Source organism: Marinomonas sp. UCMA 3892, assembly GCF_012726345.1.
Taxonomy (GTDB): Bacteria; Pseudomonadota; Gammaproteobacteria; order Pseudomonadales; family Marinomonadaceae; genus Marinomonas.
Genome location: NZ_PTXN01000001.1, coordinates 170120 through 226302 on the forward strand (window position 1 = coordinate 170120; position 56183 = coordinate 226302).

Genomic DNA, 56183 nt, shown 5'->3' on the forward strand with positions numbered 1-56183 from the left:
ATTCCTGGGGATGCTTCTGCCGCAGTGTTAATGGGCGGACTTCTTATACATGGATTACAGCCTGGGCCATTATTGTTTCAGGATCATGCTGATATCGCTTATGGAATTATTATTGCGTTTCTAATTGCAAATATTTTTATGTTTTGCTTTCAAGCAGTTGGAATAAAACTGTTTGTGAAAGTTCTACAAATTCCTCGATCTTTCCTTATGCCGTTTATATTGGTTATGTGTATCGTAGGAGCTTATGGAATCAGTGGTTCTCTAACATCTGCTTGGATTTTATTGTTCTTTGGGATATTTGGTTACTTTTTGAATCGTTATGGGTTTAGTTCTGCACCTGTTGTCTTAGGTATGATATTGGGCTATATGGTTGAATCTAATTTTAGACGAAGCATGGCAATGTACGATAGTGATTGGACTATATTTTTTAGTCATCCTATTAGTCTTGGTTTTATTCTTCTATCTGTAGTTTCTATACTGCTTCCTTTTTATTACAGATATAAAAGTGCTAAAAAATAAACTATGTCTTTCATATAAAGATCATTAATTTTATCCCTGATGTCTAAAAAAAGAGAAGGAGTTAACTTAGGTTAATTCCTTCTCTTTTTTTTTGCAGTAGTCTTGGTCGTATTCCATGTATGTTGATTATTAAGGAAGTGAAATATGCCGTTATCATCCAGTCTACAAAATTATCTATCTGACCTAGGTTTGGTTGTACCAGAGCAGCCAAATATTAAGTTTGTTCAAGCCCTGCAGGCTGAGCATGTGGCTCGTTATAGTTTCAATAGCTTGGCAGTGGTGTTGGGTGAAGATATTTCTTTGGATCTTGATGCGATCAGCCAGAAAATAGTGACTCGTAGTTTGGGCGGTTATTGCTTTGAACATAACAAGCTAACGTTTGAGCTATTAAAAGCCTTGGGTTATGACGTGCAGCTTAAGTTGGCAAGAGTACTGAATAACAATTTTGAGCGCGAAGCGGGCAGAACGCATCGTGTGACCTTGTTAACGCTAGAAGGAGTGAGCTATTTAGTTGACACCGGTTTTGGTGGTAACGGGCCGATTGCACCATTGCGGTTAGATATAAACACACAGCAAGTAGCTGGTTTAGACCGTTATCGAATGCTCGCTAAAGGTAAGGGTGAATATGATTTACAGGTAGTGAAGGGCGATGACTATTTTACCCTTTATCGTTTTGATAATGCGACTTACAGCGATGCAGATTGTGCGCTGGGGCATTTTTATTCTCATAAAAACTCCAATGCGGTGTTTCTTAAGAACCTAATGGTGACCTTGAAGAAGCAAGACCAGACGATCGCTTTGGTGAATGCAGAGCTGACTATTAGAGACAGCCAAGGTGAGCAGAAGCTGTTGATTGAAAGCCCTGAGTCCCTTGGGAATATTTTGAGCTCTGAGTTTGATATCAATCTTGAACCTTCGGTAGTTGAACATCTTTTTATCCGCTTTGTAGCGCCTGTTTTGGCCGAAAATAAAGTTGGGATAACGTCATGAGTTCATTTTTTACATTGTTACTTTGGGCTTGGTTGATGGCGTCTTCTTTTATCGTATCGGGTCATATGGTGGAATACGCCAGTCCGGTTGCGACGTCGGCGTTTCGTTTTTTATTGGCGATGTTAATTATGTTGCCAGCGCTATTGTTTAATTGGCAGCGGGCTAGGTTGAATAAAACCGAGCAGTTTAAGGCTTTGTTCGCTTCTCGTCAGCGGCTTTTTCATTATGTGGTGATAAGCGGCGCATTAGTGGGATTTTTTATTGGTTTGTTTGTGGCGTTGCAGTCGACAACGCCGTTGAATACCTCTGTTTTGTATACGCTTGTTCCCTTAATTGGTGTGATGATAGCGAGAGTTTGGCTCAAGGAAGTCGCGCCTTTATGGCGAGTCATTGGGTTTGTTCTTGGCTCAATTGGCGCGATGACTGTGTTGTTTTCTACACAAGGTTTTTCTGTACAAGACAACGACGGATTTCAGTGGCATTCCGGCGATTATATTTTTGTTGGGGCATGTTTCTTATTGGCTTTGCATGTAGTGTCGGTACAAAAATGGGGGCGTTCGTTAGGGGCATTATCCGGTGCTTTCATGATTATGTTGTTTGGAACGCTTTGGCTACTGCCTATCGCGTTGATTTGGGGAGAGCTTGATCAGGTGCAATGGTTGTCGCAAGGTTTCTGGATAAATGTGTTGTATCTGACGGTGTTTACTACCTTATTTACCTTTGTGTTACAGCAGCGTTTGGTCATGACGGTTGGGGCAAGTCGCTTGCTTGCGATATCTTATACAATACCAGTTTGGGTTGCGTTATTTACCGCGTTGACTCAATCACGTTTATTAAGCTTGGTCGATTGGCCTTTTGCTTCTGGCATTGTATTTTTAGGCGTCGCACTGTTTCTTATTGATGGCAATTTAAGCAAGGTAAAGCTCGCTCATGGATCGAACTCAACTTCAAAATAGCTTCGAAGCGTATTTTAACGAATTAGGCTACGATATTGATTGGCAAAGATTGACGGTACCAATGGATGTCCATGTGATTTGCAAAGGCGATTACCTGTTTCAGCAAGGTGATTTTGCGAATCGTTTGTATTTTTTACATTCTGGATTGGTGCGCTATGTGAGTGTTTCCGATGAGGGGAAAGAGTTCACACAAACTTTTGCGAAGAGCCCGAGAATCATTGGTTCAACCAAGGCAATGGTAACCGAGACTCGAGTTTTGTTCGGTATCCAAGCCTTGGAAGACAGTATGGTGTCTTCTTATACTTGGCAAGCTTTTTACGCCCAAATGCGCCACGATATAGGCTTTTTAGAGTGTTACGCTAAATTCCTTGAGCGTATCTTTATCGTCAAAGAGGAGCGTGAAAATGCCTTTGTAAAACATTCCGCTGAACGACGCTATTTGGATTTTTGTGCTGCTTATCCTGAGTTAAAAGATTCTATTCCACAGCAGCAAATTGCGTCTTATATCGGTATCACGCCAGTCGCTTTGAGTCGTATTCGGCAGAAGCTAAAACTGAGTCGTGGGTGATTGTCTCGCTTTTAGTCATTGTTTAAATCATCAATCGTTTTATTTCTCTACTTTCATAATTTAATCATTTGATTAACTGAGTGCATTATTATGCACTGGGCTTATTTATTTATGTTCTGATTAACTCTTGATAAAAACGTCAATATATCAATGCCTTGACGTTTTCATAAAATAAAATTGTGGCTTTTTTTCGATTTGGGCACACTCCATGCAATTCTCCTTGTAGCTGACTGGCAAAGTGGTGTCTCTCTACTTTGCCTTACGTTTCATAAAAAAAATAAGGGGAAACAAGATGACATTAGTGAATAAAACCATTGTGGTTACCGGTGTGTCTTCAGGTATCGGTGCTGATGTTGCTCGATTAGCTCGCTTTCATGGTGCGCGTGTTATCGGAGTAGATCGCAATGAACCAAGTATGACGCTGGATGGCTTTGTACAAATAGATTTAGGTAATCCTACGGCGATTGATGCGGCGCTCGCTGCTTTGCCTGAAAAAATTGATGCCTTGTGTAATATCGCTGGTGTGCCAGGCACTGCAGATGCCGAGTTGGTTGGTCGCGTGAATTATTTGGGGTTGCGCCATTTAAGTGAAGCTTTGATTCCTAGATTCAATCAAGGGGCCAGTATTGTCAATGTGGCTTCTGTGTTAGGTATCGAGTGGCCAGAGCGTCTTGAACAGCATAAAGCATTGGCTGGTACCTCTTATTTTGAAGAAGGTGCTGCTTGGCTGAAAAAGAACCCAGTTCCACAAGAAACCTGTTATCAGTATTTCAAAGAAGCTCTTATTGTTTGGTCAACGCAGCAAGCTTTTACTTGGTTCCGTGATCATGGCGTACGTATGAATTGCGTGGCTCCAGGTCCTGTTTTTACGCCAATTTTAGGCGATTTTGTATCTATGCTTGGTGAAGAGCGAGTTCAAAAAGACGCCGAGCGTATGTTACGTCCTGCTTATTCGGATGAAGTGGCAGAAGTGATCGCTTTTCTTTGCTCCGATGCTTCCCGTTGGGTATGTGGCGTGAATATACCTGTTGATGGTGGATTGGCTTCGACTTATCTTTAAATATTCAGAATATGGTAGATCGACGGAAGCTGATAAGCCTGTGATTGTGCTGTATCACAGGCTTATCTGATTTTTAAATGACCACTTTTTTGTTTTACTTATTCTTCTTTAGACGATAAGCCAATTGTGGTCTGCTTAGACCAACTCGTCTTGCCGCTTCAGATAAATTGCCTTGGGCGTTTTCTACGGCTTCTCGTAATAAGCTTTGCTCAAGCTCTTCAATATCAAGATGATCTTTTCCACCGACAAATTGAGTGATGTGTTCCAAGAGCGATTCTGTCGCTTCTTTTTTGCTATCGGCATGGCTTAAGGTGCCTTGGTGATTCACTGAGTAGATAATTTCTTCTGGAATAAACTCGTTTCTAAACAAATGTGGAAGATCAATCGGTTCACCTTCTTCTGATGCAATCACGCCGCGCTCCATTAGATTTTGTAACTCGCGAATATTCCCCGGAAAACCATAATTTAATAACGCTCGTCGCGCTGTTTGCGTCATGCCAGATGGCGCTTTTTGATGCAGTTGGCAAAAGTGATGGTAGAAGTGATTAATGAGCAATGGGATGTCAGCTTTTCGCTCCCTTAGCGGAGGTAGATGTATTGGGAAGACGTTTAAACGAAAGAACAAATCTTCCCGGAATTCGCCTTTTTCAATGGCTTTACGTAGGTCTACATTGGTTGCAGCGACGACTCTTACATTGATTTTAATAGCTGAAATACCGCCGACTCGTTCTACTTCTTTTTCTTGTAAAACACGTAATAATTTACTCTGTCCTGCTAGGCTTAGTGTGCCAATTTCATCTAAGAATAGTGTACCGCCATTGGCTCTTTCAAAGCGACCGGGACGGCTACTCGTTGCTCCTGTATAGGCGCCTTTTTCGACGCCAAACAGTTCAGTTTCTATGAGATTTTCAGGAATCGCAGCACAGTTAAATGCGACAAAAGGACCAGTTTGGCGACTGAATTTATGCAGCATACTGGCAAAAAGCTCCTTGCCTACTCCAGATTCGCCAGTGAATAGCACTGTAGCATTGGTTGGTGCGACCTTTTGTAATGAATGATTAGCAGCGGTAAAAGCGGCGGAAACTCCAATCATTTTTGGCTGATCGTCTAACAGTTCTGGTTCCATTAGGTCGAGTTTAGGGGAAGGTTTAGTAACCAGTTCAGCATTTTGAGAAGTGACGTTAAGGAAGCGAATATCGTCTTCGATATTATCCCAAAGTTCGGCAGATTTACCGATGACCCGACAGACCGAATGCCCCATAGATTGACATTCTATTTCCCTGAAAATGACCAGAGATCCTACTAAGCCAGAGACATAACCGATGGCGTAACCTAATTCCATCCAGCATGCGGGTGAGCTACCAATGCCGTAAGCGGTAATGTGTTCTTCATCTTCACTGCTGTGATGCCAAAGAAATTCACCATCATATGCACCTTTTTCGGTGTCAAATTCAAAGTGAATAGTTTCCACTTTGACGACACCTTCTAGCCCATGAAGATGAGTGCCAGCAGTGAAAATGGAGGCTGGATCTGAGTCTGGCCAGCGCTTTTGAATGAGCTCTGCGTCTCTTAGGCCAGATAAATAACCTGTTCGAGTAAGAATGTCGCGCGATTTTTCGAGACCAAGGGAATCAATCATCTCGCGACGCAATAGACCAAACGACGAGCTGTGGATTAGTAACATGCGTTGATCGTCTAACCAAATGCGACCATCACCGGGCGAAAAAAACAGACATTCTGTCAGCTCCTCTACGGTGGGTGCATGTTGGCCATCTAGTTCACGGGAGCTGCCTTTGAGTAGGATTTTTTGATTGCTTTTAGCTAAGTCTGCTAAAGAAATGCGATGAGAGTTCGTCATTATTATTTTTCCTCTTTCATCTAGTTGATGAAATGGTTAACTGCTTTTTCCTAGTTTTGATTGTATTTAACGATATCGTCAAGTTGTTGTTGGATATTTATACAATGCAATATCGGATTATCGATATTGATAAAATTACAAACCTTTATTTATCAATATGTTGCGTTTTATATTTTGATGGAATTTGCTGAAGTATTATTTCGGCATAGCTATTGCTGTAGTGTACGAATGGTATGAATAACCAAAATACTGAACTTCCACTTGGCTTGATTTGTCTTAGTAGAAATTCAGTGGCTAATAAAAATAAATAGGAGAATGCATATGACGGTATCTGTACTTGAATCTAAAAAATGGTCTGGTAAGTTTTTTACGGGTGACTGGGTTGCTGCTTCAAACAAGCAAGACGTTATGGAGCCAGCGACAGGTAAGGTTTTGAGTGACGTTGGTATTGCTACAGCAGATGAAGTTTATTTGGCTTGTCAGCGAGCCAATGAAGCGCAAAAAGAATGGTTAAAAGTCCCACCAAGAGACAAGGCTACATTGTTTCATAAAGCCGCCGCTTTCATGCAAGAAAACTTTGACGAACTGGCTTTGTATATTGCCCGTGAAACCGGCGGTATTATTCCTAAAGGCCAGCACGAAGTAAAAGAAGCCATTCTAATTCTGCAATTAGCTGCCAATATGACGTTGGAGCCAAATGGTCTAACCTTGCCTTCTGTCCCCGAAAAAATGTCTTACGCGACACGTAAGGCTATTGGTGTTGTGGGTGTTATTTCTCCCTTTAACTTTCCGATGATTCTCTCTATTCGGTCTATTGCTCCAGCCTTGGCGACAGGTAATGCGGTAGTCACCAAACCAGATCCACAAACGCCTGTCACTGGCGGTTTTATTCTTGCTCTTGCCTTGGAAGCTGCAGGTTTGCCAAAAGGCGTATTTCAAGTCTTACCGGGTGCTGTTGAAGCTGGTGAAGCGCTTTGTGCTGCGCCAGAGATCGGTATGGTAGCGTTCACTGGATCTACTGCTGCAGGCCGAAAAGTGGGTGAAGCCTGTGGTCGTAATTTGAAAAAAGTGTCTCTTGAGTTAGGTGGCAAAAGCTCCTTGATCATTTTGGAAGATGCCGATTTAGATGTGGCTGCCAGTAATATTGCTTGGGGTGCGTATTTCCACCAAGGACAAATTTGCATGGCGTCTGGTCGTATCTTGGTTCAAGAAAGCATCGCAGATGTGCTAACGGCTAAAATCGTCGAAAAAGCCAAGCATTTACCCGTTGGTGATCCAGCTTCAGGAAAAGTCGCTTTAGGGCCGCTGATTAATCAGCGGCAGTTAGAGAAAGTGCATGCTATTGTTCAGGACACCATCGCGGCGGGCGCTAAGCTAGAAGCGGGCGGAACGCACGAAGGGCCTTTTTATGCGCCAACCGTATTGAGCAATGTGAAGCCGGGAATGCGCTCTTTTGATGAAGAAATCTTTGGTCCAGTGGTTAATATTGTGACCTTTAAACACGATGACGAAGCTGTGGCTATGGCCAATAATACGCAATATGGTTTAGCTGGAGCGGTGATTTCGAACGACCTTTCTCGTGCACAAAATATCGGCGCTCAGTTGCATGTGGGCTTGCTGCATATCAATGATCAAACTGTGAATGATGAATGTATTAACCCATTTGGTGGTTGCGGCGCATCAGGCAATGGCAGCGCGGTGTGTGGCCCTGCAGATTGGGATCTTTATACTCATTGGCAATGGGTGACCGTTAAGCAAGCGGCAACGCCTTATCCTTTTTAAGGTGTTTTTTTAGCTAGATAAATCTTAGAAATGAAAAAGCTCCATGCTGATGGTATAGAGCTTTTTGTTATTCGCGGTCTCATGGTTATCGGTTATTGTGTTTTTAGCTTGTCTATAACCGTTAACTTTAACTCTTCAATGAATGTCTGAATAATGGTGGATTGTCGTTCGCGATGCAGTGTTATCCCTATGGTGCATTCTGGATTGGGGAGTGGAATAGAAATTTGTTTTAGGCGAGGGTTGAGTTTGTTTATATTCCAGTCGTCATAGAACAACAGCGCGATGGCGTCACTGTGGATAACCAGCTCTTCTGAAGAGGCAAAGGTCAACATTTCCAGTGCTTGGATGGGCGGTTTGTTGTCTATGCTATGGAACAGACTTTCGAAATAATCCCTAATAGGCGTGCCGTGACGCGCTACAATCCAGCGTTCATTAACCAGATCATTGAGTGTCTTTGCTTCGTTGTGAATCGGATGATCAGCACGAGCAATCAAAGCGTATTGGGCTTTTAATAAGGGCAGTTCAATTAACTCTGGATGAAGCGGACCTTTTCTCATTAGGCCTAAAAAGCAATCGATCTCACCTTGTCGTAGGGCGTTGGCTAACATGTGGTAGGGACCTTGCATGGCTTGTAGACGAATCCCTGAGTGTTGTTTAAATATAGAAGCAAACGCAATGGGAACAATATCTTGGCAGGAAAACGACAGCATACCTACGGACAGTCTACCGGTTAGCTCGTTTGGCAGTGATTGAAGACTGTGATGTAGCGATTGAGCCACAGGTGAAATTCTTAGGAATAACGAAGCCAGTTGCTTAGCTGCAGTTTGTGGAATCAAACCACGGCGCGCTCTTAAGAAGAGTGGCTGCTGCACCATATTTTCGATTTCTTTTAATGTTTTACTGACTGCTGGTTGTGTCATGCCAAGTGTTTGCGCGGCAACAGAGGCACTGCCAACTTTTACGACAGCTTCAATGATCAATAGATGTCGCCATTCTACGTAGGTTTTTAATTTTAGTAAGGTAGTAACGTTACTTTGCAATTGGCGCTCTGTATCGGAAATCGCTTGTAAAATGCTATTACAAGATGAGATCACCACTTCTCCTGCTGACGTTGGTTCTGCTCCACTCCAGCCACGGGTAAAAATATCCACCTGCAATGCTTGTTCGGCTTGTGACAGTGCACGCGAGACACTGGATTGACTTAGGTTTAACGACGAGCTTGCTTCTTTTTCGGTACCTTTCTTCATTATTTCCCTGATAACACGGCATTGTTTGAGTGTCAGTGGAAAATTTGAATTAGGGTTGCTCATCCTTGGTTTCCTTTTAAAAAGTCATTTCGTGAAGTCGTGGTGAGTAAAAGTTCGTTATTTATAATTTATGATATAACCAAAATTTAAGCCATGTTTTTGATTGTGCATATGTAAGGTTGGTTTTTTCTGTGTACCTTTAATTGAATAAGTTCTACTTAGTTAATTCCTCTTTAGTGAGGATAAGAAGCGAGCAAAGGTAAGACGCGAATGAATAATAACAATAAGCCTTACAGTGATATTCCTGGCACGACCGTATTTGACGGCGATATGGCCAGAATAGGCTTTCACCTCAATCAATTTTGTATGTCCTTAATGCAAGAGTCTAATCGAACGGCGTTTAAGCAAAATGAACGTGCTTATCTAGATAAGTGGCCTATGACGGAAGCGCAAAAAAAAGCCGTGATTGCTCGCGATTTTAGTCAACTCATTGCCCTTGGTGGCAACATTTATTACCTAGTCAAAATCAGTTCGAGCGATGGACTAAGCGTGGCTGCGGCCGTTTCCACTATGACCAATTTATCCGTTGATGAATACATCGATATGATGCGCCGTGGTGGCCGTTCGCCAGAAGGGAATCGTTATGTTGTAAGTAACACATCTGAGGAGAAGCAATAATGGCCAAAATCACCTGTGGATTAGGTACCTCTCATATTCCGTTGCTGGGACATATTATTGATAAGGGCGATAGTGGCGATGAGAAGTGGGCGCCAATATTTGATGGTTATCAGTTCACTAAAAAGTGGATTCGCGAGCAAAAACCAGATGTGGTCGTCTTGGTCTACAACGATCACGCGACAGCGTTTGATATGAAGGTAATCCCAACTTTTGCGATTGGCTGTGGGGAAGAATATCACCCAGCAGACGAAGGTTATGGTGCACGTCCTGTTCCAACGGTAAAAGGCGCGCCGAAACTAGCGTGGCATATTACCGAATCCTTGATAAAGCAAGGCTTTGACATGACGATTGTCAATGAAATGGACGTGGATCATGGTCTTACCGTGCCTTTGTCTATGGTGTTTGGAGAAGTGGAAGAATGGCCTTGCCAAGTTATTCCCTTGGCCGTCAATACCGTGGTTTATCCTGCGCCAACGGGTGATCGTTGCCTAGCTTTGGGCAAAGCGATTCGAGCTGCAGTAGAGCAATTTCCAGAAGACCTAAATGTTCAGGTTTGGGGAACAGGTGGCATGAGTCATCAATTGCTGGGTGAGCGTGCTGGCTTGATTAACCAAGAGTGGGACCTCGCTTTTCTGGATGATTTAAAGAGTGACTATGAGAAGCTAGGGGCGATTTCTCAAGTTGAATATATTCGAGAATCCGGAACAGAAGGGAGTGAAATGGTGATGTGGTTAATCATGCGTGGTGCGCTGAATCATGAGGTTAACGAAATTCATCGTCATTACCATGTGCCTGTTTCTAATACGGCGCTGGGTCATCTGATATACGAAAATGTTGATAAAAAGGGAGAATAAATCACAATGAATGTGCGTATAACTAGACCCAAATTAGTTTGTTTAGCTGGTTTGCTATGTGATCAACGAATGTGGCAGAAGGTCGCAGCTCAATTAGAGAATGATGCCGACATTGAAATTATTAGCTTTGCAGGGTTTGATGATCTGACCGACATGGCTCGGTCTGTGTTATCCAGTATTGAAGGTGACTTTGCCTTGGCGGGTCACTCTATGGGAGGACGAGTAGCACTGGAAATATATCGTCTTGCACCGCAGCGGGTAACGCGTCTAGCGCTTTTAAATACAGGTGTTCATCCCAAGTCGGACAAAGAAATTCCGGGGCGTATGCGCTTGATTGAAGCCGCGAAAACGAGTGGCACTTCAATTTTAGTAACGCAATGGCTAATCCCCATGATGTCCCCTAAAGGATTAAACAACGCAAATTTGATGGCCGATTTGACAAAAATGGTCGAGTCTTACTCGGTTGAAGATTTTGAAAAGCAGATTCATGCATTGATAAATCGCCCTGATGCCGAAGTGCTTCTTTCACAGATATCGGTGCCAACTTTACTACTTTCCGGCTCGCAAGATACTTGGAGTCCAGTAGCTCAGCATCAGGCTATTCAACAACATATTATTGGCAGTGAGCTTGTTGTGATCGACGACGCTGGGCACATGGCTCCGGCGGAAGATCCAGAAAATGTCGCAGCGGCACTGCACTCATGGTTAAAGAAAAAGTAGGGGATTATGAGCAATCAAACGATCGAAAATATGCTGATTGAGTGGCAGTGCCAAAAGCTGGTAACTCGTTCCATTAATTTGCTAGATCAAGGGCGCTGGCAAGAATTGGCAAATTGCTATACCGAAGATGGCGAACTGTACCGCCCAAGTGCACCTACCGTAAAAATTGAAGGTCGCGACTCGATTCTTGAGTCTTTTACCTCGCGTCCAGCGAAGGAAACCTGCCATGCACTAACGAACATAGATGCCAATATTATTAATGAAGGTCTTGTCGTCGTAACATCGAGAGTGGTGCTTTTTGCTGCGAATAAAAAAGCCGAAGGTATTGAAAGCATGGTGCAAGCGAATGCAGATATTTTTATTGGTCGTTTCATAGATGAAATTAAAAGTGTCAATGGTGAGTGGTTAATAGCCAAAAGACAGGGTTCGATTGAACTGCACTACAAAGGAACTTCAGACAAAACAGGGTAGCTGTTAAAGAGTAACTGTCAAATAGCAAAAGGAGTCGCGAGGGAAAGAGTTGTCTCAAGGCTTGGTAAATGATTAAGAGTAGAGTTTCTATTTAAAAAGGACGGTCCGTTGATTCGGTCAGTCTCATAACAAAAATAACAAAGCCTTCAAGTAAGGCATTAAAGCAACATTGGGAGAACAGAGATGAAATTAAATAAATTCATTATTGCTACTTCAGCGGCCATTGCATTATCCACTCAAGTTTTTGCCGAGGAATTGAAGTTCGCCAGCTTCACTCCGCCGTTTCACACTATTAATGCATCGGTGATTGAAAAGTTAAATGCTGATCTGTCGGCGGCCACAAATGGTTCTCTTACTGTTCGCGGATATCATGGCGGCGAGCTGGGCGCTGGGCCTGCCGAGCAATATGTGCGTGTTTTGCAAGGTGCAGCGGATATGTCTTGGGGCTTACCAGGTTACACCTCGTCACAGTTTGGTAAAACAATGATAGCTGAATTACCTGGTGCGATTCCTGAAGATATGCCAGGTTACGAAGCACTATGGCGTGCGTATGATAAGCATTTGAGTAGTGAGTTTCCGGGGACTAAACCATTAGCATTGTGGACCTCTGAGCCTAATATTTTCATCATGCGTAATAAAGTGATTCGCACACCAGCAGATTTGGCGGGGCTTAAAATTCGTGTTGCTGGTGCAACTGCCGCAAAAGTCGCAAGCGCCTTAGGTGCAACCCCTGTGCAAATGCCAGCTAGTCAGATCTATAATGCCATGCAAACCGGCCTTATTGATGGTGTTATTACCGGAGCATCAACACTAAAAGACTTCAAACTTGACGAAGTGGCTGATTCTCTCACTCTGGGCGCGCCATTAGGTCGTCTTGTCTTTTATACGGTACTTAACCGCAGAGTTTATGATGGATTAAGTGCGAGTGAAAAGGCTGCCGTTGACGCAGCAAGTGGTGCTGGGCTGTCTAAAAGTGCGGAAGATGCTTGGCTAAAAACGGCTACTGAAGCGCTTGAAGTGGCTCGGGCCGATAGTGCAAATACCATAACTAACCTAACCGATGATGAAAGAGCGGCGTTTACCAAAGCTGTTTCTGGTGTGGTTCAGTCTTATGTAAAAAGCGTAAATGGCGCAGCGACACTTGCGGCAATGGAAGGCAAGTAATCCATGCTTGCTATCATTCGTAAACTGGCGGATGGGATTATTTCCCTATCCGCCGCCTTGGGCGCCTTAGGTTTAATCTTTGAGGTGATCATTATTCTCGCGGATGTCATTGGTCGTGCGATGGGATCACCACTTTATGGATCGCAGGACATAGTTACTATGACCATGGTTATTCTACTCTTTGGCGCAATGGCACTGTGTGACCGTCAGGGTGGCCATATCGCGGTTGATCTTTTCGAACGCAGCTATCCGGCGGTGCTTAATCGATTAATCGATATATTTTCCGCATTACTGGGCACTGTCATCTTTGTGGGCATAGCTTATGCGGTAAATGAAAGCGCTAAGATTTCAACTATGTTGAACCTTTCGACCAATCTTTTACTTATACCCAAGGCGTGGTTCCAAAATGGGCTTTCTGTCTTTGCTCTGATCACAGCGGCTGGAATGGCATTACGTGCTGTTGAATTAACCTTGTCAGGTCGTGACATTCGTAAAGTAGACACGGACAAAGGAGACGCTGCATGAGCGCATCAATGATTGGTTTTGTTGGCATCTTGATCATGTTCGGTCTGTTGGTGCTGCGTATTCCTGTGGCTTTTGCCATGTTTTCCGTGGGATTTGTGGGTATTACAATACTTGATAGCAGCCGATCCGCATTAAGTTTACTGGCATCAGAAACCTTCACTTTAGCCTCATCGCCGGAATTGGTTGTTATCCCACTGTTCATTCTGATGGGGAATGTCGCCTCCATAACCGGAATGAGTCAGAAACTCTACGATGCCGCTTATGCCATCATAGGCCAGTTACGTGGCGGATTGGCTTCGGCTACGGTGATTGGTTGTGGCGGCTTTGCGGCGCTGTCTGGTTCGTCAGTTGCATCTGCATTGACCATGGGGAAGGTTGCGTTAGGACAGATGGATCGTTTCAAATATAACAAAAGACTATCTACCGGCGTGGTTGCCGCTGGTGGCACACTGGGGATACTCATTCCACCGTCGACTGGATTCGTTATTTACGCGATTCTCACCGAGCAAAGTATCGGGCGATTGTTTTTAGCCGGTGTTCTGCCTGGCATTATGTTGCTGCTATTGTTCATTTTAGTGATTACAGTTATTTGTTGGTTTCGTCCAGAATTCGGGCCTGCTGGGCCTGCGACAAGCTGGAGTCATAAAGGCAAAGCCTTGTTAGGTGCTGGGCCGATTGTAGCTGTGATACTTCTGACGATTGGTGGCATTTATGGTGGATTATTTTCACCTGTTGAGGCCGCTGCCGTTGGCGCAGGAGTTGTGATCTTAGTCGGATTTGTAACGCGGTCCTTATCATTAAAAGCCCTTTGGCATGCGTCTAGGGACGCGGTTGTTACCACGGCGACAGTGATGTTAATTTTGATTGCAGCTCACCTGATCAACCCATTTATGGCGCTTAGTCATATTCCTTCGGCGGTAGGGGAATTGTTATCTGGATTGGGATTGGGAGTAACGGGAACGCTTATTCTTATCCTTGCAATCTATCTTGTGCTGGGCTGCTTTCTGGAAGGCTTCGCCATGCTGGTTCTGACCTTGCCGATTTTCTTTCCTATCATTATGTCACTTGGGATAGATCCGATTTGGTTTGGTGTGCTGACGGTTCTGACTCTTGAAATGGGCTTAATTTCTCCTCCTGTTGGCATTAATGTTTTCATCGTAAAATCAGTTGCGCCAAACGTGGAGTTAGGTGACATCTTTCGAGGAGTTCTGCCTTTCTGGTTGATGATGATCTTGGCGGTGGCTTTGTTGATTATCTTCCCGCAGATTGTACTGTTACTTCCTAATACCATGTTTGGTTGATTTAAGTGCTTTGTAGTCGAAAGGGTAATTAGTCTAGATGATAAAAGCCCCATGTTGATTTCCAATAGCTGGAAAAACAACATGGGGCTTTTCGGTTTTTATAATCCGTTAAATGTTTGCGTGAATAGTTGGAGTGAAGTGACAGTGAATTAAACTAGTTGTTCCGCTTTTTGTTTTTCTGCTTTTTGTTTCTCTAGTACCTCTTCAATCGCGCTTTTGAATACTTCTGCTGGCTGTCCGCCTGAGATAGCGTAGGCGTTGTTGATGATGATAGTAGGAACAGAAGTGATGCCATTTTGTTGCCAAATTTGTTCTTGCTGGCGGACTTCATCGGCAAAGTGGTTATTTTCCAAAATGCCTTTAGCTGCGGCTGGGTCAAGATTAACGCTGGCAGCAAGATTGGCGAGCGTTTGGTAATCGCTTATATCTTGATTATGCGTGAAGTGAGCTTTAAATAGTGCCATTTTTAGCTCAGCTTGTTTGCCTTCTAACTGCGCCCAATGCAACAAACGATGGGCATCGAACGAATTTCGCATACGGCTTTCTGGTGTGAAGTTGAAATCGAAATCGACTTCTTTGCCGCGAGCTTGAATCATGACTCTGTTTTGGTCTGATTGCTCTTTGTTGATGCCGTACTTTTCTGTGATGTGCTCGTTTAGGTTTTGGCCTTCCGCTGGCATTTTCGGATTAAGCTCGAAAGGCTGAAATGATAATTGCGTATCAACTTTGTCGCTCAGTTGTTCTAGGGCTTTGTTGAGGTTACTTAAACCGACCACGCACCAAGGGCACATAACATCGGAAATGAATTGAATGTCTAAAGAGTCTTTCATGATGTTTTCCATCTTTCATGTTAAAAATTATATTAGAAAAGTAGATTGGGGCGTGGCAAAGGATTAAAAGAGCATTTCTTGAGCAGTGAATATGGTTGCTCATAATTTACATAATACTGAAAGATTTTCGCATAGTAACAAATAGCGTTGTGCCTTTTGCCAAAATAAAAACCCCTTGAATATTCCTTAATTAGTGAATGGAAAGTTGGTATAAAATGGGCTTTTATTTTATTGATTGAGCGCTCTATTAATTAAGGTGGTTCTTAGAGTGTTTTTTGAGGGAGTCTATGCTGTTAGAAACGCAAAGCGTGATTTTTCAAGTGGCTGCGCCTGTGCTGTTGATGATTGCGATGGGCGCACTTTTGCGTCGTATTCAGCTAATAAACGATGATTTCATTCTGGTTAGTTCGCGATTTGTTTTTAAAGTTTCTATGCCTGCTATGTTCTTCTTTGGCATGTTGGGAAATAGTTTAAATGGACTTATTAGTGTCAATTTAGCGGCCTATTTTATTACCTCCATTGTTCTAACTTTTCTGCTGTCGTGGTTATTAGCTGTGAAGCTCGATGTTCCTGAACGGCAGCGTGGCGTTTTTGTTCAAATTGCTTTTCGTGGTAATTGTGGGATTTTTAGTGTCGCGTTAGTGGTTAATATGTTCGGCCAGGATGGGGTTGCGCTGGGTGGCGTGATGTCAGGCTTGAGTGTTTTATTGTTTAATATTCTTGCGGAAGTCATTTTAACCCGTTACAGCCACGGTAAATTGCATTTGGTTCCCGTTTGCTAAAGAACCCGCTAATACTGGGTATTGTACTTGGTGTGGTCGCGAATTTTATTGGTTTAAAACTCCCAGCTTTTGTTGTGAAAACCGGTTCTTTAATTGGCGGATTGTCTTTGCCGTTGGCATTGATTTGTATTGGTGGCTCGCTAGTTACCAGCGGTTTCACCTTGCCTAAACACTTTCCTATGGCGATTTTAAGTAAAGTCGCATTAAGCCCTATTTTATTTACATCGTTGGGTTATGTGCTTGGTTTTAGCCAAAAAGAATTGTTGTTTTTGTTTATCTTTCTAGCTGCTCCGACGGCGGCATCAGCTTATGTTACTGCAGTGGCAAAAGGTGATGATGGGAAATCAACGGCAAATGCCATTGCCGCAACGACGTTGGTTTCTTCTGTCGTGATTGTGGTGTGTATTCCAGTGATTATTTGGGTGACAGGCAGTTAAACGTTACATGAAAGCAAAAAGCCACTGCCCATATCGATATGAGTAGCGGCTTTTTTGATTGTTAAAATGAAAAGTTTGAAGGTTAAATAACGCCCAATTCAACTAATCGTTCGTGTAAATAGGTTTTGGCCGTATGGCGTTCCGACAAGACCACTTCAGGTTTTGGATGAAGGAACAAAGGCAAAGAAATACGTGATTTGGTTTTGTCTGCGCCTTCTGGGTTAATTACGCGATGAGAAGTCGACGGAAAATAGCCGCCAGATGCTTCCTGTAGCATGTCGCCAATGTTTACTATCAAAGTACCGAAATCACAAGGCACGTCCATCCAAGAGCCATCTTTCGCTTTAACCTGTAAACCAGGCTCATTAGCGGAAGGTAGTATCGTCAATAGATTAATGTCTTCGTGTGCGCCAGCACGAATCGCTCCCAACTCTTCGTCACCTTTAAGTGGCGGGTAGTGTAAGACGCGCAGCAATGTCTGATCGCTGTCTTCTACCATGCTGGAAAGGGATTGTGAATAATGCAGAGCTACTTCAGCTGGCGAGTGCTTTTCAACCCATGCTAGTAGTTCGGATGCAAGTGTGTTTGCTTCTGTATAATATTGTTCTAAAAGCGCTTTTTTATCTTCTGGGCATTGCCCCCATGGATAATAGTGAAAGTACTCTTTAATGTCTTTTTTAGTGTGCCCTTTGGCGGTTTCTGAAACATCAGGTGGGAAAAAACCGTCTTGTGTGCCGACATTGTAGCGATAGTCGTATTTAGACTCGCTATCAAAGAAGGTTTGCCATTCTTTATAAATAGCAGACACTAAATCTTTTTGAATAGGGTGGTTTTTAAGAACGCCAAATCCTGTCTCGCGAAGGGATTTTACAAAGTCTTCGGCAGCGGTTGGGCTGGTGTAATCGATCGCTTGTAGTTGCATGATAGTTTCCTGTATTACCAATTATTTTATTGAAACACGGCTTTCGTTGAGTCGAAAAGCAGTTGGTTTGTTTGGGCAATATGGAAAGTCTAAGAAGACCAGCCGCTATGGAAAAAGTAGCGTAAATCGACGGTTTCTGCTTGGTAGTGCTGAATCCATGCAGCCAAACTCATCGCATGTAGACGATCAAACATCTCAGCATAAGCTAATTGTATTTGGACGTTTTGTGATGATAGTAAGGACATAACATGCCTCCAAAGCACGAAAAGGTGTTCTTAATCCTATATTAAGGATTAAGAGTGCTAGTTTACTGCTTGAAATGTGAGTTTTGAAGGGATTCGGTAATAATTTGTAGTTTGGGGGTAGGCAAACGCTCTGTTTGTCCTATACTGCAGGAGTCGGCTGTTTTTATTTGCCGTCTTCTTTTGATCTTCTCTACGTATATATCACGTCTTAATTGGCGAGTTTTGTCTTAAGTTCAGGTACTTCTTAGGTTTTAGTAACTAGCGCTATCCTTGCGCTGTCATCAATTAAAGAGGGCTCATGACTATGAATGCATTTTTCGATTCGTTTAAAAATCACTTTTTAATTTCTATGCCACACCTAGACGACCCACATTTTGAACATACCGTTATTTATCTTTGTGAACACACCAAAGCGGGCGCCATGGGGATTATTATCAATCGCCCCTCAAATGTTGATTTTACAGAATTGGCGGATCACCTTGGAATTCAAATTCACAGCCCACGTTTAAGCTCTGAGCCAATTTATACTGGCGGGCCTGTGGAAGCAGAGCGAGGCTTTATTTTGCACACAACGGATAAAGTCTGGAGCAATACTTTACGTGTGACTGATGAGGTCTCATTGTCGGCTTCGTTGGAGGCGTTGGAAGATATTGCTCAAGGTAATGGGCCTGATGCCTTTCGTATAACATTGGGTTGTGCTGGCTGGGATGCTGGACAGCTTGAAGCTGAAATCGCAAATAATGATTGGCTGGTATGTGAGGCGGATTTAGACGTATTATTCCATACACCAAGTGATATGCAATTTACCGCCGCGACGCGTGTATTGGGAATTGATATGACAAGACTTTCACCGGATATAGGACATGGTTAATGACAGGGTCAATCTCTACAGGAACATCGTTAGATGATAACCAGAAGCCCAATACTGTTCGCTCAGTATTGGGCTTTGACTTTGGTACCACACGTATTGGCGTTGCTATTGGTCAGAGCATTACTGGCACCGCTCAGCCGCTTGACCCATTAAAAGCCAAAGAAGGCATTCCTAATTGGGATGAAATCACGCGTATCGTTGAAGAATGGAAGCCAGATGCCTTTGTAGTTGGCTTGCCACTTGATATGGATGGTTCAGAAAATGAGATGTGTCAACGTGCACGTAAATTTGCCAAACGATTGCATGGACGTTTTAACCTTCCTTACCATATGATGGACGAACGATTGTCTTCTTATGAAGCCAAGGGGCAGGTTATTGCTCGTGGAGGCAATCGTAACTTTAAAGAAAATTCGGTAGATGGGCTGGCCGCTCAAATGATTTTAGAGACTTGGTTTGCAGAGTCTTACTAAGGAACTGCTTGTTGAACGGTGTTTTATTATGAATTTAAGAGCAAGGTTTGAAAGACAATGAAGTTAGATTTAGAGCATTCTCTGGCGTCGATGAAAACGCAATTGGCAGCGTATTGTGAAAAGAACAACATCGAGGATGCCATTGTCGTGGGGATTCATACGGGTGGTGTTTGGGTTGCTGAGCGCTTGATGGAAGCTGTGCCAACGATAGAACCTTTGGCGACGCTAGACATCACTTTTTATCGTGATGATTTTACTAAAGCTGGCTTGAACCCCAAGGTAAATCAAACTTTATTACCAGCGATTGAAGATCGCCATGTGATTTTAGTGGATGATGTATTGATGTCTGGCCGTACGATTCGAGCGGCAATGAATGAAATATTTGATTTCGGTCGACCTGCCAGTATTACCTTGGCAATCCTTTATGATTTAGGTCAGCACGAGCTACCGATAGCAGCAGATATTGTCGGTGAGCACTTAACGCTTAATCCTGATCAAAGAGTTAAGTTGGTTGGGCCGAATCCGCTAAGTGTTTCTGTTATTGATACCTATTAATATGCATAACAAAGCTTTATTTTTTGTCGAACACGTACGACAATTAACGTATGGATAAGATTGACGATACCGCGGTTAGAAGAATGAAATCTCACCAAAATAATATGGTGGGACAACCGTTTAGTGTCATTAATGCCCGGCTGCAGTTTTTCTGTACCGGGCATTTTCCTATCTGAATATCCTATTTTAAATAGAGAAAGACGATACCATCGTCTTTGCAGTTTGAGGAAAGCAAACCATGATGCGATCCGAGCCTCGGGCATTACAGTTAAATGAACACGGGCAGCTTAAGCACTTTTTAACGCTGGATGGATTGGACAAAACTATTTTGACGGAGATTCTTGATCGAGCGGATTCTTTCCTATCAATGGGGGAACAGTCGGTTAAGAAGGTACCTCTGTTACGCGGTAAAACCGTGGTGAATTTGTTTTTTGAAAATTCAACTCGAACTCGTACGACGTTCGAATTGGCCGCAAAGCGTTTGTCGGCAGATGTCATTAACCTCAACATTGAAACATCAGCGACCTCGAAAGGGGAATCCTTACTGGATACCTTAAAAAACTTGGAAGCGATGCAAAGCGATATGTTTATCGTCCGTCATTCTGACAGTGGCGCCGCTCACTTTATTGCCGAACACTGTACGCCTAACGTCGCTATTATCAATGCTGGTGATGGACGTCACGCTCACCCAACTCAAGCTATGTTAGACATGCTGACGATTCGTCGTCACAAAGGCAGCTTCGATGGCCTTAAAATCGCTATTGTTGGCGATATTCTTCATTCTCGTGTGGCACGCTCACAGCTTCAAGCACTGACAACATTAGGCGTTAGTGATGTTCGCTTAGTTGGCCCGAAAACTTTAGTGCCGAGCTTCTTTGAGGAAATGGGCGCGACCATTTGCCACGATTTAGAGGCTGGTTTGAAAGATGTTGATGTCGTTGTCATGTTGCGTTTGCAAAAAGAACGCATGAAAGGCGCTTTGCTGCCGAGTGAAAGTGAATTCTACCGCTTGTATGGTTTGACGGAAGAAACCCTTGCTTGGGCGAAGCCTGATGCCATAGTGATGCACCCTGGCCCAATTAACCGTGGTGTGGAAATATCCTCAGAAGTTGCAGATGGCAAGCATTCCGTTATTTTGAACCAAGTGACAAATGGTATCGCAGTACGAATGGCTGTCATGTCTATGGCAATGAGCGGTCAGTTGCAAAGTGATGAAACGCCAGCTGCGAAGGATGAAAAATAACATGAAATTACGTATTCAAAATGGTCGTTTAATCGACCCGAGTCAAGACATTGATGCTGTAACGGATCTGTTTGTTGATAATCAAAAAATCGTTGCGATTGGTGAAGCACCAGAAGGCTTTGAAGACGCTGAAGTGGTAGATGCATCTGGTCAATGGATATTGCCAGGCTTGGTGGATCTTGCGGTTTCTCTTCGTGAGCCAGGTCTGACGCAGAAAGGTAACATTGCCACCGAAGGTCGTGCTGCGGTGTCTGGTGGTGTAACCACTTTGGTTTGTCCTCCTGATACACGCCCGATTGTTGATACGGCTGCCGTAGCTGCGCTTATTCAAGATAAAGCCGACGATGCAGGTATGGCTAATGTATTTCCTCTAGGCGCATTGACGCAAGGCTTAGAAGGCGCTCAGCTTAGTAACATGGTTGCCTTAACCGATGCTGGCTGCATCGCCTTATCGAATCACCGTCACCCAATGGCGAGCACCAAGGTGCTGTCTCGCGCGCTTGAATATGCTGCGACACATGATTTGTTGGTGGTCTTTCATCCAGATGAGTCTAGTCTTTCCGAAGGTGGTTGTGCCCACGAAGGTTTGATGTCGACCATGCATGGTTTGGCAGGTATTCCTGAAGAAGCAGAAACCATTGCTCTGATGCGTGATTTGTTGCTGGTTGAAAAAACAGGTGTACGCGCGCATTTTGCTCGTTTGTCTTGTGCTAAGTCGGTAGAAATGATCGCCGACGCAAAAGCATCAGGGTTAGACGTTACGGCAGATGTAGCGGTTCATAACTTATTGTTGAATGATCAGGTTCTAAGTCGTTTCAATGGGCATTTTCATGTGTTGCCACCATTGCGCAGTGATGAAGATCGTTTGACCTTAATCGAAGGTATTAAAGCAGGGGTTATTTCTGCTATTTGCTCAGATCATCAGCCTCACGAAAAAATGGCGAAAATTGCGCCATTTGCGGCAACAGAGCCGGGTATGGCGAACGTCGAGATATTATTACCTTTGGCTATGCAGCTGATGGATGAAGGCGATTTAGATTTTTCGACCGTGTTGACGTGTCTAACTTCTGGCCCAGCTGCTTGCTTTGGTTTAGAAGCAGGCTCTTTGTCAGTGGGGAGTTTTGCTGACTTTATTTTGTTCGATAGTACCGCGCGTTGGACTTGGTCATATGAAGGCCGCAAGACAAAAGGGCATAATTCACCTTACTTCGGTGGTGAATTTGTCGGGCGTGTGATGTCGACTTATATTTCTGGACAACGTGTCTATCAGGCTGTTTAAGCCAATTAGTAAGGCTGATTGAGAGTTTTTCTTTCACTTGGCCTTACTATTCCTTTACTTTTTATATCAGCCAGTTAATCTAGTTTGAATTAGATATTATTATGGTTTTAGTATTTTATGCCGATCGACTCTTCAAACTCATTGCTCAAGGAACAGCAGGTCTTGCGGTCTCGTGTTGCATATCTTGAAAAAGAGCGAGATTTTGTAAAGAACTTGTACTGTGATATGCCGCAGATGCTTCAGGTAATTTCCAAGGGATCCTTGTTAAGTACCTCGCTCAATCGTTTTAAAAATAAAATGCAAAGCCAACTACCCAATGCATATTGCCTTTTTATTGTTTGTGATAAAGAGTGTTTGCAGTGGCGCTTGCAATATACAGATTCTATAAATGATCGTTTACTGAATTCCAATGGGCAATTGAGCATTGTACCTCAAGCTTTAATTACCTTTGCTGCAAGCCCGTCTTGTCCTAAACGTCACGATATTGATATTCAAAGCGCATCAGGTTGGCAGCATTGGTTGCCATTTTTAAAGGATCATGCCTTTTCTGATGTCTCTATGGTCAGCGTGTCTGATTGCCAAGGTTCGATTTATCTTATGTTGGTATTTCAGCGTGAAGAAGTTCGGCTTGAAGGTGAGCTGATGGCGCTTGCGCTAGACAGTTATGCTGCTTGGTTAAGTGCTGTATTTGAACGAGAGCAAGCGGATTATTTACTGTTAGAAGATAGCCATCGAGATCCTACGACGGGCTTACTAAGGCGCTACAGTTTTGAAAATAGTTTTGGCATTGTTTTAAAGGATTCTCGTCGCCATTTTCAACGCGCTGCATTGTTTTCTCTTCGCTTGCTGTCTTCCTCAAAAGTGAATGATGCTGATTTGAAACTACTTGCTGAGGTAATGAGCGATACAGTGCGAGATAATGACCTTATCGCGCATTATGATGAACGTGAGTTAGTTATGGGGATTCGCATTCAGCATTTGGAAGACGCTGAAATAGTTGCCGCAAAATTATTAAAATCTCTTAATTCTCCCAAGTTTTCAGACAACCGTTTAATACGTGAAGGATTATCTATTGGTATTGCTTTTTATCCTGAGCATTCATCGTTGGAATCACTTCATCAAGCGGCTTTATTCGCTGCCGACTCTCTGAAAAACATATCTGGATATCGCCTTGAATTTCATGGTGAATGTTATGGTTCTAGCGCGGACTTTTATTCTTTGTAATAACTCCTTATAAACATTCTTCTTTTTAAGTCTTCCTAGTAAGCTTTTTTCTGCCTTTTAAAAAGATGCTATGATGCGTTCCCTATGCTTTCCTGAGGTGCTATTCAGGTATTTACTATGGGGAATGCAATCACAGATTAACTCGTTACATCTTGATAATAGCGGAGCGTGGCGCGCAATGGCGATTAAAGTCGAAAGCAACGAAGCACTAGAAATTAAAACAAATTTAACGCGAGTTACTCAGCAAGTAGATCAGCTTGTGCAGCAGTATCAGCGAGAGACTGGTAGTGTGCGTTTGTTAGCAGTCAGTAAGACGAAGCCGTTATCTGCGCTTGAAGCTGCTTATGCGGCAGGTCAGAGAGCCTTTGGTGAGAACTATGTGCAAGAAGCGGTGGATAAATTTCATGCTTTAGCACACTTGGTTGATATTGAATGGCACTTTATTGGACCAATTCAGTCGAACAAATCTCGTCTTATCGCAGAAACCATGCATTGGGTGCACTCTATTGACCGTGAGAAAATTGCTCGTCGTCTTAGTGAGCAGCGCCCTAAAGATTTACCGCCGCTCAATGTTTGCATTCAAGTGAATATTAGCGGTGAAGAAAGTAAGGCTGGAGTGGCTTTGTCTGATTTAAATGACATGGTTGCTTTAATTACAGAGCTGCCTAATTTACGTCTTCGAGGTTTGATGGCGATTCCTGCTCCTCAAAAAAGTCATGAGGCACAATGTTTGGTTTATGAACCTTTGAGGCAAGCTTTTGTTGAATTATCCAAATCCGATAGCATGATAGATACCTTATCTATTGGCATGTCTGGAGATTTGCCCGCGGCGATTCAATCTGGCAGCACCATGGTTCGTGTTGGAACGGCGATTTTTGGTGAACGAGACTATTCCGCTAAAGCGTAATTCAGTTAAAGTATGAGCGATTTTGCATACCAGAGCATTTTTTGAATAAGTAGATGGATTATTGTCTGCTTAAATAACGAAAGAGTAGGATATAAAATGACACCAAGTATTGCCTTTATCGGCGTGGGAAATATGGCAAAATCGATTTTTAGTGGCATGCTGGCAAATGGCTATCCTGCTGAGAAAATTATCGGTACGTCTAGAACACCAGAAAAACGTGAGTACTATCGCGAGCAATATGGTATCTCCATGTTAGCGGATAATGATTCGGCTGTAAGTCAGGCTGATGTCGTGGTGTTGTGTGTTAAACCAGCACAAATGCAAGCCGTGGTGGAAGGTTTTTCATCTCATGTACGTGCAGGCCAATTATTTATTTCAGTGGCTGCGGGAATTGAGTTAGATTCGTTAGCTCATTGGTTAGGTAAACCAGTTGCTGTGGTTCGTAGTATGCCAAATACACCGTCACAACTTGGTGCTGGCATGACAGGATTAATTGCCAATGAGCACACAAATAGCGAGCAAAAGAACTGGGTAAGTGAACTATTTTCTAGCATTGGTAACTCTGTTTGGGTTGAAAATGAAGTTCACATGCACACGGTAACTAGTTTGTCGGGCAGTGCGCCTGCGTATTTCTTTCGTTTTATTGAAGCCATGGTTAAAAATGCTAAAGAACAAGGCTTAGACGAGGCAACAAGTCGTGAACTAGCCAGCAATGCTATGTTTGGCGCAGCACGAATGGTAATGGAACTAGACGAGCCTATTGCTCAATTGCGTAAGAATATTACTTCGCCAAAGGGAACAACAGAGCAAGCTTTGTTGTCTTTTGAGGCTGCTGATATTGATAAAATAGTCGCAGATGCAATGATGGCCTGCGTTAACCGATCAAAAGAAATGGCGGCAGACTTCGCTGCTAAGAAAGACTAATTAAGGACTATACACGATGTATTCAGATCCATTTGTTATGCTCGTAAAGGTTATCTGTAATCTTTACTTATTTATTGTATTACTACGTTTAGTGCTTCAATTGACCCGCGCGGATTTTTATAATCCAATTAGCCAAGGCATTGTGAAGGCGACAAGCCCTATCGTTTTACCTTTGCGAAAAGTCATTCCAGCCATTGGTCGGTTGGATACTGCATCTCTTGTGTTGGCGCTTGCAGTTCAGTTATTGACAGTATTCTTTATTGTGATGATTAAAGGTGTGGCGATATCACCTATCAGCTATGCTATTTATACGTTTGCTGGCACCTTGTATCATTTGTTAGATTTGTATTTTTGGGCGATGCTTATTTCGGTTATTTTAAGTTGGGTAGCGCCAGGTGCAAATCACCCGGGAGCTATGTTAGTAGGGCAAATTACTGCTCCTTTATATCGTGCTTGCCAGCGAGTTATTCCAACTTTAGGTGGGCTAGATTTATCACCAATTTTTATATTCCTTGCGATTTCTTTTTTGAAACAAGTACTAGCACCTTATAGTATTTAATATAATAAACACACTTAACCTTCGGCGAGAGTATTCTCGTCGTGACTCGGTGAATTGAGAACAGAGGCGTATTCCTATATGATGCGACCCCTAAACGGGAACCAGAGCGGACCAAAAGTCGTCGCTGCCCGACTCCTTCTCCCTTATTAATTTGTTGGATGAAAGCTATGAGTACGATTGCGGTTTATCCGGGGACATTTGACCCTATTACTAACGGCCATACGGATTTGGTTGAACGCGCATCAAAGCTATTTGAAAAAGTTATCGTAGCTGTCGCTGCGAGCCCTAAAAAGCGCCCAGCACTGTCCCATGAGTTGCGTATATCATTGGCAAAAGAAGTATTGGGTCATTTGACGAATGTTGAAGTGGTCGGCTTTGATAACTTGCTAACCGAATTTACTCGCTCCGTCAGTGGCAAAGTGGTAATTCGTGGCTTGCGTGCTGTTTCTGATTTTGAGTACGAGTTCCAATTAGCCAATATGAACCGTGCGATTGCGCCAGATGTAGAAAGTATCTTTTTGACACCTTCTGAGAAGCATTCTTATATTTCATCAACATTAGTACGTGAGATTGCGTCTTTAAATGGTGATTTTGGACAGTTTGTTAACCCTGAAGTGAAGCGTGTTCTGCAAGAACATTATCAAACGCTTTAGTTTCTGTTTTTTTACGTCCTGCTACATGATGGCGTTATAGATTATGTAGCGGTTTTAGGAGAGAAGAATGTCTCTTATTATTACCGATGAATGCATCAATTGTGATGTGTGTGAACCTGAGTGCCCGAACGAGGCTATTTCTCAGGGTGATGAGATTTATATTATTGATCCATCAAAATGTACTGAATGTGTAGGGCATTTTGACGAACCTCAATGTCAGCAAGTGTGCCCTGTAGATTGTATTCCTTTGGATCCCAATCGTAAGGAAACAGAAGAGCAGTTAATGGAAAAGTACTTAACGCTTACAGGTCAATTATAACGAATAGGTTGTTATCGCTATCGACACAAATAGTTTTATATTTTTAGCTGGAATACTGCTACTAGTCAGTATTCTAGCAAGTTCTTTTACCGTTCGTGTCGGCTTACCTTTATTGCTGGTTTTTCTCGGGATGGGAATGCTTGCTGGTGAAGAGGGATTAGGCCGTCTGGATTTCGACAATCCAAGTCTTGCCTTTTTTGTTGGTAATCTGGCTTTAGCCGTCATTCTTTTGGATGGTGGTATGCAGACTAAAACCAGCACTTTCCGAGTGGCTCTCTGGCCGTCTTTATCACTTGCTACTTTAGGTGTTGTGATTACAACTGCATCTGTTGGTGCTTTTGCAGCTTGGTTGTTAGACGTTAAGCTTATTTACGGTCTGTTGCTTGGTGCTATTGTTGGTTCGACGGATGCCGCCGCGGTCTTTAGCTTATTGCGTAATAGTGGCGTTAAGTTGAATGAGCGAGTTGGTGGTACATTGGAAATAGAGTCTGGTGCCAACGACCCAATGGCTATTTTATTAGTCGTCATGCTTACTGGGCTATTGCAAAGTACTGATCAGTTAAGTGTTTTGGCTTTCTTAGGGCAAATGATTCAACAGTTTGCCATAGGTGGCGTGTTAGGTTTACTCGGCGGCAAGCTATTGTTAATGATTTTGCGTCGTGTTCCTTTGATCGAAGGCTTGTATGCACTTCTTATTATCTCATTTGGTTTAGCTGTATTCTCTGGCGTCAATATGATTGGCGGCAGTGGTTTTCTTGCTGTTTATTTGGTTGGTTTGAGCGTTGGTAACGGACGAATTAAACAACAAGAAGCTATTTCTCAAGTAATGGATGGCTTGGCTTGGTTAGCTCAAGCTGGCATGTTCTTGTTATTGGGATTGTTGGTTACACCGTCTAGCCTTTTGACTCATGGTTGGCAAGCTGTTGCAATTGCTTCATTTCTAATTTTCGTCGCTCGACCTGTGGCAGTGATGATCTGTTTATTGCCATTTGATTTCCGTTGGCCCGAGCGTCTTTATATTAGTTGGGTTGGTTTGCGCGGTGCCGTGCCGATTGTATTGGCACTTTATCCTGTCATCGCTGGTCTTTCCAATTCGGAGTTGTTGTTCGAAATCACCTTTACTGTAGTACTGATTTCCTTGTTGCTACAGGGGTCGACCGTTCCACAAGTGGCGCGATGGTTAAAGATTGTTGTTCCTCCAGCACCTGCGCCAACGACGAGTTTCTCTTTGATCAACGATGCAGATTCGAATCATTCCCTAGAGTTATATGAGTTTTTGGTTCAGGCGGAAGGTGTTCGAATTCCAGCTTCTATCGTGCAAAATGTGCCGAGTGCGACTGTGTCTACGCCTCAGCTGGTATCGCTTGTTCGCGATCAAAAGCCAATAGTGGTAAATGCAGATACTGAACTTAAATCAGGCGATAGAATTTGGATGTTATTGCATCCTGGCGACGTGAATGATGTTGCACAGATCTTTTCTCATAAAGCATCTGCGTCATTTTTATTGCAGAACTTCTTTGGTGAGTTTGCTATTCGTGGTGATGCCTCTTTGATTGATCTAGCGAAAGTGTACGGTGTGCCTGTTGATGGTATTGATGAAGCCGACACTGCCGCTGAATTGTTGCAGCGTCAGCTTGGTAAACATCTAGTTGTCGGTGACCGAGTACGTTTTGGTAATATTCGCCTTACCATTAGGCAGATGGATGGCAACCAGGTAGAAATTATTGGGCTTAAATTGCAAGATAAGCAAGTCTGAGACCTTTGCACGACTACTGTGCTTGTTACATCGTGAAAAGGTCTCTTGAACACCCATTTCTAAGTTTTCTATTCGTTAAAAAACAGACCAATTTCAGCTAATGACGGAATCTCTTGGTCGTCGTTGATGAGGACAATCAGTCCTTGTGCATCGATGAGTGAATAGGTTTGCGGATGGGTGATAATATCCCCGTCTTTATTGACATACCCGAGTGCCGTGCCAACATCCTTTTGGATTAAGGTCGTGACGATTTTTGCCCACGTCACGCCGGTTATCTCCACATCAAGACGAATCGTATGATCTCCTTGGTGACGGAACAAATCTTCCAGCACTTGCTCTGTTCCCGGAGCAATCAATGACCGCACTAGCATTTCAGGATAGGCTCTCACAGGGCGTATGACCGCGTTTGCGCCAGCGGCCTTGAATCGTGGTCGATTAGAGTCATTAATCGCCTCAGCCATCACGAAGGCCGATGTATTTAACGCTTGAACGCGATGCAAGGCATCAAAGGTTAAACTGTCTGAGTGGCTGTCCTGAGCATCCTGGCAAAGTACAATAATGTATTTCGCCTTGTGAGTCCCTGCTGACTCCAACATACCATCTGCTAGAGCATCGCCAGTATGATGAACCACGCCTTGTGATCTTAGATCAAGTGGTAGTCCTTCAGGAAATGCTTTCGTTAGAATTTGGATTGGAACGTCGATTAGTTCTGGTGTCTGGCTGATTTGACTAATCAGCAAGCCTAAATAACGCTCTGCATCGTACTTTGGTGTATTGATGATAAGTATATGGTTTTGCATGTCGTCCCATCTCATACGGCCTTTGATACGCATTTCTTTGCGCGTTAGCCTGATTTCAACATAGTCACTGGCGATTTGTGCGAGTAAGGTGATTCCCATGCCATAAATTAAGACAATGGTCGAAAACTGCCCCCAAAAAGTCGCCGCAGAAATATCACCGTAACCTGTGGTGCTGGCTGATGTCATAGTCAGCCAGAAGGCTTGCCACCAATTTAAGTCTTCAAAAAACACCATCGCCAAACTGTGCAGCGCGATCACACCGGCTAACAATATAAGGCGTTTTTTCAAATCCCCCGATTCATGCAGATGCACTTTTTTTCGAAATTGACGACGGCTATTTTTTTTCTTCAAGAGCAGTGAAAGAGAATTCATCGTACCTCGGTTGGTTATTTGCTATCAGCAGGCATGGCATAACCCAGCTGACGCCAAGATTCGTATACCATCACAGCAACGGTATTGGATAGGTTCAAGCTGCGAGAATTCGCTTGCATCGGCAAACGTAAGCGCTGAGCGGGTGGCAAGGCCTCGATAAACTCTGCAGGCAATCCGCGAGTCTCAGGCCCAAACACCAACACATCATTTTCAGCAAAGCTTGCTTCACTGTGCGTATGGCTGCCCTTTGTTGTCAACGCGTAGATAGTGCCAATCTCGTTTTGATCAACAAATGCCTGAAAGTCTGGATAGCGTTTTAGCCGCGTGAACTCATGATAATCTAACCCGGCTCGACGCAATTTCTTATCTTCAAGCTCAAAGCCAAGCGGCTCGATAAGGTGAAGATGATAGCCAGTGTTAGCGCATAATCGAATAACATTGCCTGTATTAGGCGGAATCTCTGGTTGGTAAAGTACGATGTGAAGCATTGGTTTATCTCCTTGATATAGGAAGATAATACCAGACGAGCAGAAGAAACTAAGTTTTTAATTTTTTTTCAAAAAAACTATTGACCAAAAAAAAGGTTTCTCTATAATACGCCCCACTTGCCCAGATAGCTCAGTCGGTAGAGCAGAGGATTGAAAATCCTCGTGTCGGCGGTTCGATTCCGTCTCTGGGCACCATATGCTCATCATTTGCTTCTCTTCTCTCGCGTATATTCAGTTAATGATTTATTACATAACGTAACCAATATTAAATCTTAAAAACTCGTTGTTTTAGCTATGCTTAGACCATCTTTGATGGAGCAAGTGGATATGATGAGAGTGATGACGGTAGTCGCTTTAACTGCGTTGGGGTATTTTATCCTTGGCGTTGTGGGGTTGGCTGTTGCTATTTCACCGGGGTACTCAACGATTATTTGGCCAGCTTCTGGTTTTGCGGTTGTGGCTTCTATCTTTTTTCCTAAGCAAGCGCCGTTCGGTATTTTCCTAGGTTCTTTGTTACTAAACATTGGTGCGACTTGGGTTAATCATCATGTTTTTGCTTGGTCTCTTCCTGCTCTTATTGCTTTTGGCTCGACGTTGCAGTCTTTTGTTGGTGGCTATTTAGTCCGCCGTTTTATAGGTGTGCCTTTCCAATTTCATCGTACTGGCTTAGTGGTTAGGTTTATCTTTTTAGCCGGTGTCTTGTCCACCTTGATTAGTGCTAGTGTCGGCTCGGCTTCGTTGTTTTCTTTTGGCATCATTGGTAAGGCGGAATTTCTAACCAATTGGCTGGTTTGGTGGGGTGGTGACATGATCGGCGTTCTTGTCATGGTGCCTTGGTTAGCCGTGTGTTTCCCCCAATATTTTGGTAATAAATTTGATCATCCGCTGCGATTAATCGGCGGTTTTTTAACTGTGTTGGTAATTACGATTGTTCTGTCTTGGGGAAGCAGTTATTCGGAATGGAACAAGCAATCGAGAGAGTTTCGTTCTAATGCTGAATTGTTAGAAGTGCTGCTTAATAATCGAATTAAAAACAGTGTGGATATGCTGCATAGCTTTGTTGGTTTGATAAACGGTAGTGAGCAGATTGAGGCGAATGAGTTTGAGCTTTTTGCTGACAGTGTAATGCGACGAGATGATTCCATTTTGGGGGTGTCATTAAACTTTGCCGTGGCTGGAAAGGATATTGCTAGCTTTGAGCAAGTGATTCAAAAAAATTATCCAGATGATATTTTTCTTGTGAAGGAAAGGGACAGCGAAGGCAAGCTTAGGGCCGTTACGCCTAGAGCCCGGCACATTGTGGTGACCTTTATTAGTCCCCTACAGAGCAATAAAGCGGCATTAGGTTATGACGTTTATTCGCAAGCCGATCGACGTTTTGCCTTAGATAATGCGATTTCTCTTCGTGAAGCTTATCCAACAGCGCCACTTAAGTTGGTTCAAAACTCAAATGGAATATTGCTCTTTTTGCCTTTTTTTGATCGAAAAACAGATGCCTTTTTAGGCGTTGCTACAGCGGTTATTGAATTGGATGTGTTAACCGAAACGATTGTTAAGCAAGGGCTTCTCCCCAATACTGAGCTCTACTTGGTCGATACTGACAATGGAACATCCAAGCCTATTATCGTGACAAAAAATACGGCAGCTCATTTGTCTGCAGAAGAATTGGTTGCTCGTTACTACGCCGGTGAATTTCATCATGCGGTTAATTTCGTTATTAATGTCGGTGGCAAAAACTGGCAGTTGTATCAAGTTAGTGACAATTATTTTTTCAAACAGCCTTGGATCGTAAAATTCGTTTTAGCTTGTGGTTTTTTATTCACGGGTTTATTTGGTTGGTTTTTATTGATTGTGAGTAGCCATACAGCGGAAGTTGAAAATCGAGTGAGATTAAGGACGCGAGATTTGCAGTTGGCAAACGAGCATTTAAAAGCGTCTGAACTAGAGCAGAGTAAAGCCAAAGAAGAAGCGCAAGAAGCCAACCGCGCTAAGAGTGAGTTTTTGGCAAATATGAGCCATGAAATTCGTACGCCATTAAATGGCGTTATTGGTTGTTTGTCTTTGTTGATGAATACGAAACTGCAGCCTGACCAGTCGAATTTAGCAAAAATATCTCAGCAGAGTGCGGAATCCTTGCTGGATATTATTAATGATATTTTAGATTTGTCTAAGATTGAAATGGGAACCTTAGTGTTAGACAAGCAAGAGTTTGAGTTACGTGCGTTAATTGAAGAAGTGACCAATATTTTTGTTTTAAAAGCCGAAGAAAAGGGCATTGTATTAAATTCGCCAACGACACCTATTCCTAATGTTACGTTGTTTGGAGATAGATTACGCATCAAGCAAGTATTGGTTAATTTGATGGGTAATGCGGTTAAATTTACTCAAGAAGGTGAAGTGGCGTTGCGATTTGCGATTGAGCCGCTAGCAGATGATAGTGTTATTCTGCGTATTGTTATTGAAGACTCTGGGATTGGCATTTCTAAAGAGAATCAAAGCCATTTATTCCAGCGTTTTAAGCAGGCTGATGGTTCTACTACTCGCAAGTTTGGTGGCTCTGGATTAGGTTTAGCGATCAGTAAAGAGATTATCCAAGCCATGGATGGTGAAATAGGTTTAAACTCAGTAGAAGGTCAAGGTTCATCATTTTGGTTTCGTATACCACTCTCTGTGGTTTCGACTGCAGAGCAGGCTCCCATTGTGACTGATGGCACAGAACAAGCTGTTAGAGTGACGTTAATTTATGCGAATAAAACGGGTCGTGAATATGTTGCTGCATTGCTTGATTCATTTGGTGTCATTTACAATACTTATGACAGTGTTACTGGTGCGCTTGCTGATAGTGAATGGATAGGAAATTGTATATTACTGGACTCAGATGTCGTATCGGCTGTTTCTGAATTAGAAGTGTTCTGTAAGAAGAATGCGATTAAGCAAGTATTACTACAAGGACGTTCAAGTATGGATTTTGATAAAGAGAAGTACGATGCTTCTTTAACGAAACCCGTATTTCAGCAGCCGTTATTGGACGTTCTTGAAAATCTAAAACAGTTAGTTGAAGGAGAATCCGTGATGGCGGCGAAAGACGTAGAAAAAACACCAGATGGTCGGCCAATATTTACAGCCAAAGTTCTATTGGCGGAAGACAATTTAACTAACCAGATTGTTGCTCGTGGTTTATTAAATTTATATGGCGTAGAAGTTGTGGTGGCGGAAAACGGTCAGAAAGCTGTTGAGCAAGCCCAATCAACTCAATTTGATATGATCTTCATGGATTGCCAGATGCCGGTAATGGATGGTTATGAAGCGACTCGAACTATTCGCCAGTTTACCGATGCTCAAACGCCTTCCGATGTAGCAATTGTTGCTCTTAGTGCTAATGCCATGAAAGGCGATGAAGACGAATGTTTTGCAGCTGGCATGAATGATCATATTGCTAAACCGATTTCACAAGATAAATTGATCGCAATACTCACAAAATGGCTTCCTTAGGGAGTAGTATTGAGATGGAGATTCTTTGTCATGTTTGAGCCTAAGGTATTTGATAATACAGATTACGAGAGTCGTTTGGCCTACAACCACGAATTAATGACATTGGTTGCTGTGGAGTTTGTTAAAGAAGCAACGACTTTGTTAGGAGTGCTGCAGGCTCATATGGCTGATGAGGATTGGGATAATTTTGCTCTTGTGGCGCATCGTTTAAAAGGTGCTGCGTTGGAAGTGTCTGGTTATCGTTTTTGTCGATTAATTGCGGAGATGGAAAAACTTTCAATAAAGCGTGAAAGTGGTCTGCTTCCGACGCGCTGTCTGGCTTTGAATAAAGAGTTTGAGGCCTTAGTGCTTGCCCTTAATCAAGAAGTTTTGCGTTAAATTTTATCTAATAGATCTTTTAATAACCTTTCATAGTGCTTTCGTTTTCACTTATTTTTCTTTCATTTCTGCTGTTTTTGCCTATCTTTCTTCTGTTTATTCGTTAAAAAAGTTTCATTTGAATTGCAATTGTATTTCAAATGAAACCTAACTATCATCAAAGTGAAACATTTTCTTTCTATAGTCGTTCTTTCTTTTCGAATAAAAACTCATTGTGAGGAACACGGAAATGCATAATTTGAAGTTAGCGTCAGTTGTTGTTGGTTTATCTATTGCGAGTTCAGGCTTTGCCGCCACTGAAATCGAATGGTGGCATGCAATGGGTGGTGCAAATGGCGAAAAAGTAAATGAAATCGCTAAAGCGTTTAATGATTCGCAAGACGCTTATGAAGTGAAACCGGTTTATAAAGGCAATTACACCGAGACAATGACGTCAGCTATTGCCGCGTTTCGTGCGAAACAGCAACCCGCTATCGTTCAAGTATTTGAAGTCGGTACCGCCAGTATGATGGCGGCAAAAGGCGCTATCTATCCAGTATATAAACTGATGAAAGATTCAGGTCAGGCGTTTGATGAAAGTGCCTATTTAAGTGCCGTTACGGGTTATTACTCGAACAGCGATGGTCAAATGCTTTCTATGCCTTTCAACAGTTCAACTCCTGTACTTTATTACAACAAAGATTTGTTCAAAAAAGCGGGTATTAGCCAAGCGCCAAAAACATGGCAAGATGTAGAAAGTGTTTCTAATAAATTATTGGCGTCTGGCGTGTCTTGCGGTTTCACCACGGCTTGGCAGTCTTGGATTCAATTGGAAAACCTAAGTGCTCGTCATAATGTGCCATTTGCGTCTTTGGAAAACGGCTTTGGTGGTTTGAAAACAGAGTTGAAATTTAATGGGCCATTACAAGTTGCTCACGTACAGAAAATGGGCGAGTGGCAAAAGAACGGTATTTTTAGCTATTCTGGCCGTACCAATGATGGCGCGGCTAAATTTTATAGCCAAGAATGTGCCATGTTTACCGAGTCTTCTGCAGGTTACGCAGGCATAAAACGTAATGCTAAATTCGATTTTGGTGTGGCTGAGCTTCCTTATTGGGAAGGTAAGGTAAAACAGCCTTCTAACACTATTATCGGTGGTGCCTCTTTATGGGTGTTGCAAGGTCATTCTAAAGAAGAGTACAAAGGCGTAGCTTCCTTCCTAAGTTACTTGTCGAAAGCTTCTGTACAAGCGGACTGGCACCAATTTTCTGGTTACTTGCCAATTACTAAAGCGGCATACGATTTGACAAAAGAGCAAGGTTTCTACAAGGCAAATCCTGGTACAGAAACGGGTGTTATACAAATGACAACGGGAACACCAACGGCAAACACCAAAGGTTTGCGCTTGGGTAACTTTGTGCAGATTCGTGGTGTTATCGACGAAGCACTAGAGTCTGTGTGGAGCGGTGATGTAGACGCCCAAACTGCACTGAATACAGCGGTTGAACGTGGTAACGCGCAGCTTCGTAAATTCGAAAAAGCGAACGATTAAATAAAATCTACGCCCTTATGTTTTAACGCATAAGGGCGTTTTTTTACTTACATAAATTGTTTTTCTTTTTTATTTGTCGTTCTCTTTTGTTTGGATTGTCCGATGACGGTTACCTTCCCCCAAAAAGGCCTGCCTTGGCTGTTGTTATTACCGCAGTTGTTGGTGACGGCGATTTTCTTCCTTTGGCCTGCTGAGCAAGCTTTAGAACAAGCGTTTTACCAAGAAGACGCATTCGGTTTGAGTCGAGAATTTATTGGCTTAGAAAACTTTGCCGCCTTATTTACTGATCCTTTGTATTACCAGTCAATGTTGACTACTTTGGTATTCAGTTTTTCTGTTGCCATTGTGGGTATGTCTTTGGCGCTGTTGTTGGCTGTGATGGCGGATCGAGTGATCCGCGGCAAACTGGCGTATCAGACATTATTAATTTGGCCGTATGCCGTTGCGCCTGCTTTAGCTGGTGTATTGTGGTGGATTTTATTTGATCCGAGCATGGGGCCGATTGCCCTATGGTTGAAGTCCGCTGGTGTGGACTGGAACCATTATTTGAATGGCAACCAAGCCATGATATTGGTGGTGATTGCTTCTACTTGGAAGCAAATTAGCTACAACTTTTTATTCTTTCTCGCGGGTTTACAAGCCGTGCCACGTTCGCTTATTGAAGCGGCGGCGATTGATGGTGCAAGTCCCTTCAAGCGCTTTTGGACCATTGTCTTTCCGCTTTTGTCGCCAACAACGTTTTTCTTGTTAGTGGTGAATCTTGTGTATGCCTTCTTCGAAACCTTCGGTGTGATCGATGCGACCACCAAAGGCGGTCCTGGTCAAAGTACGACTACCTTGGTTTATAAAGTGTTCAATGACGGTTTTGTCGGCTTAGATCTTGGTGGATCGGCGGCGCAATCTGTTGTGTTAATGGCGATTGTCGGTTTGATGACGGTCATTCAGTTTCGCTTTATTGAGCGTAAGGTGCAGTACTCATGATCGAAAATCGACCTTGGTTAACCTTTGCTAGTCATGCAACGTTATTAACGGGTATTGCCTTAGTAGCCTTGCCTGTTTGGATGGCGCTGGTGGCATCGACTCACCCAGCATCAGCCTTTGGCGCTGGGCATATTCCTTTGTGGTTTGGCGACGCTGGCGCAGAAACATGGGGAACGGTGTTGTTTGAAAAAGCCGGTAACGGCGTGGATACGCCAGTCTGGTTTATGATGCTGAACTCTTTGATCATGGCGCTGGGAATTACCTTCGGCAAAATTGCCATTTCATTGTTGTCGGCTTATGCAATTGTGTTCTTTCGTTTTCCGTTTCGTAACCTGTGTTTTTGGATCATTTTCATGACCTTAATGCTGCCTGTTGAGGTACGAATTGTACCTACTTACGAGGTGGTGGCGAATCTGGATCTGCTTAACAGTTATACGGGGTTAACCTTACCTTTGATCGCCAGTGCAACGGCAACTTTTTTGTTTCGTCAGTGCTTTTTAAGTATTCCGGGTGAGCTGGTGGAAGCTGCTCGAATGGATGGTGCTGGGCCGTGGCGTTTCTTTTTTGACATCTTGTTGCCGCTGTCTAGAACCAATATCGCAGCCTTGTTTGTGATCTTGTTTATTTACGGTTGGAATCAATATCTATGGCCTTTGTTGATCACCACAGACGACGCGTATTACACCTTGGTAATGAGTATTAAGCGCATGTTGTCGGTGACCGATGGCGATATCGCATGGAACCAAATTATGGCAACCACCTTATTAGCGATGTTGCCACCTGTTGCGGTGGTGATTGGCATGCAGAAGCTGTTTGTTAAAGGCTTAGTGGATTCGGAGAAGTAGTAATGACGGACGTTATTTTAGAAAAAGTAGGTAAGACCTATCCTAATGGTTATCACGCTATTCCAAGCGTAGATTTATCGATTGAAGAAGGTGAGTTTATTGTTTTAGTTGGGCCGTCTGGCTGTGGCAAATCCACCTTGTTACGTATGGTAGCTGGGCTAGAAAGTATTTCGACTGGCGAGCTACGCATTCGTGGCGAGCGCATGAATGAAAAAGAACCAGCTGAACGTGACATCGCCATGGTGTTTCAGAACTACGCCTTGTACCCGCATATGTCGGTGTACGACAACATGGCTTATGGCTTGAAAAACCGCGGTATGCCAAAGGACCAAATTGCAGAGAAAGTCAGTGATGTAGCAAAAATGCTGGGCTTAACTGAACTGCTACAGCGTAAGCCTCGTCAGTTGTCCGGCGGGCAGCGTCAGCGTGTTGCCATGGGGCGCGCTATGGTGCGTGATCCGAAAGTGTTTTTGTTTGATGAGCCTTTGTCTAACCTAGATGCTAAGTTGCGAGTGCAGATGCGTGTTGAGATTCGTCAGTTACAGCGCAAGTTAGGCACTACGACCTTGTATGTTACCCACGATCAGGTAGAAGCTATGACTTTGGCGGATCGTTTGGTGGTGTTAAACAAAGGGAAGGCAGAGCAAGTTGGTACGCCAATGGATTTATACAATAAACCTGCAACACCTTTTGTCGCAGCGTTTATTGGCTCGCCATCGATGAACTTGATCAATGCGAATCTTACCGAGCAAGGTATTAAAATCTCTGAAGCCTTAACGTTGCCGCTTTCTCATCAACATCGAGGGGGTATTGTTTGGGGGATTCGTCCCGAGCATTTAGAAGTGAGTGATGAGCAAAATGCCGATTTCGCTTTGCGTATACTGGCAGTAGAATCTTTGGGAGCAGAGACTCTAATTCACGGCAAAATAGAGACTGAATTAGGTAATGGCGAGCCGATGGTGGTACGTTTATCAGGACCACATTTACCGGAGGTGAATAGCCTTATGTGGTTAACGGCGCCAGTGTCACATTGGCACTTATTTGACACAAAAACTCAACAACGATTGTGAGGTCGATATGGAAAACGGCAGTGTTTCAACAGGTTATATTGTTAAAGACAAGGTACTAAACACCAAAGTAATGGGACATCGTGGAGCTGCATTATTGGCGCCAGAAAATACCTTGGCGTCTATTCGAGCGGCCGCAGAAGTGGGCGCGACTTGGGTAGAAATTGATGTGTATTTAATTGCTGAAGGTGGTCTGGTTATTTTTCATGATGACACACTGGATCGCTGCACCAATGGGACCGGCTTAACTCGCGATGCTCGTCCTACTGAAGTGGCTGAATTGGATGCTGGTACTTGGTTCTCAGAAAAATTCGCTGGAGAGAAAGTGCCAACTCTATTGGAAGCACTGGAATGTATTCAATCGTTGGGCCTTGGTTTGAACCTTGAGATTAAGCACGATAGCGCAGACGTGGAAAACATTGTGCCTGCTGTCATGGCGATGTTGCGTGATCACTGGGAAGACAATAATAAGCTGATGATTTCTAGTTTTAACTTAGCGGCGTTAGAGCTTTGTTATGAAATTGATGCTCAGCGCCATCTTGCGCCTTTGTATGAATGCATCCCAGATGACTGGCAAGAGCAGCTTGCATCTATTAAAGCCTATAGCTTGAATTGTGATTACTCACGATTAACCGAAACTCAAGCGCGAGCAGTGAAAGCGGCTGGATATAAATTGCTGTGTTATACCGCTAATGACCCTAAAAAAGTGGAAGCGCATTGGGAGTGGGGAATGGATGCGGTGATTACCGATGACCCAACAAAGTTTGCTTTTCTCTCGGCTTAGTCTTTTTCATGGCTGAGTTGTTTTTAATATTTTCATTAGGGCTATTTTGTGGGTTTGAATGAGCGACAAAACCAGATATTAAACTGGGTGCAGCAAGAAGACGCGTTGTTGGTGGAAGATATGGTGGCCCGTTTTAATGTGTCATCGCAGACCATTCGTAAAGACATTAATCAGCTTGCTGAGCGTCATCTTGTGCGTCGTACCCATGGCGGTATTGCTCCGGTGTCTAGCACGGAGAATTTGCCTTTTGATCATCGACAATTTTTGAACAGTGATGCGAAAGAGGCGATTGCCGCTAGGGTGGCTCAGATTATCCCTGACGGCGCTTCGGTGTTTTTAGGTATCGGTACAACGGTCGAATATGTGGCGAAAGCCTTGGTGTCGCACAATAACTTGCAGGTTTTTACCAACAATTTAACTGTGGCGAGTATCTTGGGTAATTATCCTGATGTTCGAGTACGTGTACTAGCGGGAAAATTACGCCATCGTCATCATGATTTAGTTGGTGAAGAGACCTTATCCGGGTTGCGCCAATACTATTTCGACTACGGTGTATTAGGTTGTGGTGGCATGGATGAAGATCAAGGGGTATTGGATTTTGACCCCGAAGAAGCCGCTGTAAGTCGTGTTTTGGTCGAACAAAGTCGTCACAGTTTGTTGGTCGCCGACCAACATAAATGGGGACGCAAAGCTATGGCACGGGTACATCCGTTTGCTGCGATAGATTGGTTTTTTAGTGATGCACTAACCGAATCGCAAACCCAATTACTCACCTCTCATGGTGTTCAAATTCAACTCTGTTCTTAGGACGAATATGTCGATATTTGCTTCTTCTTCGTTAGACTCTTCTGGCTTGGAGCTTTCTACTTTAGAACTTTCTTCTATAGATAAAAGTACATGCCAGGATTTGCGTTTTATCTTAACCGACTTCGATGACACGTTGACATGGGAAGGTCAGTTACCTGTTGAAACATTGCGTGCTCTGGCGCAACTGGAAGCGGATGGCATTAAGGTGATTCCAGTAACAGGCGGCTGTGCTGGTTGGTCGGATATGATTGCCAGAGCACTTCCTGTTGATGGGGTGATTACCGAAGGTGGCGCGTGTTTTATTGGCAGAACCGCAGATCGTCATTTGACGTACTCTTTCTGGCGTGATGAGTCAGAAATGCGGGCAGAGCAAACGCACATATTGGCTCAGGTGAATCAGGTTCTTACCCAATTCCCACGTTTACGTTTAGCGAGAGATCAGGCGTATCGTCTAACGGATGTCGCGATAGATTATGCACAAGATGTAAAACCTGCAGCGGTTGTGGATAAAGACGCTTGTTTGGCAGCTCTGATTGATATGGGGCTGAATGCCAAAGCAAGCTCGATACATATTAATGTGTGTTCGCAAGGTTATGATAAATTTTCCATGGCTCAGCGTGTATTAAGCGAAGTATATGGCTTGAGTGAAACGCAGCAGCAAGAGCAAGTGCTCTACGTTGGTGATGCGCCTAACGATGAAAGTATGTTTGCGCGTTTTCCACTGAGTGTCGGTGTGGCGAATATCGCTGAGCATTTATCGATTATGCGTCACCATCCTCGTTATCAGACGACGCAACCGGGCGGCTTGGGTTTTGCCGAACTAGCTGAGTTTATTCTTTCTGCACGACAAGCTTAAATTATTGCTTGTCGTGTGGTTTATTGAGTTTCTTAGGTTTTTTTCTTGTTATCTTTTATCTTATTGAAAAGTGAAGCAATGCCAACGGCAACGCCACCTAGAATTAAGCCAACTGAGAAGCTAATGCCTGTGTTTATTAAGCCTGTAACAAGTGGGATTTGGGCGATTTCACCAGACACTGCCATGTCAGCAAGATGATGCAAGGTTGGTAAACCGTGGACAAAAATACCACCGCCTACTAAGAACATGGCAATGGTGCCGACGATAGTCAAAAGACGGATCAGCATTGGCGCACCTTTTAAGATGATCAGTCCAAGCTGCTTTATCAATGTGCTTTTGGATTGATTTAGGTGCAAGCCAATATCATCAAGACGTACGATTAAACCAACCAAGAAATACACGCCCACAGTTACTATAAAAGCAATTAAACTAACGACGATAGCTTGAGTTAATAGGCTCTGTCCTTCGACTGTGCCCAAGGCGATGACAATAATCTCAGCGGATAAGACAAAGTCGGTGCGAATGGCTCCTTTTACTTTGCTTTTTTCTAGGGCTAATAGCTCTTTTGCGGAGTTTGCTTGCTGGACGTTTTTTCTTAAATTTTCTTTTTCTTCATGGTCGTCCTTAAAAGTGTGAAGGACTTTTTCCGCACCTTCAAAACATAAGTACAAGCCACCGGCCATTAATAAAGGCTGAATCAGCCAAGGAATAAATGCGCTGATGGCTAGCGCTAACGGTACAAGAATAAGTTTATTAAGAAAGGAGCCTTTGGCCACCGCCCACACGACGGGTAATTCACGATCAGCTTTTACGCCTGAAACCTGCTCGGCGTTTAACGCAAGATCATCACCTAGTACGCCTGCGGTTTTTTTTGCCGCGACTTTGGAGAAAACAGCAACATCGTCCAGCAATGTGGTGATGTCATCAAGAAGTGCTAGTAAGCCTGTCATTGCCATGATTGTTTTCCCTAATAAGGTCGTCTCAAAGTGTTTTGATTATTTACTCACAGGCCCCCAATCGTTTTGAAATAGTGTCTGCTGCTTGTTTGACTTGCACTTTCATTTCTTCATAAATGTCGTCGCTGGTACGAAAAGCGGGTGCTGTAACACTAATGGCTGCCACGGCTTCATTACGTGAATTGAAAATTGGTGCTGCTGCACACTTTATGCCTATTTCATGTTCTTCTAAGTCGAGAGCGATTCCCGTTGCTCGAATAAGTTCTAGATTGGCTTTTAGGGCTTCGGAAGAGGTCAGTGTATGTTCTGTGTGGCGAAAAAATGCTTGAGTGTTGATGACTGCTTGTTGTTTATCGTCCGGTAAAAAAGCCAGCATGGCTTTGCCAACACCAGTGCAATAGACTGGGCCTTTTTTGCCAACCGCTGAATATAACCGCAGACTTTTTGGGCTTTCTAGCTTATCAATATAAATAACATCAGAGCCATCTAGGACAGCAAGGTGAATGGTTTCCTGTGTGCTTGACCATAAGTCCCGCATCGGCGCAGCGGCAATATCTCGAATATCTAAATTAGCCCAAGTACGATGAGCTAGAGCTAGTAATCCATAACCCGGATAATAGGCTTGTTTATGTTCGTCGAAGCGGACTAAACCATGTTCGAGTAAGGTGTTTAATTGCCGATGAGCGGTCGCTTTAGGGAGTTCAGACAGATCAACCAATTCAGCAAAACGTAAGGGTACCGGAGACGTGCAAACATGGTTTAGCATGTTTAATGCTTTGCTAAGTGATGACCCCGAGGTTTTGGTTTCCATGACGTTTCCTGTTTGTAATACGTGCTATTGTTTATTTCACATTAGACATTTTAGCACCCTGTACGGTGGGAAGATAATACTCGCTCATTTAAATATATTGTCACAACGGTTTGTTTTTTGATTTGCTATTATAGCGTTGTTTCTATTTTAGTTTTATATAAATAAGGATTTGTATGACAAGCTCTATGCGTATTTGGCGTCGTATGATTATGCCTGATCTCGTCCGCGTTCATCGTTATCAGAGCTTGCCTGAGCAAGGCCCAAAGGTATTGTTTTTTAGTGGTGGCTCGGCTTTGAATAAAATTAGTCGAGTGTTTAAAGAATACACTCATCATTCCGTACATTTAGTGACGCCTTTTGATTCAGGGGGCAGCTCTGCACGATTGCGTGCTGAATTTGATATTCCTGCGGTAGGGGATTTGCGCAGTCGCCTAATGGCATTAGCAGATGAAACCGTAATGGGGCAGCCTGAAGTATATGATTTGTTTACGCATAGGCTCCCTCAGCAAGCGGAGCCTTTAGTATTAAGAGAGCAGTTACAGCAGTTGGTGTTAGGGGAGCATCCTCTTATAGAGTGCATACCAAACCCAATGAAAGCCTTGATTCAGACTCAGTTGGCGGTGACTCAGGCACGTATTCATGGTGATTTTGATTTGCGTGGTGCCAGTATTGGAAATCTGATTATGGCTGGAGGCTATTTAAATAATCAGCAGCAGTTAGACCCGATTGTTTTCTTATTTTCACGATTGGTAAAGGCGTTAGGGGAAGTAAAAACGACCCTAGATGCCAGCTTACATTTAGGTGTCGAACTCGATAATGGCGATGTTGTTTTAGGGCAGCATAGGATTACGGGAAAAGAAACAGATGAACTGTTGAGTCCTATAAAGCGTATGTGGTTAAACAAGGGGTTGCGCAATATTATGCCGACAAATTGTCATATCGCGGATGATCGTAAGGATGCCATCGAAAGTGCTGACTTGATTTGTTATCCACCAGGTAGTTTTTATAGCAGCTTGCTTGCCAATCTTTTACCGGAAGGGGTTGGTCGATCGATTTGCCAAAACCCTAACCCTAAGGTGTACTTACCTAATCTGGGCACAGACCCAGAACAACAGGGTTTGTCATTGATGGAGCGCGTAAAGCGTTTAGTTTCTACGGTTATGGCCGATACAGAAGTTAGTGGTTCGTGTTCGGCATTGGATTATCTGTTACTTGATGATTCATATAATTATGGTGAGCTAGACAGTGAATTGTTAAATGATCTAAATATTGTAGTTATCAGAACACCATTGATTACAGAAAAGCAGCATAAGTACGATGAGCGTTTAGTTGCTAGAGCTTTGTTGTCTTTTGTTTGAATTTCCAGATTGAAGTGACAAAAAAAGTTTGTGCTATCTTTAAATAAGATAATTAGATATGGCTTGGATTAATTCTGGTTACGTGACGTAACATTTTTGTGTTTTTAAAAACAAGGTCTTAAGTGTCATAGTATGCAGTATATGGCACTGATCAATAAGAGAGTGGTAATGGGTACACGAGTACTGATTTGTGACGATTCAAAAATTGCACGTAAACAATTAGCAAGAATATTACCGACAGACTGGGATGTTGAAGTTGGATTTGCTGAAGACGGCCAAGAAGCATTGGATATATTGTCTACTGCTGATTTTGATATTTTATTCCTAGATTTGAATATGCCAGTAAAAGATGGCTATGAAACTCTTGAAGCCTTGCAGTCTTTTAATAAATCTCCGGCTGTAATTGTTGTGTCTGGTGATGTTCAACCTAAGGCGATTCAACGCGTAAAAAATTTGGGGGCGGTTGCTTTTCATAAGAAGCCCGCTTCAGCTGAAGATCTGCGTAGTTTGCTGATTTCTCTCGGACTTTTTTCTGTTGCAGATGACTCTCAGAAAACGGTCGATGAGCAACCAACAGCCGCAGAGCAATTTACACTCAATGACTGTTTGCAAGAAGTATCGAATATCGCTATGGGGCGTGCAGCGAGTGTTTTAGCAGAAATGCTTAACGTCTTTATTAAGCTGCCAGTGCCAAAGGTGAATATTTTAGAGGTAAGCGAACTGCAAATGGCACTGGACTACAGTGTAAAAGAAGATAGCTGTTCTGCGGTGTCACAAGGGTTTGTTGGCTCGGGTATCGCTTTTGAAACCTTACTTATTTTCAGTGATTCTAGCTTTCCTGACATGGCAAAACTTCTTAATGTGACGGAAGCGATCGATAGCATTGTTGAGGTGGAACTACTAATGGACGTGTCGTCCGTTTTGGTTGGGCCATTTATTGATGCGTTTGGTAAGCAGCTAAACATTGATTTTAGTCATAGCCATCCGGCCTTGCTTGCACAGCATGCCAAAGTATCCGATTTGGTTGATGCAAAAAGAGCCAAATGGAAGCGTACGCTATCCGTCGAGATTGTTTATGAAGTTGAAAACTACCAAATTAGTTGTGATTTGATGATGTTGTTTACAGAAGATTCTGTATCCGTATTAGAAAACTTACTGTCCTATTTGGTTGAGGAAGAGTAAATACATGAGCAGTAACGCAGAAGACATGATGGAACTGCATTGGCTATTCGATATGCTTCAGCATATTGATGTAGGCTTAGTGGTATTAAACGATAAATACGAAATTAAACTGTGGAACAGTTTTATGGAAAACCACAGTGGTGTCAGTTCTTCTATCGCCAAAGAGCAATCTTTATTCAGTGTTTTCCCAGACATTAATAGCAATTGGCTTGAGCAGAAATTAGATAATGTGATTGCCTTGCGAACTTCAATCTTTATTTCTTGGGAACAGCGTCCGCATCTTTTCCCATTTAAAAGTTATCGTCCTATTACAGGTATGGCTGACAAGATGTATCAGAATGTCGCCTTACGCCCCATTACTAATGCAGATGGCACGGTAAAATACGTTTGCATGGTTGTCTATGACGTGACGGATGTGGCAACCAATAAAGAATCATTATCGAACGCTAACCGCAAGCTGGACTTCCTCAGTAAGATGGATCCGCTGACTCACTTATATAATCGTGGGAGTGTGGATAAAAAACTGAAAAGTGTTTTTGATACCTTTGCGAGTAGGGGCGGATCCCACTCTTTAGTTATGGCGGATATCGATTACTTTAAAAAAGTAAATGACCAATATGGTCATCCTGCTGGAGATTTAGTATTGCAAGCTGTGTCAAAAGTGTTGGGCAGCAGTATTCGAAAAACAGATTTTGTTGGACGCTATGGTGGTGAGGAATTTGTGATTTTGTTGCCAAATACCGATGCTTCCGGGGCTCTATTTTTCTGTGAGTCGGTGCGAAAGAAAATAGCCGATCTGAAAATTAAAACCGCAAATGATGAAATATCTGTGACCATGAGTTTTGGTATTTCTGAAGCAAGTCGCTCAGATAAGGTTCCATGTGACTGGCTTGGTCGATCTGATGAGGCCTTGTATAAAGCGAAAGGAAACGGCCGCAATCAGTCAGTTGTCTATTCAAGAGAGTAATTACAGCCTTTTGTCGTTGCTTTATTTGCTTGAAGGATAGAGTTCTTTCAATGCTTCTTTTGTTCTATCACCCTGTAGGCAGAGCCCTTCAGGGTCGATTAGAACACGTCCATTCATTGCTTCACGTCCGAGTAACATTCTATATCCCATGCTGTCTCGATTGGTTAGGGTGACTTCTGCTTCCCATGAGACACCGCCAAGTGAAAGGGGGACACGAATGACAGGGCGACTTTCTTTGTCTCCACTAGAGCTTTTAATGACTCTTTGATCAACAAGCTGGGCTTCACAATGTACGGTTACTTTACGATTTTTTTGTAGAGGATGAACTTCAAAGCTTACCCAACTCTCATCATCACGAGAAAAACGCACAATGTTGATAGCATGCATTGATGAGGTTTTTGCGCCTGAATCTACTCGTGCTTTAATCGCTGGGATATTGAGAGAAGGAAATGCGCACCACTCGTCGCAACCAATGACCATTTTGGGTTCGTTCTGTTGATTCATAAAAAATATGACACCTTTTAAAATGAAAGCAGCATACGTTAACGATAATGAAAACGTGCCCTAAGTTGCTGTGTTTTATAGCGTAAAAGTGCGATCAGGTTAAGTCTTTATTGATACATAACAAGGTTATCTGTTTTGTTATATTGTCAGTATAAGCTCAAACTATTGTAATCATGGTATCTAAAGTTAATATGGGCGTACGAAATTACTTTAATGGAGTTGTTGATGAATGGCCGACTGATGCAAGAGTTGGAAGAATTGGGTGGTGAAATACGCCCAGCAAGCTTAAGAAAGTGCGACGAGATCGTCATTGAGCAACCAGGCTTTAGTGCGGTCATTGCCTTATGGGGCGGGCATTTGGAGAGCTTCATTCCTGCGGGTCAAGAGGATCTGTTATTTCAATCGATAAATCCAGGTGGTGAAGGCCGTTTTGGGCGTCGTCATTTTGGTGTTCCTGTTTGTTGGCCTTGGTTTGGTGCTAACGAAACGCATGCGGATTTCCCTGCGCATGGTCTGGCTCGTTATTTTCGTTGGGAATTAATTGAGGCGGGGCGTTTTAAAAATGGTGATGTGAAAATCGTTATTCGTCTGGCTTCGGAAGATCACCCTTTGATCGAAGAAATGTGGCCATTTGCTTTTGAGTTACGACAAGTCTTTCGTTTCTCAAATAAGGGCTTTAGAGTGAATTTCTCTGCGGCGAATCTATCCGATAAGCCGATGCTAATTAGCGAAGCTTTGCACACCTATTTTAATATCTCAGATAACCAAACGGCTGAAGTGCATGGCTTAGATCAAGTAAGTTATGTCGATAAGTTTGATAATGGCAGTCAGAAGTTGCAACAAGGTGCTGTGACACCATGTGATCATATGGACAGGGTGTATACTTCTGCACCAGAAAAATGTGAAATCCTAGATACTGGGTTGCAAAGAAGATTAGTGATTAGCACAGAAGGTAGTAACAGTACTGTGTTGTGGAACCCAGGTGCAGAAATTGCTAAGCAGCGCACTGATATGGAAGACGATGACTATCGTCGTTTTGTCTGTGTCGAAGCGGGTAACGCGCTTGGTGATGCTTATAGCATTCCAGTCGGTGGAATTCATCAGCTTAAGCTAAAAGTGAAGAGCAAGCCTCTGGTGGACGAATAGCTACCTATAAAGTCTTCATGGAAAGTTCAATAAATAAAAAAGCCCGCTGGCGTTGACTGTTTAAATATTAAAAGTCACACCGAGCGGGCTTTTTAGTTTTTGATTTTTAATCCCAATGCAAGAACGGTGTTCTTTCATTGGGATTAAGGCTGTGCTTAATCAATATTATATTCCATGATCAATGGTGCGTGATCTGAAAAGCGTTGGCCTTTATAAATCGTTCCGCCTTGGATTAGATTTTTGATGCCTGGAGTGGTGATTTGGTAGTCCAAACGACCGCCTTCATCTAATTTCCATGCGCGTTCATAATCTGGCCACCAAGTATATTGCTTGTCTTGCTTGTTTACTTGGCGGAAAGCATCGATGTATTCCAGTTCATTGAAAATTTCATTTATCCACTTACGTTCTTCTGGTAAGAAGCCAGAGTTACGTTGATTGACGAACCAGCTACTCACATCGATCGGTGAACGAGCAACATTGGCGGTACCGCAGAAAATAAATTCACGACGCTTACGACGAGTTTTAATTAGGTGGTTTTTGAACCCTTCCATAAAGCGGTATTTATGCTCTTGCAAGGCTTCCTCATGGTTTGAACCGTGGGGAGTCAAAAATGCACCAATGCTGACCTTATCAAAATCCGCTTGAATAAAACGACCTTCAAAGTCGCATTCAGGGAATCCCATGCCCGTCATAATGGCTTTGGGCATGGTTTTGCAATAGATAGCCACACCTGCTTGCTCTGGGTTTTCCATAGAGTCAAAGAAGTATGTGTTATACCCAGGTGGGAAAAACACACTGTCGTTGAGTGTGCGTTCATCTGCCTGTATATCTTGCAGACATACAACATCTGGGTCCTGGCGAACCATCCATTCAAAAAAGCCGCGTTCTGCAGCTTGTCTTATACCGTTTACATTAAGGCTGATGACCTTCATTTCTGGTCCCTACAATTCCTAGCCGTGTGTTATATTAGCGCCTATCCAATGTTGGCATGGCTTCGCTCGTTCTTGGCGGCGCTTTGTTGTGTACTATTTATTATCTTTCTGGAGTTGGCATGAAACCTTACCAAAGAGACTTTATCGAATTCGCTATTGAACAAAACGTGCTGCGCTTTGGCGAATTTACGCTTAAATCAGGTCGCGTAAGTCCTTACTTTTTTAATGCAGGCCTATTTAGTTCTGGGCAAGCATTAGCTAAATTAGGGCGCTTTTACGCAACCTCATTAATGGAAGCAAATGTTCCATTTGATGTTCTATTTGGCCCTGCCTATAAAGGCATTCCATTGGCAACGACCACAGCTGTTGCTCTCTATGATCATCATAATGTAGACACACCATACGTTTTCAACCGTAAAGAAGCAAAAACTCACGGTGAAGGCGGTTCTCTAGTGGGTGCTCCGTTAGCTGGTAACGTCATGATTATCGATGACGTTATTACTGCAGGAACCGCCATTCGAGAAGTGATGGCTATTATTCAACAAGCCAATGCCCTTCCGGCTGGTGTTCTTATCGCCTTGGATCGTCAAGAACGAGGCCAAGGTGAATTATCTGCTATCCAAGAAGTCGAACGTGACTTCGGTATGCCGGTTATTAGTATCGTATCTTTAAATGACATCATGACGTATTTGGCAGAACAGGATTCTCCTGAATTTGCGAAACATCTTGATGCTGTTAAAGCATATCGCCTCCAATACGGCATTTAATGTTAATGCAAATACTAAGGTTTGAGGTTTTTCCTCAAGCCTTAGCGATTTAGCATCAAGTTCTGTGCCAATACTGTCCATTGTTCAGGCCAAATTTCCATTGGCTTCACTTTGAACTCGCTACGAACGTAGTGGCGTATTTTTCCTTCGATAATAGCTATCAGGAAATTTGCACAAGGCGCAACGCCCATCGCAGGTCGTAAACCCTGTTTTAAATCTGCTTCACGAATAACTTGTTTTAGCTGGGTTTCAATCCGATCAAATACTTGGGTAATACGAACGCGTAAACGTTCCGTTTCGCCTGCTAACGCATCGGCTGTTAGCAAACGACACATGCCAGGGTTTTGTTCAGCAAACCCTAGTACTAGTGTAACAATCATCTCTATTCGAGCAATCACGTTACTTTCTTCTTGTACGATACGGTTAATACGAGTGAAGAGGCTTTCTTCAATAAACTCGATCAAACCTTCAAACATCTTGGCTTTACTGGGAAAATGACGATACAACGCCGCTTCTGACACACCAACTTGCTTTGCTAAAGCGGCCGTAGTAATACGTGCTCCTGGGCTGCTTTCTAGCATTTGAGCGAGCGCTTGCAATATCTGTGTGCGACGATCGTTTTTCTTGTTACTCATTTTTCGTGTCCAGTTTCTAACCAGTGTTGTTAATTGCTAGTATCGTTAAGTGATAGTATCAACAAAAGCGAAAAATCTTATTCGCCAACTTTAGTGTTTGATATAAGTGTACCAACACCAGTGTCGGTGAATATTTCCAATAAAGTCGCATGTGGAACTCGTCCATCAATAATATGAGCGCTTGTTACGCCAGCATTTACAGCTGATAGCGCGCAGCTGATCTTAGGTAACATACCGCCATAAATTGTGCCGTCAGCAATTAATGCATCGACTTGTGCTGTGCTTAATCCAGTTAATACATTGCCTTGTTTGTCCTGCACACCTGAAATATTAGTCAGTAGCATAAGCTTTTCTGCGCCAACCGCTTCGGCAACCTTGCCAGCAACAAGATCCGCATTGATGTTGTAAGAGTTGCCTTCGTCATCTACACCAATTGGTGCAATAACAGGAATCAGGTCGCTATTTTCAAAGAACTTTAGGAAGCTGGTGTCGACGCTGGCAACTTCGCCAACGTGGCCAATATCCACTTGTTCTGGTGCTGTCATACCTTCTGCTTGGTGTTTCACAAAAAGCTTCTTCGCTTTAATAAAGCGGCTGTCTTTACCTGTGATGCCGATGGCTTTACCGCCAGCTTCACAAATTAAATTAACGATTTCTTTATTTACTTGACCGCCAAGTACCATTTCAACCACATCCATGGTTGCAGTATCTGTAACGCGCATGCCATTGATAAATTTTGATTCTATGTTCAGTTTAGCAAGCATGTCACCAATTTGTGGGCCGCCACCGTGAACCACGATAGGGTTAATACCAATGGCTTTCATCAAAACGATATCTCGTGCAAACCCTGCTTGTAGGTTTTCATCTGTCATGGCATTGCCGCCGTATTTAATAACTAGCGTTTTACCAGCAAAGCGTTGAATGTAAGGAAGTGATTCACTTAAAACCTTAGCAACATCTAAAGCAGACTCACGAGAAAAAGCCACGGATTATGTACTCCTGTAAACAAAAATGGGTCGCACAAAAAAATATACAAACTTGATAGATGTATTGTTCTATCAACGACAAAATATACTTACTAAGTATGGCAAAACGGTGACAGTCAAGGCTGGCAACGAGTGTAAGCAACCACTTAGGTTTGAAATAATAGCGTGATCTTGAAGGATTAACTATAGAAATTTGTATGAAACTTACGAAGTTTAGACTTATGAAAGTTAATTTCGTTTGTGTGATGAATGATGGGTGAATGAATATGGTAACGAACACGAAAAGGGTGAATTAATCTCACTCTTTTCGTGTATTTTTTGCTTATTTTGTGCCTGTGTGGCCAAAGCCGCCTTCGCCACGCTCAGTGCTTTCGAATTCAGTAACAATATTAAATTCAGCTTGAACGACAGGTAGTAGAACTAATTGCGCAACACGCTCACCAGGTTCGATAGTGAATGTCGTATTACCGCGATTCCAACAGGAAACCATTAGTTCGCCTTGGTAGTCTGAGTCGATTAAACCAACCAAGTTACCCAAAACGATACCATGTTTATGACCTAATCCAGAGCGAGGCAAAATCGTCGCAGCCAGATTTGGGTCTTGAATATAAATAGACAAACCAGTTGGTAGTAGTGTCGTTTCACCCGGAGCAAGATCAATTGCTTGATCAAGGCAAGCGCGCAAATCTAAACCAGCAGAACCCTCAGTTGCGTAGGTTGGCAGCGGAATCTCTTTGCCGATTTTGTCGCTAAGGATTTTTAATTGAATAGCTTGTTTCATGTTTATCTTCTCTTTTTCTCTAAATTTGTAAGTACTGCTAAGACGATGACTTAATGTGTTGCTGAATAAATTCAACGAGTTGATTTGCTAGCTCGCTTTTTGTGGCTTTGTCAGGTGACCATGTTTTATCTTTCGTAATGATGGTGACTTGGTTTTCGTCTTGATTGAAGCCAATGTCTGCACGAGAAACATCATTGGCGATAATGATATCCAGTCCTTTGCGCTCTAACTTGCTTTTCGCGTATTCGATCACATTTTGTGTTTCTGCTGCAAAGCCAACGATAGTTTTGGCGCGTTTTTGTTGAGCAAGTGTCGCGATGATGTCTGGGTTTTTTACTAATGTCAGGGTGATTTCATCGGTATCGGATTGCTTTTTCATCTTCTGGTTGTTAGCGGCTTTCATTTTAAAGTCTGCAACCGCAGCGGCACCAATGAACACATCGGTTTGTGTGTTCATGCTTCGCTCACAAGCCGCCAGCATGTCATCGGCACTTTTTACAGCAATGATATTTGCGCCAGCTGGTGTGGCTATTTGCACTGGGCCACTTATTAATGTGACCTTTGCTCCGCGAGTTATCGCAGCAGTAGCAAGAGCGTAGCCCATTTTTCCAGAACTGTGATTGCTGATGAAGCGAACTGGATCGATGGCTTCCATGGTTGGACCTGCGGTAATAACCCAATGTTGTCCAGCTAGGTCTTGTGTAACAGAGGCGTCTTCAAAGTGAGTAGAGATCGCATTGAAAATATCACTCGGCTCGCTCATGCGCCCAGGCCCAATGTCACCGCAAGCTTGCGCACCATCAGCAGGTCCGATATTTAATACGCCTCGTTCGGTGAGTAGTTTTGCATTGGCTTGTGTTGCAGGATGACGCCACATGGCTTGGTTCATTGCAGGGGCAAGTAATACAGGTGACTCTGTGGCTAAACACAAGGTGCTTAATAGATCATTTGCCATACCTTGAGCATAACGTGCCATGAAGTCAGCAGAAGCGGGTGCTATCACAATTAAGTCTGCCCATTTTGCCAGTTCTATATGTCCCATTCCCGCTTCGGCATTTGGGTCTAATAAGGTGCTGCGTACTGGATGGCCAGAAATCGCTTGTAAGGTCATTTCCGTGACAAAAGCCTTTGCGCCTTCTGTTAAAACGACTTGCACCTCAGCGCCAGCCTTAGTTAGTAAACGAATTAACTCGATGCTTTTATAAGCTGCGATGCCGCCAGTAATACCTAATAAAATGCGTTTTTGAACGAGATTTGACATAAAAAAACTTCTCAATTCGATCTGTGATAGATAAGGTTAACAAATAAGGCAGGAAGCCTTTTGCGGTTATGTATACGCCGCCGCTATCATTTGCTTGTCTAAATAAGAGCAAGATTATCATGTATCAAGGAGTAGATCATGAGTATTAAACATTGGCCTGAACAAGAAAGGCCGCGCGAGAAGTTAATCCAGCAAGGTGCAGGTGCGCTAAGTGACTCTGAGCTCTTGGCTATTTTTCTTCGTACTGGAACCCAAGGTATCAGTGCGGTAGAGCTTGCTCGACAACTACTGGCTCAGTTTGGTGGGTTGCGTTCCTTAATGTCGGCCAGTCGAGAAGAGTTTTGCCAAGGCTTGGGTCTTGGTGATGCTAAATATACCCAGTTACAAGCTGTACTTGAGATGTCTAAGCGTCATTTACAAGAACAGCTGATGCGCGAAACGGTGTTCGCTAGTGCGGAACATGTTCGAACCTATCTTTCTTCCCAATTGCGTCATTCTCCACGAGAAGTCTTCGCGGTGCTTTTTTTGGATACCCAACACAGATTAATTCGCTATCAAGAACTCTTTATGGGAACCATTGACGCTGCGGCGGTTTACCCCCGTGAAGTCGTTAAAGCTGCGCTGCAATATAACGCCGCCGCGGTCATTCTTGCTCACAATCATCCTAGCGGTATCGCAGAACCTAGTCAGGCAGATATCAGTATTACCGATAAAATTAAACGAGCACTAGATCTTGTCGATGTGCGATTACTTGATCACTTTGTCGTCGGTGATGGCTTGCCTGTGTCGTTAGCAGAGAGAGGATTGGTTTAGGTACTGCTTTTAAGTCTGATAATAGAAAAATGAGAAGTAGTTTGTATGTGATTTAATTTTCTCATTTATATTAAGATCCCTATTTGGTTACTTTATATGGGTTTTTAGGTGTCAAAGTAACTGTTTTAGGACTTAGTGTTGTTTTTCTTGATGATCTGGTCGGAAAGTTCTAAATTTAGGACATAAAGGTTATTTTAATCTTACAATGTCACTATATTGGAACCTTGTATGACTATTGAAAAATCTGCGGCCGCTCTTTCAGAGGAGCTTGGTGAACGTTTAAAGCAGGCTAGGTTGAATCTTAATCTGACTCAGTCTGAGGTCGCGGCACTTGCTGGCGTTGCTCGGAAAACGGTTTTAAATGCCGAAAAAGGGAAAGTTCAATTAGAAGTGTTTGTGGCAATCATGATTGCACTGAATTTAACGGATCAATTGAATTTATTCCTGCCAAAACAAGAAATATCACCATTGCAACTGGCTAAGCTAGAGGGCAAAAAACGGCAGCGAGCGTCAGGAGTGCATCGAGAAAATAATAAAGGGAGATTAGAATGGTAATGGAAGTTATTAAGGTCTCTTATCAAGGTCATGATGTTGGGGCTGTAAGCTTTGATGTCGAAAAAGGCATAGGAGCTTTTGAATATACAGCAAGTTTTATAAAAAAAGGGATAGAGCTTTCTCCTCTTAAAATGCCGTTATCCAGACGGATTTTTAGTTTTCCTGAACTTGATTTTAATACCTTTAAAGGCTTGCCAGGCTTAATAGCAGATTCTCTCCCCGATAACTTTGGTAACTCAGTTCTTAATGCTTGGGTGGCAAGTCAAGGTAAGTCTCCTAATGATATTTCTCCTCTACAACGGCTTCAATACACAGGGAAAAGAGGTATGGGGGCTTTGGAGTATTCACCCGCTACAAAGCTGCGTAGCTTGAATGCATCACAGCAAGTAGAAATTCAATCACTTGTTTCAATCGCACAAGAAATTTTAGATTCTCGTGGTGTATTTGAGGTAGAGCTTAATAAGGATGGACGAGAAGAAAGAGAGGCAATGCTGTCGTTACTCTCTGTTGGTATGAGTGCTGGCGGAGCAAGACCTAAGGCTGTACTGGCATTTAATAAAGACTTTACTCAAGTTCGCTCTGGGCAAACGACCGTTCCTGAAGGCTTTACTCATTACCTAATGAAATTTGATGGTGTAAATGAACACAATCAGAACCAAGAGACATTTGGGGATCCCTTAGGTTACGGAGCTATGGAATTTGTTTATTATTTGATGGCCAAAAGTTGTGGTATTGAAATGATGCCCTGTAGGTTGCTTGAAGAAGGTGGCAGGCGGCACTTTATAACGCAGCGTTTTGATCGCGTAAGTAATACCAAAGTCCATGTCCAGACGCTCAATGGGTTGGCCCATGTTGACTACAATAAACCAGGCTCATTTTCCTATGCAGAAATATTCAGTGTGGCTCGGCAATTAAAACTGCCTGCAACTGATGCCCTGCAGATATTAAAGCGTATGGTATTTAATATTATTGCTCGGAATCATGATGATCATGCCAAAAATTTTGCTTTCATTCTGAGAGATGAGGGTTGGTCTTTAGCCCCTGCCTATGATTTGGCTTATAGCTACAAGCCCGGAAGTAAGTGGGTTAATAGCCATTGGATGAGTTTAAATGGAAAGAGAGATGGTTTTACGCGAGCTGATTTTTATAGTCTAGAGAAACTCAGCCCCTTATTTGGCAAGAGCAAAATTGACAGTATCGTCGATGAAACGATCGAATGTGTCTCCAGATGGCCGACTTTAGCCCAAGAGTGGGGTGTTCCTAAGTTACTAATAGAAGAAATTTATTCTAATTTAAGGCTTAATCTTTAGATCAACGACAGAAAGCTAAAACTCGTTAGTATCCTTAGTTTAGAGGGAGGTGTTAGCTACGTTGTCTTTTTAGAAAAACATAGTATTAGAAGAACACAGTATTAGAAGAACATAGTCGGGTTCTGCAGAGGTAGATGTTGGATTCGATA

The 56183-nt window shown here is 43.1% G+C and carries 59 protein-coding genes and 1 tRNA gene (1 of these 60 cut by a window edge); 45 read left to right on the plus strand and 15 right to left on the minus strand.

Annotated elements, in window-relative coordinates; genetic code table 11:
• The 5 genes from B6N13_RS00870 to B6N13_RS00890 all read left to right on the plus strand — a co-directional run.
• A protein-coding gene (locus B6N13_RS00870) for a tripartite tricarboxylate transporter permease (protein WP_011978331.1) crosses the window boundary here: on the plus strand, positions 1–519 show its 3' end. It extends 966 nt beyond the left edge of the window; only the last 519 of its 1485 coding nucleotides appear in the window; its start codon lies off the left edge, out of view; it ends in the stop codon at positions 517–519.
• Between the two features lie 144 nt (positions 520–663).
• Positions 664–1509 (plus strand): arylamine N-acetyltransferase, encoded by an 846-nt coding sequence (locus tag B6N13_RS00875; protein WP_011978332.1) that lies wholly within the window; start codon positions 664–666, stop codon positions 1507–1509.
• Positions 1506–2465 (plus strand): DMT family transporter, encoded by a 960-nt coding sequence (locus B6N13_RS00880; RefSeq protein WP_169458175.1) that lies wholly within the window; start codon positions 1506–1508, stop codon positions 2463–2465. The genes B6N13_RS00875 and B6N13_RS00880 overlap by 4 nt, the downstream gene beginning before the upstream one ends.
• Entirely contained in the window at positions 2440–3033 is a 594-nt protein-coding gene (locus tag B6N13_RS00885) for a Crp/Fnr family transcriptional regulator (RefSeq protein WP_169458176.1), read from the plus strand. Before B6N13_RS00880 ends, B6N13_RS00885 begins: the two co-directional genes overlap by 26 nt.
• 292 nt (positions 3034–3325) lie before the next feature.
• Entirely contained in the window at positions 3326–4093 is a 768-nt protein-coding gene (locus B6N13_RS00890) for a coniferyl-alcohol dehydrogenase (RefSeq protein WP_169458177.1), read from the plus strand.
• A 94-nt stretch (positions 4094–4187) separates the two neighbouring features.
• Here B6N13_RS00890 and B6N13_RS00895 read toward each other — a convergent pair whose 3' ends face one another.
• Positions 4188–5951: a sigma-54-dependent Fis family transcriptional regulator gene (locus tag B6N13_RS00895; RefSeq protein WP_169458178.1), complete on the minus strand. Its 1764-nt coding sequence runs from the start codon at positions 5949–5951 to the stop codon at positions 4188–4190.
• Between the two features lie 321 nt (positions 5952–6272).
• Here B6N13_RS00895 and B6N13_RS00900 point away from each other — a divergent pair, with 321 nt between their 5' ends.
• The gene (locus B6N13_RS00900) at positions 6273–7733 is read left to right on the plus strand and encodes a benzaldehyde dehydrogenase (RefSeq protein WP_169458179.1); all 1461 of its coding nucleotides are present in this window, start codon (positions 6273–6275) and stop codon (positions 7731–7733) included.
• Between the two features lie 92 nt (positions 7734–7825).
• Here B6N13_RS00900 and B6N13_RS00905 read toward each other — a convergent pair whose 3' ends face one another.
• The gene (locus B6N13_RS00905; RefSeq protein ID WP_048813879.1) at positions 7826–9043 is read right to left on the minus strand and encodes a LysR family transcriptional regulator; all 1218 of its coding nucleotides are present in this window, start codon (positions 9041–9043) and stop codon (positions 7826–7828) included.
• A 207-nt stretch (positions 9044–9250) separates the two neighbouring features.
• On the opposite strand from B6N13_RS00905, the gene ligA reads away from it, so the two are divergent.
• The 7 genes from ligA to B6N13_RS00940 all read left to right on the plus strand — a co-directional run bounded on the left by ligA (position 9251) and on the right by B6N13_RS00940 (position 14693).
• Positions 9251–9658 (plus strand): protocatechuate 4,5-dioxygenase subunit alpha, encoded by a 408-nt coding sequence (gene ligA, locus B6N13_RS00910; protein ID WP_011978339.1) that lies wholly within the window; start codon positions 9251–9253, stop codon positions 9656–9658.
• On the plus strand, positions 9658–10512 hold the full coding sequence (locus B6N13_RS00915; protein ID WP_011978340.1) for a class III extradiol dioxygenase subunit beta: 855 nt from the start codon (positions 9658–9660) through the stop codon (positions 10510–10512). The genes ligA and B6N13_RS00915 overlap by 1 nt, the downstream gene beginning before the upstream one ends.
• 6 nt (positions 10513–10518) lie before the next feature.
• Positions 10519–11232: an alpha/beta hydrolase gene (locus B6N13_RS00920; RefSeq protein ID WP_011978341.1), complete on the plus strand. Its 714-nt coding sequence runs from the start codon at positions 10519–10521 to the stop codon at positions 11230–11232.
• Between the two features lie 6 nt (positions 11233–11238).
• Positions 11239–11703 carry a nuclear transport factor 2 family protein gene (locus B6N13_RS00925; protein WP_169458180.1) on the plus strand — a complete coding sequence of 155 codons (465 nt, stop codon included), beginning with the start codon at positions 11239–11241 and terminating at the stop codon, positions 11701–11703.
• A gap of 183 nt (positions 11704–11886) precedes the next feature.
• The gene (locus tag B6N13_RS00930; RefSeq protein ID WP_011978343.1) at positions 11887–12867 is read left to right on the plus strand and encodes a TRAP transporter substrate-binding protein; all 981 of its coding nucleotides are present in this window, start codon (positions 11887–11889) and stop codon (positions 12865–12867) included.
• A gap of 3 nt (positions 12868–12870) precedes the next feature.
• Positions 12871–13392 carry a TRAP transporter small permease gene (locus B6N13_RS00935; RefSeq protein ID WP_011978344.1) on the plus strand — a complete coding sequence of 174 codons (522 nt, stop codon included), beginning with the start codon at positions 12871–12873 and terminating at the stop codon, positions 13390–13392.
• The gene (locus B6N13_RS00940) at positions 13389–14693 is read left to right on the plus strand and encodes a TRAP transporter large permease (protein WP_169458181.1); all 1305 of its coding nucleotides are present in this window, start codon (positions 13389–13391) and stop codon (positions 14691–14693) included. Before B6N13_RS00935 ends, B6N13_RS00940 begins: the two co-directional genes overlap by 4 nt.
• A 149-nt stretch (positions 14694–14842) precedes the next feature.
• Here B6N13_RS00940 and B6N13_RS00945 read toward each other — a convergent pair whose 3' ends face one another.
• On the minus strand, positions 14843–15523 hold the full coding sequence (locus B6N13_RS00945; RefSeq protein WP_169458182.1) for a DsbA family oxidoreductase: 681 nt from the start codon (positions 15521–15523) through the stop codon (positions 14843–14845).
• A 287-nt stretch (positions 15524–15810) separates the two neighbouring features.
• Here B6N13_RS00945 and B6N13_RS00950 point away from each other — a divergent pair, with 287 nt between their 5' ends.
• Together B6N13_RS00950 and B6N13_RS00955 are read left to right on the plus strand one after the other, a co-directional pair.
• A complete protein-coding gene (locus tag B6N13_RS00950; RefSeq protein ID WP_169458183.1) occupies positions 15811–16305 on the plus strand; it encodes an AEC family transporter in 495 nt (164 codons plus the stop codon).
• Positions 16299–16742, plus strand: a complete 444-nt coding sequence (locus B6N13_RS00955) for an AEC family transporter (protein WP_169458184.1) — start codon at positions 16299–16301, stop codon at positions 16740–16742. Before B6N13_RS00950 ends, B6N13_RS00955 begins: the two co-directional genes overlap by 7 nt.
• An 82-nt stretch (positions 16743–16824) precedes the next feature.
• Here B6N13_RS00955 and B6N13_RS00960 read toward each other — a convergent pair whose 3' ends face one another.
• The gene (locus B6N13_RS00960) at positions 16825–17664 is read right to left on the minus strand and encodes a 2OG-Fe(II) oxygenase family protein (protein ID WP_011978369.1); all 840 of its coding nucleotides are present in this window, start codon (positions 17662–17664) and stop codon (positions 16825–16827) included.
• A gap of 89 nt (positions 17665–17753) precedes the next feature.
• Complete coding sequence (locus B6N13_RS00965; protein WP_157035927.1) at positions 17754–17909, minus strand: hypothetical protein; 156 nt, start codon at positions 17907–17909, stop codon at positions 17754–17756.
• Positions 17910–18207: 298 nt separating this feature from the next.
• Here B6N13_RS00965 and B6N13_RS00970 point away from each other — a divergent pair, with 298 nt between their 5' ends.
• From B6N13_RS00970 to B6N13_RS01025, 12 genes are all read left to right on the plus strand, one after another.
• A complete protein-coding gene (locus tag B6N13_RS00970; protein WP_248280183.1) occupies positions 18208–18780 on the plus strand; it encodes a YqgE/AlgH family protein in 573 nt (190 codons plus the stop codon).
• A complete protein-coding gene (gene ruvX / locus B6N13_RS00975; protein WP_011978371.1) occupies positions 18780–19250 on the plus strand; it encodes a Holliday junction resolvase RuvX in 471 nt (156 codons plus the stop codon). The genes B6N13_RS00970 and ruvX overlap by 1 nt, the downstream gene beginning before the upstream one ends.
• 57 nt (positions 19251–19307) lie before the next feature.
• A complete protein-coding gene (gene pyrR / locus B6N13_RS00980; RefSeq protein ID WP_169458185.1) occupies positions 19308–19805 on the plus strand; it encodes a bifunctional pyr operon transcriptional regulator/uracil phosphoribosyltransferase PyrR in 498 nt (165 codons plus the stop codon).
• A gap of 238 nt (positions 19806–20043) precedes the next feature.
• A complete protein-coding gene (locus B6N13_RS00985) occupies positions 20044–21048 on the plus strand; it encodes an aspartate carbamoyltransferase catalytic subunit (RefSeq protein WP_011978373.1) in 1005 nt (334 codons plus the stop codon).
• A gap of 1 nt (position 21049) precedes the next feature.
• Positions 21050–22327: a dihydroorotase gene (locus tag B6N13_RS00990; protein WP_011978374.1), complete on the plus strand. Its 1278-nt coding sequence runs from the start codon at positions 21050–21052 to the stop codon at positions 22325–22327.
• 117 nt (positions 22328–22444) lie between these two features.
• Positions 22445–23551 (plus strand): diguanylate cyclase, encoded by a 1107-nt coding sequence (locus tag B6N13_RS00995; RefSeq protein ID WP_048813882.1) that lies wholly within the window; start codon positions 22445–22447, stop codon positions 23549–23551.
• A gap of 70 nt (positions 23552–23621) precedes the next feature.
• Positions 23622–24458, plus strand: a complete 837-nt coding sequence (locus B6N13_RS01000; protein ID WP_348981511.1) for a YggS family pyridoxal phosphate-dependent enzyme — start codon at positions 23622–23624, stop codon at positions 24456–24458.
• A 96-nt stretch (positions 24459–24554) separates the two neighbouring features.
• Positions 24555–25382 carry a pyrroline-5-carboxylate reductase gene (gene proC, locus B6N13_RS01005; protein ID WP_169458186.1) on the plus strand — a complete coding sequence of 276 codons (828 nt, stop codon included), beginning with the start codon at positions 24555–24557 and terminating at the stop codon, positions 25380–25382.
• Positions 25383–25398: 16 nt separating this feature from the next.
• Positions 25399–25941, plus strand: coding sequence for a YggT family protein (locus B6N13_RS01010; protein ID WP_011978378.1), 543 nt, complete (start codon positions 25399–25401; stop codon positions 25939–25941).
• A 167-nt stretch (positions 25942–26108) separates the two neighbouring features.
• Positions 26109–26594, plus strand: coding sequence for a pantetheine-phosphate adenylyltransferase (gene coaD, locus B6N13_RS01015; RefSeq protein WP_169458187.1), 486 nt, complete (start codon positions 26109–26111; stop codon positions 26592–26594).
• Between the two features lie 67 nt (positions 26595–26661).
• On the plus strand, positions 26662–26913 hold the full coding sequence (locus B6N13_RS01020) for a YfhL family 4Fe-4S dicluster ferredoxin (protein WP_011978380.1): 252 nt from the start codon (positions 26662–26664) through the stop codon (positions 26911–26913).
• 19 nt (positions 26914–26932) lie between these two features.
• Entirely contained in the window at positions 26933–28669 is a 1737-nt protein-coding gene (locus tag B6N13_RS01025) for a potassium/proton antiporter (protein ID WP_169458437.1), read from the plus strand.
• A 68-nt stretch (positions 28670–28737) separates the two neighbouring features.
• On the opposite strand, the gene B6N13_RS01030 is transcribed toward B6N13_RS01025, so the two are convergent.
• Together B6N13_RS01030 and trmL are read right to left on the minus strand one after the other, a co-directional pair.
• On the minus strand, positions 28738–29841 hold the full coding sequence (locus tag B6N13_RS01030) for a potassium channel family protein (RefSeq protein WP_011978382.1): 1104 nt from the start codon (positions 29839–29841) through the stop codon (positions 28738–28740).
• Positions 29842–29855: 14 nt separating this feature from the next.
• Complete coding sequence (gene trmL / locus B6N13_RS01035; protein ID WP_169458188.1) at positions 29856–30329, minus strand: tRNA (uridine(34)/cytosine(34)/5-carboxymethylaminomethyluridine(34)-2'-O)-methyltransferase TrmL; 474 nt, start codon at positions 30327–30329, stop codon at positions 29856–29858.
• A 119-nt stretch (positions 30330–30448) separates the two neighbouring features.
• Between trmL and B6N13_RS01040 the strand changes: the two genes are divergently transcribed.
• From B6N13_RS01040 to B6N13_RS01085, 10 genes are all read left to right on the plus strand, one after another.
• Positions 30449–30524: transfer RNA gene (locus tag B6N13_RS01040), tRNA-Phe, on the plus strand.
• Between the two features lie 99 nt (positions 30525–30623).
• Positions 30624–33821, plus strand: a complete 3198-nt coding sequence (locus B6N13_RS01045; RefSeq protein WP_248280184.1) for an ATP-binding protein — start codon at positions 30624–30626, stop codon at positions 33819–33821.
• A gap of 30 nt (positions 33822–33851) precedes the next feature.
• Entirely contained in the window at positions 33852–34199 is a 348-nt protein-coding gene (locus tag B6N13_RS01050) for an Hpt domain-containing protein (RefSeq protein WP_169458189.1), read from the plus strand.
• Between the two features lie 229 nt (positions 34200–34428).
• A complete protein-coding gene (gene ugpB / locus B6N13_RS01055) occupies positions 34429–35730 on the plus strand; it encodes a sn-glycerol-3-phosphate ABC transporter substrate-binding protein UgpB (protein ID WP_011978433.1) in 1302 nt (433 codons plus the stop codon).
• A 102-nt stretch (positions 35731–35832) separates the two neighbouring features.
• Positions 35833–36711 (plus strand): sn-glycerol-3-phosphate ABC transporter permease UgpA, encoded by an 879-nt coding sequence (gene ugpA / locus B6N13_RS01060; RefSeq protein WP_011978434.1) that lies wholly within the window; start codon positions 35833–35835, stop codon positions 36709–36711.
• Positions 36708–37556, plus strand: a complete 849-nt coding sequence (ugpE, locus tag B6N13_RS01065) for a sn-glycerol-3-phosphate ABC transporter permease UgpE (RefSeq protein WP_011978435.1) — start codon at positions 36708–36710, stop codon at positions 37554–37556. The genes ugpA and ugpE overlap by 4 nt, the downstream gene beginning before the upstream one ends.
• 2 nt (positions 37557–37558) lie before the next feature.
• Positions 37559–38626, plus strand: coding sequence for a sn-glycerol-3-phosphate ABC transporter ATP-binding protein UgpC (gene ugpC, locus B6N13_RS01070; protein WP_011978436.1), 1068 nt, complete (start codon positions 37559–37561; stop codon positions 38624–38626).
• A gap of 7 nt (positions 38627–38633) precedes the next feature.
• The gene (locus B6N13_RS01075) at positions 38634–39407 is read left to right on the plus strand and encodes a glycerophosphoryl diester phosphodiesterase (protein ID WP_011978437.1); all 774 of its coding nucleotides are present in this window, start codon (positions 38634–38636) and stop codon (positions 39405–39407) included.
• A gap of 48 nt (positions 39408–39455) precedes the next feature.
• Complete coding sequence (locus B6N13_RS01080; protein WP_011978438.1) at positions 39456–40214, plus strand: DeoR/GlpR family DNA-binding transcription regulator; 759 nt, start codon at positions 39456–39458, stop codon at positions 40212–40214.
• 7 nt (positions 40215–40221) lie between these two features.
• Positions 40222–41070, plus strand: a complete 849-nt coding sequence (locus B6N13_RS01085) for an HAD-IIB family hydrolase (protein ID WP_169458190.1) — start codon at positions 40222–40224, stop codon at positions 41068–41070.
• Between the two features lie 32 nt (positions 41071–41102).
• On the opposite strand, the gene B6N13_RS01090 is transcribed toward B6N13_RS01085, so the two are convergent.
• Together B6N13_RS01090 and B6N13_RS01095 are read right to left on the minus strand one after the other, a co-directional pair.
• The gene (locus tag B6N13_RS01090; RefSeq protein WP_011978440.1) at positions 41103–42026 is read right to left on the minus strand and encodes a DUF808 domain-containing protein; all 924 of its coding nucleotides are present in this window, start codon (positions 42024–42026) and stop codon (positions 41103–41105) included.
• Between the two features lie 43 nt (positions 42027–42069).
• Entirely contained in the window at positions 42070–42837 is a 768-nt protein-coding gene (locus B6N13_RS01095) for an IclR family transcriptional regulator (RefSeq protein ID WP_011978441.1), read from the minus strand.
• A 173-nt stretch (positions 42838–43010) separates the two neighbouring features.
• Here B6N13_RS01095 and B6N13_RS01100 point away from each other — a divergent pair, with 173 nt between their 5' ends.
• The 3 genes from B6N13_RS01100 (at position 43011) to B6N13_RS01110 (ending at position 46344) form a co-directional block, all read left to right on the plus strand.
• Positions 43011–44195 carry a GAK system CofD-like protein gene (locus B6N13_RS01100; RefSeq protein ID WP_169458191.1) on the plus strand — a complete coding sequence of 395 codons (1185 nt, stop codon included), beginning with the start codon at positions 43011–43013 and terminating at the stop codon, positions 44193–44195.
• Positions 44196–44363: 168 nt separating this feature from the next.
• Positions 44364–45377 carry a response regulator gene (locus B6N13_RS01105; RefSeq protein ID WP_169458192.1) on the plus strand — a complete coding sequence of 338 codons (1014 nt, stop codon included), beginning with the start codon at positions 44364–44366 and terminating at the stop codon, positions 45375–45377.
• A 4-nt stretch (positions 45378–45381) separates the two neighbouring features.
• Positions 45382–46344: a sensor domain-containing diguanylate cyclase gene (locus B6N13_RS01110; protein WP_169458193.1), complete on the plus strand. Its 963-nt coding sequence runs from the start codon at positions 45382–45384 to the stop codon at positions 46342–46344.
• A gap of 21 nt (positions 46345–46365) precedes the next feature.
• Here B6N13_RS01110 and B6N13_RS01115 read toward each other — a convergent pair whose 3' ends face one another.
• Entirely contained in the window at positions 46366–46848 is a 483-nt protein-coding gene (locus tag B6N13_RS01115; RefSeq protein ID WP_169458194.1) for an ATP-dependent zinc protease, read from the minus strand.
• 225 nt (positions 46849–47073) lie between these two features.
• Between B6N13_RS01115 and B6N13_RS01120 the strand changes: the two genes are divergently transcribed.
• Positions 47074–47994 carry a D-hexose-6-phosphate mutarotase gene (locus B6N13_RS01120; protein ID WP_011978446.1) on the plus strand — a complete coding sequence of 307 codons (921 nt, stop codon included), beginning with the start codon at positions 47074–47076 and terminating at the stop codon, positions 47992–47994.
• Positions 47995–48149: 155 nt separating this feature from the next.
• Here B6N13_RS01120 and B6N13_RS01125 read toward each other — a convergent pair whose 3' ends face one another.
• Positions 48150–48926, minus strand: coding sequence for an exodeoxyribonuclease III (locus B6N13_RS01125; RefSeq protein ID WP_011978447.1), 777 nt, complete (start codon positions 48924–48926; stop codon positions 48150–48152).
• Between the two features lie 119 nt (positions 48927–49045).
• On the opposite strand from B6N13_RS01125, the gene pyrE reads away from it, so the two are divergent.
• Positions 49046–49693 carry an orotate phosphoribosyltransferase gene (pyrE, locus tag B6N13_RS01130; protein ID WP_011978448.1) on the plus strand — a complete coding sequence of 216 codons (648 nt, stop codon included), beginning with the start codon at positions 49046–49048 and terminating at the stop codon, positions 49691–49693.
• A 41-nt stretch (positions 49694–49734) separates the two neighbouring features.
• Here the strand turns inward: pyrE and slmA are convergent, their stop codons facing one another.
• From slmA to coaBC, 4 genes are all read right to left on the minus strand, one after another.
• Positions 49735–50328: a nucleoid occlusion factor SlmA gene (gene slmA / locus B6N13_RS01135; protein WP_011978449.1), complete on the minus strand. Its 594-nt coding sequence runs from the start codon at positions 50326–50328 to the stop codon at positions 49735–49737.
• 77 nt (positions 50329–50405) lie between these two features.
• Positions 50406–51314, minus strand: a complete 909-nt coding sequence (gene argB, locus B6N13_RS01140) for an acetylglutamate kinase (RefSeq protein WP_011978450.1) — start codon at positions 51312–51314, stop codon at positions 50406–50408.
• A 322-nt stretch (positions 51315–51636) separates the two neighbouring features.
• Positions 51637–52095, minus strand: a complete 459-nt coding sequence (gene dut, locus B6N13_RS01145) for a dUTP diphosphatase (RefSeq protein ID WP_011978451.1) — start codon at positions 52093–52095, stop codon at positions 51637–51639.
• A gap of 37 nt (positions 52096–52132) precedes the next feature.
• Positions 52133–53356 (minus strand): bifunctional phosphopantothenoylcysteine decarboxylase/phosphopantothenate--cysteine ligase CoaBC, encoded by a 1224-nt coding sequence (gene coaBC / locus B6N13_RS01150; RefSeq protein ID WP_011978452.1) that lies wholly within the window; start codon positions 53354–53356, stop codon positions 52133–52135.
• A 138-nt stretch (positions 53357–53494) separates the two neighbouring features.
• Between coaBC and radC the strand changes: the two genes are divergently transcribed.
• The 3 genes from radC to B6N13_RS01165 all read left to right on the plus strand — a co-directional run bounded on the left by radC (position 53495) and on the right by B6N13_RS01165 (position 56034).
• A complete protein-coding gene (radC, locus tag B6N13_RS01155) occupies positions 53495–54169 on the plus strand; it encodes a DNA repair protein RadC (protein ID WP_011978453.1) in 675 nt (224 codons plus the stop codon).
• Between the two features lie 228 nt (positions 54170–54397).
• On the plus strand, positions 54398–54724 hold the full coding sequence (locus tag B6N13_RS01160) for a helix-turn-helix domain-containing protein (protein WP_011978454.1): 327 nt from the start codon (positions 54398–54400) through the stop codon (positions 54722–54724).
• The gene (locus B6N13_RS01165) at positions 54718–56034 is read left to right on the plus strand and encodes a type II toxin-antitoxin system HipA family toxin (protein WP_169458195.1); all 1317 of its coding nucleotides are present in this window, start codon (positions 54718–54720) and stop codon (positions 56032–56034) included. The genes B6N13_RS01160 and B6N13_RS01165 overlap by 7 nt, the downstream gene beginning before the upstream one ends.
• Positions 56035–56183 lie beyond the last annotated feature (149 nt).

Bases quoted from the DNA above. Each gene is read 5' to 3' on its own strand.
- B6N13_RS00885 (WP_169458176.1), top strand. From the start codon at position 2,440: ATGGATCGAACTCAACTTCAAAATAGCTTCGAAGCGTATTTTAACGAA.
- B6N13_RS00965 (WP_157035927.1), bottom strand. From the start codon at position 17,909: ATGTCCTTACTATCATCACAAAACGTCCAAATACAATTAGCTTATGCT.
- B6N13_RS01100 (WP_169458191.1), top strand. From the start codon at position 43,011: ATGACAAGCTCTATGCGTATTTGGCGTCGTATGATTATGCCTGATCTC.
- B6N13_RS01165 (WP_169458195.1), top strand. From the start codon at position 54,718: ATGGTAATGGAAGTTATTAAGGTCTCTTATCAAGGTCATGATGTTGGG.
- B6N13_RS00970 (WP_248280183.1), top strand. From the start codon at position 18,208: ATGACTATGAATGCATTTTTCGATTCGTTTAAAAATCACTTTTTAATT.
- B6N13_RS01045 (WP_248280184.1), top strand. From the start codon at position 30,624: ATGCTTAGACCATCTTTGATGGAGCAAGTGGATATGATGAGAGTGATG.
- B6N13_RS01020 (WP_011978380.1), top strand. From the start codon at position 26,662: ATGTCTCTTATTATTACCGATGAATGCATCAATTGTGATGTGTGTGAA.
- B6N13_RS00890 (WP_169458177.1), top strand. From the start codon at position 3,326: ATGACATTAGTGAATAAAACCATTGTGGTTACCGGTGTGTCTTCAGGT.
- B6N13_RS00915 (WP_011978340.1), top strand. From the start codon at position 9,658: ATGGCCAAAATCACCTGTGGATTAGGTACCTCTCATATTCCGTTGCTG.
- B6N13_RS01090 (WP_011978440.1), bottom strand. From the start codon at position 42,026: ATGGCAATGACAGGCTTACTAGCACTTCTTGATGACATCACCACATTG.
- ruvX (WP_011978371.1), top strand. From the start codon at position 18,780: ATGACAGGGTCAATCTCTACAGGAACATCGTTAGATGATAACCAGAAG.
- B6N13_RS01075 (WP_011978437.1), top strand. From the start codon at position 38,634: ATGGAAAACGGCAGTGTTTCAACAGGTTATATTGTTAAAGACAAGGTA.
- B6N13_RS01085 (WP_169458190.1), top strand. From the start codon at position 40,222: ATGTCGATATTTGCTTCTTCTTCGTTAGACTCTTCTGGCTTGGAGCTT.
- B6N13_RS00995 (WP_048813882.1), top strand. From the start codon at position 22,445: ATGCCGATCGACTCTTCAAACTCATTGCTCAAGGAACAGCAGGTCTTG.
- B6N13_RS01010 (WP_011978378.1), top strand. From the start codon at position 25,399: ATGTATTCAGATCCATTTGTTATGCTCGTAAAGGTTATCTGTAATCTT.
- B6N13_RS01050 (WP_169458189.1), top strand. From the start codon at position 33,852: ATGTTTGAGCCTAAGGTATTTGATAATACAGATTACGAGAGTCGTTTG.
- B6N13_RS00925 (WP_169458180.1), top strand. From the start codon at position 11,239: ATGAGCAATCAAACGATCGAAAATATGCTGATTGAGTGGCAGTGCCAA.
- B6N13_RS01120 (WP_011978446.1), top strand. From the start codon at position 47,074: ATGAATGGCCGACTGATGCAAGAGTTGGAAGAATTGGGTGGTGAAATA.
- B6N13_RS00875 (WP_011978332.1), top strand. From the start codon at position 664: ATGCCGTTATCATCCAGTCTACAAAATTATCTATCTGACCTAGGTTTG.
- B6N13_RS00900 (WP_169458179.1), top strand. From the start codon at position 6,273: ATGACGGTATCTGTACTTGAATCTAAAAAATGGTCTGGTAAGTTTTTT.
- B6N13_RS01125 (WP_011978447.1), bottom strand. From the start codon at position 48,926: ATGAAGGTCATCAGCCTTAATGTAAACGGTATAAGACAAGCTGCAGAA.
- pyrE (WP_011978448.1), top strand. From the start codon at position 49,046: ATGAAACCTTACCAAAGAGACTTTATCGAATTCGCTATTGAACAAAAC.
- B6N13_RS00940 (WP_169458181.1), top strand. From the start codon at position 13,389: ATGAGCGCATCAATGATTGGTTTTGTTGGCATCTTGATCATGTTCGGT.
- radC (WP_011978453.1), top strand. From the start codon at position 53,495: ATGAGTATTAAACATTGGCCTGAACAAGAAAGGCCGCGCGAGAAGTTA.
- ugpE (WP_011978435.1), top strand. From the start codon at position 36,708: ATGATCGAAAATCGACCTTGGTTAACCTTTGCTAGTCATGCAACGTTA.
- B6N13_RS01160 (WP_011978454.1), top strand. From the start codon at position 54,398: ATGACTATTGAAAAATCTGCGGCCGCTCTTTCAGAGGAGCTTGGTGAA.
- coaD (WP_169458187.1), top strand. From the start codon at position 26,109: ATGAGTACGATTGCGGTTTATCCGGGGACATTTGACCCTATTACTAAC.
- slmA (WP_011978449.1), bottom strand. From the start codon at position 50,328: ATGAGTAACAAGAAAAACGATCGTCGCACACAGATATTGCAAGCGCTC.
- B6N13_RS01030 (WP_011978382.1), bottom strand. From the start codon at position 29,841: ATGAATTCTCTTTCACTGCTCTTGAAGAAAAAAAATAGCCGTCGTCAA.
- B6N13_RS00880 (WP_169458175.1), top strand. From the start codon at position 1,506: ATGAGTTCATTTTTTACATTGTTACTTTGGGCTTGGTTGATGGCGTCT.
- B6N13_RS01000 (WP_348981511.1), top strand. From the start codon at position 23,622: ATGATGCGTTCCCTATGCTTTCCTGAGGTGCTATTCAGGTATTTACTA.
- B6N13_RS01115 (WP_169458194.1), bottom strand. From the start codon at position 46,848: ATGAATCAACAGAACGAACCCAAAATGGTCATTGGTTGCGACGAGTGG.
- coaBC (WP_011978452.1), bottom strand. From the start codon at position 53,356: ATGTCAAATCTCGTTCAAAAACGCATTTTATTAGGTATTACTGGCGGC.
- B6N13_RS00990 (WP_011978374.1), top strand. From the start codon at position 21,050: ATGAAATTACGTATTCAAAATGGTCGTTTAATCGACCCGAGTCAAGAC.
- B6N13_RS00950 (WP_169458183.1), top strand. From the start codon at position 15,811: ATGCTGTTAGAAACGCAAAGCGTGATTTTTCAAGTGGCTGCGCCTGTG.
- ligA (WP_011978339.1), top strand. From the start codon at position 9,251: ATGAATAATAACAATAAGCCTTACAGTGATATTCCTGGCACGACCGTA.
- pyrR (WP_169458185.1), top strand. From the start codon at position 19,308: ATGAAGTTAGATTTAGAGCATTCTCTGGCGTCGATGAAAACGCAATTG.
- proC (WP_169458186.1), top strand. From the start codon at position 24,555: ATGACACCAAGTATTGCCTTTATCGGCGTGGGAAATATGGCAAAATCG.
- B6N13_RS00935 (WP_011978344.1), top strand. From the start codon at position 12,871: ATGCTTGCTATCATTCGTAAACTGGCGGATGGGATTATTTCCCTATCC.
- B6N13_RS01110 (WP_169458193.1), top strand. From the start codon at position 45,382: ATGAGCAGTAACGCAGAAGACATGATGGAACTGCATTGGCTATTCGAT.
- B6N13_RS00905 (WP_048813879.1), bottom strand. From the start codon at position 9,043: ATGAGCAACCCTAATTCAAATTTTCCACTGACACTCAAACAATGCCGT.
- B6N13_RS00930 (WP_011978343.1), top strand. From the start codon at position 11,887: ATGAAATTAAATAAATTCATTATTGCTACTTCAGCGGCCATTGCATTA.
- B6N13_RS01105 (WP_169458192.1), top strand. From the start codon at position 44,364: ATGGGTACACGAGTACTGATTTGTGACGATTCAAAAATTGCACGTAAA.
- dut (WP_011978451.1), bottom strand. From the start codon at position 52,095: ATGAAACAAGCTATTCAATTAAAAATCCTTAGCGACAAAATCGGCAAA.
- B6N13_RS00945 (WP_169458182.1), bottom strand. From the start codon at position 15,523: ATGAAAGACTCTTTAGACATTCAATTCATTTCCGATGTTATGTGCCCT.
- B6N13_RS00895 (WP_169458178.1), bottom strand. From the start codon at position 5,951: ATGACGAACTCTCATCGCATTTCTTTAGCAGACTTAGCTAAAAGCAAT.
- trmL (WP_169458188.1), bottom strand. From the start codon at position 30,329: ATGCTTCACATCGTACTTTACCAACCAGAGATTCCGCCTAATACAGGC.
- B6N13_RS00985 (WP_011978373.1), top strand. From the start codon at position 20,044: ATGATGCGATCCGAGCCTCGGGCATTACAGTTAAATGAACACGGGCAG.
- ugpC (WP_011978436.1), top strand. From the start codon at position 37,559: ATGACGGACGTTATTTTAGAAAAAGTAGGTAAGACCTATCCTAATGGT.
- ugpB (WP_011978433.1), top strand. From the start codon at position 34,429: ATGCATAATTTGAAGTTAGCGTCAGTTGTTGTTGGTTTATCTATTGCG.
- ugpA (WP_011978434.1), top strand. From the start codon at position 35,833: ATGACGGTTACCTTCCCCCAAAAAGGCCTGCCTTGGCTGTTGTTATTA.
- B6N13_RS00920 (WP_011978341.1), top strand. From the start codon at position 10,519: ATGAATGTGCGTATAACTAGACCCAAATTAGTTTGTTTAGCTGGTTTG.
- B6N13_RS00960 (WP_011978369.1), bottom strand. From the start codon at position 17,664: ATGCAACTACAAGCGATCGATTACACCAGCCCAACCGCTGCCGAAGAC.
- B6N13_RS01095 (WP_011978441.1), bottom strand. From the start codon at position 42,837: ATGGAAACCAAAACCTCGGGGTCATCACTTAGCAAAGCATTAAACATG.